Origin of the sequence: Marinomonas profundimaris (assembly GCF_000508165.1) — a bacterium.
GTDB classification, from domain to species: domain Bacteria; phylum Pseudomonadota; class Gammaproteobacteria; order Pseudomonadales; family Marinomonadaceae; genus Marinomonas; species Marinomonas profundimaris.
This window is the reverse complement of record NZ_AYOZ01000011.1, coordinates 1-57671: the sequence shown is the minus strand read 5'-3', so window position 1 is coordinate 57671 and position 57671 is coordinate 1. Positions and strand designations below refer to the sequence as shown.

Genomic DNA, 57671 nt, shown 5'->3' with positions numbered 1-57671 from the left:
ATAGGCGTTCATATTGATCAAAGCCGACAAAATTATAAGACGGCAACATGCGAGAATTGGTGAAAGAGAGGACAGCTGTCCAAATCATATAGCCATAAATGCACACCAAGGTGACGATCACCGTTGGGGCCATGACGATTTTCGGCATCCAGTCGGCCAAGCTTAGGCGTGCAGGACGTCCTGACTGAGTCTGTCCTGACCCAGAATTGGCGGCTTCAGTATTCATAATTGATGCTTCACTACAGGGGAGAAACGAAGAGGCTGGTCACAAGACCAGCCTCGTGTGCTTTGAACTCACTTGTTTTTGGCAAGTGAGTTGGTATTACATGCTTGCTTTAACAGCGCGAGCCAACTTGTCTACCGCTTCTTTAGATGTCATTTTGTCATCGTTGAAGAAGTTTGTGACTACGTCATAAATAGCACCTTGAACCATAGAGTTCACAGCCATGCCGTGAGCCATACTTGGTACTAATTGACCTGTTGTTGAGCTTGCTAGGAACGCGTCCATTGAAGACTGCGCACATGAGTCAAACTTGCCGCGAGGCATATTCAAACGAGTCGGAATAGAGCCTTTGTTCAAGTTGAATGTTTCTTGGAACTTAGGTTCAAGAATCAAACGAGCAAGATCTTTCTGAGCCGCTTGTTTGTCTTTACCGTCTACTTTAAACATGGCTAGAGAGTCAATGTTGAAAGTGAACGCACCGCTTGTGCCTGGTGCTGGGTAACAAACATAGTCAATACCGGCTTTCTTACCAGCGGCGGTGAACTCGCCTTTCGCCCAGTCACCCATGATTTGCATTGCAGCATCACCATTGATAACCATAGAAGTAGCGATGTTCCAATCACGACCAGAGAAACCTGGATCAACAAATTCGCGCATTTGCTTGAACGTATCAAATACGTCAATCATGTCTTTGCTGCGAAGTGTTTTGTCAGACAAGCCAATGAAAGCGCTGTTGTAGAACTTAGACCCTTTAGACAAAGCAATCGCTTCGAATAGAGTCGCGTCTTGCCAAGCTTGGCCACCATGCGCTAGAGGCGTAAAGCCAGCGGCTTTGATTTTTTTCGCTTCGACGATGAACTGATCCCAAGTTGTTGGGATAGACGCGCCAGATTTGCGGAATACTTCAGGGTTTGCCCACATCCAGTTTACACGGTGAACGTTTACTGGAGCGGCTACGTAATGGCCGTCGTATTTCATTACATTGCTAACGACTTGAGGAAGAATAACATCCCAATCGCCTGCTTTTGCAACGTCATCAAGATTAGTTAGGAAGCCAAGATCGCCCCACTCTTGAATGGTTGGGCCTTTGATTTGGGCAGCAGAAGGAGGGTTGCCAGCAATGGCACGAGATTTTAGAACTGTCATGGCAGACTCACCACCACCACCAGCGACTGCGAAGTCTTTCCAAGTGTGGCCAGCGTCAACCATTTCTTGTTTAAGTACATTGATCGCAGCGGCTTCGCCACCTGATGTCCACCAATGTAGAACTTCTACTTCGCCAGCTTGGCTTGTAGTAGCGGCTAGAGATAGTGCAACTGCGGTTAAACCGAAAGCAATTTTTTTCATGATAGCAACCTTTGTTATTGTTATGTCGTCCAATCAAATACATCAGAATGTTTTGATATTGCGTTATTCGTCTCGATGTCGCCGGCTGAAATACAGCATAAGCGTACGTTCGAGTAACAGAATTTAGCAAAGGATCTGACAAGTGGGGGTAAAGTAGAGCAACCTATTGTAACGAAGTCTTGCAAGCTTGCGTTTTGGTGTCGATTTTATTGCGCTTTATTTGCACAAACACCGCGTAATAGATGTCGTGATTGATCAGTGTCTTGGCAGCCACAGCTTGGCTTCTAGGCCTTGTGTGGCGTGGTTGCTCAGCGTTACTTCGCCACCGTGTGCTCTGGCAATATTGCGAGCGATACTGAGCCCTAACCCCATACCACCGGGATGACCAGAGTGGTCGGGCGTGAGGCGAGTGTAAGGTTGAAAGACCTTGTCCATTTTTTCGATCGGAATACCAGGACCTTGGTCACAAATGCGAATGCACACCTCGTCTTCACTGTCTTCAATGTATACCGTGGCGGTTTTTCCGTAGTACAGCGCATTGTCGACGAGATTGCCAAGACAGCGTTTGATGGCCAGAGGCTTACCAATGAAAGGGTGTTCTAACTCGCCAACCACGGTCAATTTAGTGTCGTGCAGATTGGCGGTGGATTGCATGTCTTTGAGCATTCGAGAAATGTTTACTTCGATGCGGTTTTCATGGATGTCGGTTTCTTTTACGCTTTGCAGTGCGCCTTTCACCAGCATGTCCAAATCTTCTAAATCACGAATCATCGCATCGCGAATGTCATCTTCATCTAACAATTCAGCGCGCAAACGTAAGCGTGTTATCGGTGTTTTCAAATCATGGGAAATGGACGCAAACAATCGTTCACGATCATTTAAGTAACGTTGAATGCGTCGTTGCATGTCGTTAAAGGCTTTGGCGGTATTGCGCACTTCAACGCTGCCGACTTCTTTAATTGGCTTCCAGTCGCCTTGGCCAAAGCGTTCTGCGGCGCGAGCCAAGGTTGCCAAAGGGCGAGTGACGCGTCGAAGTATAAAAATGGTCAGCAGTAATACGGTGATAACGGACATCGCCATGGAAAACAAACGATCGCCACTGAGCGCCGAATTGCCTTCGAGAAAGTAAGGGTCGGGCATGAGGCTGGCAAGATACAACCAGTCTTTGTCGTTGATAGGAATCTGAATCACGATGATCGGCGGCGTCAGAGGTTTGACCAAGAGGCTGTGGTGTCCCCAACGCTCTGGCAAATCCACTAGGCGTGTTTGGTTGTTGATAACGTGTAAGTCGCTTGGGCTAGAAAAGGCTATTTTGGCGTCATGAATACCCAGTTGCTTAATAAGCGTGGATTCGACCTCGTTTTTCACTATGTCTTTTAGGGGCGAATCGGGAATGTTATTAATGCGGATTTCTTCTTTGTTCAGCGTCACAAAGAAACGCGTTCCGCCCATGTCTTGCAATTGATCAATCACAATATGGCGATAATTGGTTGGTAAAGAGGTGAAGTAACTGACGGTGGCGGCAATACGAAACGCCATGTGTTTAGAGACTTCACGGACGTTTTCTTCTGTATCGGATTCGAGCTGACGCAACCAAATGGTCGAACTGATAAATTGCGCGCTGGCAACGCCCAGCGCCATGATGATGAGAATTTGCCCCGTTAGAGACTGATACCACCGCTTGAGGCGTGAGCGACTGCTAATTGATGCGCTAGTGGGCATCGCTGATCGCTTCGACGTTCGCGGTCAAAATATAGCCCTGACCACGCACTGTCTTGATTAATTGAGGATGACGAGCGTCTTCACGCAGACGTTGACGTAAGCGACTCACGTGCACATCAATAAAGCGATCGAGCGGTGCGCTGTCGCGTCCACGGGTGTTTTCTGCGATGAGCTCTCGAGTCAGAACCGCGCCAGGGTGTGTTAAGAACAACATTAGTAGGTTGTAGTCTGCGCCTGATAGGGACTCTTTTTCTTCTTCAAATTGCAATTCGCGTGACAGTGTATCCAATGTGAATTGTGCGAAGCGGTAGAAACGATGTGCAACCGGCGCAATCTCTACGACTTCGGTGTGTTCCATACGACGCAAAATGGCTTTGATTCTCGCCAACAGTTCCCGTGGGTTAAATGGCTTTGCAAGGTAATCGTCGGCGCCAATTTCTAAACCAATAATACGGTCCATTTCATCGGAATTGGCGGTTAACATAATAACGGGAACTTGGGATTGTGCGCGTAAAGAACGGCACACGGAAAAACCGTCTTGACCGGGTAACATGATGTCTAGAATCACCAAGTCAATGTCTTGATCCGCTCGAAAATTGGCGAGAAAGGCTTCGCCTGAATCCGCTGTCAACACGGTGAACTGATGCTTTTCTAAGTAAGTTTTGAGCAGGGTGCGAATCTCGTCGTCATCGTCTACAACATAGATACATTTTGCGTGGGTCATTCTCTTACTCAGTAAAAGGTTAATGTCTGATTTTGGGTAAAAAGTGTCGATATAGGTTTCGAGTCTAACAAGAAAGTAGCAGTGAACCAATTGTCCATATAGCCTTGCTGGCCGCTGTGCTTTAAATAAATTAAATTGATTTAATGGAATCATCCCTGCATAATTTTTAATCTAATCTTATTTCTATCTGCGTAGCGTATGTCTGCACACAAAAAGAGACCCTAATAATGACAACAAAAGTAATGGCGTTCGGCGAAGCCTTAATCGATTTTCTTTCTAATGGGGCAACTCAAGCCGGCGAGCTTGAATCCTTTACTAAGTTTCCAGGTGGTGCACCGGCGAATGTTGCGGTTGCGGTTGCACGTTTGGGTGGGAACAGTCACTTTGTTGGTCAAGTGGGCGACGACGCGTTTGGCCATTTTTTGAAAGACGCTCTTAATGGTTATGGTGTGAACACAGACAACATGCTGATGACCAAAGAAGCCAAAACGGCGTTGGCCTTTGTGAGCTTGGATCACACAGGTGAGCGCAGCTTTGAATTTTACCGCAGCCCATCTGCAGACATCTTGTTCAAAGAAGCCGATTTTAATGGCGCATGGTTCGCAGACAGTAAGGGGGTTTTCCATACTTGCTCAAACACATTGACCGATGCGGACATTACCAAAGCAACGTTGGCGGGTGTGAGCATGGCGCGCGCGGCGAACTGGATCGTCAGTATTGATGTGAACTTACGCATGAACCTTTGGCCAAATGAGCAAGTGGATACTCAGCGCGTGATTGATTGGATGCAAAGCGGTGACGTTGTGAAGGCGAGTTTGGAAGAACTGGTTGTGTTGGCAGAAGACCCATTTGCGTTGATCGAACAGACGCTTGCGGCAGGCGTAACCTTGTTTGTCTTAACCGATGGCGGCAACCCGATTCGTTTTTATACGGCGGCGCATGGCGTGAGCGACGTGGTGACACCAAAAGTCGAAGTAAAAGACACGACCGCCGCGGGCGATGCTTTCGTGGGTGGCTTGCTGTATCAACTGGCAGAGCAGGGCGGAGATCGAGCGTCATTGGCGTCATTGTCGCAACAACAGCTCGTGGACATCGTGCGTTTCGCGGCCGCTTGCGGTGCCGATTCGGTGACGAAATTGGGCGCGTACCCCTCTTTGCCTTCTTTAGCGCAAGCGAAGGCGCAACTCGAACGTTTTTAAACGCGCCGAATGCGCCTAACAGAAAAATCGTCGTTTAGTTAAACGGTTAAGTACACGATACAGTGTGTTAAGTAGAATTAAAAAGCGTGCGCAGAGCACGCTTTTTTTATGCCTAAAACTCCCTGTATTAATATGCAAAAAAAGCGCAAAAAAATGATAGATTTAACGTCTATTTCAATACTTAACCTGCTGAAATCATAATAAATTCTCTTTTCTGCTGTTTTTTTGTACAAAACAAAGGATTGAAATGAGGCTCGCACTTTTGCCATAGTCTACTAAATTTAAAAAATAATTAAGTCAATATTAAGGGCGCCAAACGCTTGAAGCTCGGTGTTTGATTGTTAATAATCAAATTCCTTCTTAATCCTTATAGAAGACGTGTTTGACCTTGTTTCGACCTATGATAATAAAAACAGAAGGCGTGCTAGGGGTTTCCCGAGCGAGCCTGTAAGGAGCAATGATGAAAAAATCTCTATTGTCTGCGGCAGTCGCCCTGACACTTTCCGTAAACGCAGCGCACGCCGCTGACCTCCTATTTAAACCAGGTGAAGATTCCCGTTTTAGCTGGGACGCTTATGAAGCGTTGAAAGCCGTTGATTTGTCCGGTGAGACAGTGTCCGTCTTTGGTCCTTGGACTGGCGATGAAAAAAGTAACTTTGAGCGAGTGGCGGCTTATTTTGAAAAAGCCACGGGCGCCAAAGTGAAATACGCGGGCTCCGATTCATTTGAACAGCAAATCGTGATTGATACGCAAGCTGGTAGTGCTCCAAACATTGCGGTTTTCCCGCAACCTGGTTTGGCCGCTGATTTAGCCGCGAAAGGCTTCATAACACCGCTGAGCGATACCGTAAAAGAAGGCGTGAAAAAAGATTACGCCGCGGGTCAATCATGGGTCGATCTTGCGACCTTTAAAAACAGCAAGGGTCAAAAAGAATTCGATGGTGTCTTCTATCGTGCTGATTTGAAATCATTGGTTTGGTATTCGCCAGATAACTTTGCCGATGCGGGTTACGACATTCCGGAAACCATGGAAGACCTAAAAGCCTTAACTCAACAAATCGTCGATGACGGCGGTACACCTTGGTGTATCGGTTTGGGTTCCGGTGCGGCAACGGGTTGGCCTGCAACGGATTGGGTAGAAGATTTGTTGCTTCGTACCCAACCTGCGTCTGTGTATGACAAATGGGTCACCAACGAAATTAAATTTGATGATCCTCGCGTAGTCGGTGCGATAGAAGAGTTCGGTTGGTTTGCGCGAAATGACGAGTTTGTCGACGGCGGAGCCGGTGCGGTGGCGTCAACAGATTTCCGTGACAGCCCAAAAGGCATGTTCCAATCTCCACCTAAATGTTACATGCATCGTCAAGCGTCTTTCATCCCAGCTTTCTTCCCTGAAGGAACCAAGTTGGGTCTAGACGCCGATTTCTTCTACTTCCCGTCCTACGCGTCTAAAGCGTTGGGTAACCCAGTATTGGGTGCCGGAACCTTGGTGAGTATTACCAACGATTCTAAAGGCGCACGTGCGTTTATCGACTTCATTCGTTCTCCAATTTCTCATGAGTTGTGGATGGCGCAAACGGGCTTCATCTCTGCTCATTTGGGCGCAAACCCAGAAGTGTACTCAAGTGAAGCGGCGAAGAAACAAGGCGAGATCATTCGTTATGCAACGACGTTCCGCTTTGACGGATCGGACTTGATGCCAGGCAAAATTGGTGCCGGTTCATTCTGGACAGGCATGGTAGATTACACTGGTGGCGAAGATGCCAAAGACGTTGCTCACGACATCCAGAAGACATGGGATGCTTTGAAGTAAGTTCGCGAGAAGCCCTAGTGTGAATTGCCACACTAGGGCTTTTTTGTATGTGTTTGTTAGTGGCAAGAAGCACCGCGTTTACTTGTCACTGCATTGATATTTTATGGAGATTCTATGGGACAGCTTGCCACAGCGTTAGTGACCATGATCCTAGGTGTTATGGGGTGTGCCGCTTATTTTTATGGCTCAAACTTCCTCTTAGATAAAATTTTCCCAACCAAAAGTGGGGCGGCCAAAGAGGTCGCACGCAATCTACGCGTGGCGAATACAATTCGTCCTTGGTTGTTTTTGGGACCAGCGGTTTTATTGCTGACATTTTATCTTTTCTATCCTGTGCTTGAGTCCATTCGCTTGTCCTTTTATGGGCGTAGCGGCGAGGAGTTTGTCGGACTATCTAACTACAAATGGTTATTTAGCAGCGATGAATTCTATGAATCTTTTCGCAATAACATGCTGTGGCTGATTGTGGTGCCGACAGCGGCCACGTTTTTTGGTCTTATTATCGCGACCATGACGGATCGTATTTGGTGGGGCAATATTGCTAAAAGCCTGATTTTTATGCCAATGGCGATTTCTTTTGTTGGCGCGTCGGTTATTTGGAAGTTCATTTACGATTTCCGCACTGGTGGCGAAGATCAAATTGGCTTATTGAATGCCTTAGTCGTCTTTTTCGGTGGCGAGCCTCAGACTTGGCTCACGATTCCGATTTGGAACAATTTCTTTTTGATGGTGATTTTAGTCTGGATTCAAACTGGTTTTGCCATGGTTATTTTGTCGGCCGCATTGCGCGGTATTCCTGACGAAACCATTGAAGCAGCGGTATTGGATGGGGCGAATGGCTTTCAAATTTTCTACAAAATCATGGTGCCACAAATTTGGGGAACCATCGCGGTTGTTTGGACCACGATTACTATCTTGGTATTGAAAGTATTCGACATTGTTCTAGCGATGACGAATGCGCAGTGGGGAACACAAGTGTTGGCTAATCAGATGTTTAGTTGGATGTTTAATGGCGGTGGTGACTTTGGTCGTGGCGCAGTGATTGCGTTGGTCATTATGGTCTTGGTTATTCCTATTATGGTGTGGAACATTCGACGCGCCAATGAAGAAATGGAGGGTCGTTAATATGATTACGTCCTCTAAACGCACGCCATTAACCTATTTGGTGCATGCGACGGTTTTATTCCTCGTGATTATTTGGACGATTCCGACCGCGGGTTTGTTCATCTCGTCCATTCGAGATAAGAGTCAATTGTCGACGTCTGGCTGGTGGACCGCATTGTCTACATCAGAACAACGTTTGGTTGCTAGAGCGCATGAGCCTAAAGCACAAACTCAAGTAGGGGATCGCTATGTCATTAGCGGAAATCTGTTTGAAGGCGACGCGGGTGAAATTACCAAATTTGGCTCAAGCTCATTAAGACCAGATGAATTTGATGTTGGCGTAGTAGCTGAACTGAAAAAAGGCCAGACGTTGCAAGTGATGGAAAATGGCGATTACCTGTTTTCCTCCCCATCCGAATGGAAAGGTTCTCGTGGACAACGTATTTTTTATACAGCGGAAACCCCGCCTCGTTTTACGTTAGAAAACTACCGTGAAGTATTGAGTGCGGAAGGTTTAGGTCAGTCTTTTATTAATTCCTTAACGGTGACAATACCAGCGACGATCATTCCGATTTTAGTCGCGGCGTTTGCGGCGTATGCGCTTGCCTGGATGCGTTTCCCAGGTCGTGCTTTGCTCGTTGCTGCGGTGGTTGGTTTGTTGGTGGTTCCGCTTCAAATGTCGCTGATTCCATTGTTGAAAAGCTACAACATGATTGGCGAGTTCTTTGGCGTGGGCTCAAAAACCTATGTGGGGATTTGGCTTGCGCATACGGGCTTTGGTTTGCCTTTGGCGATTTATTTATTGCGTAACTACATTGTCGGATTACCGAGAGAAATCATTGAATCGGCGCGTGTTGATGGCGCGTCTGATTTCGATATTTTCCGTAAGATTGTGCTGCCGTTGTCATTTCCTGCATTGGCGTCTTTTGCCATCTTCCAATTCCTTTGGGTATGGAATGATTTGCTGATTGCCATGGTGTTCCTTGGTAACGATGCTGAGCACATGGTGTTAACGGGTCAATTGCGTGAACTGTTAGGCTCGCGTGGTGGTAACTGGGAAATCCTGACGGCGTCTGCGTTTATTACCATCATTATTCCTTTGTGTGTCTTCTTCGGCTTACAGCGTTATTTAGTGCGCGGTTTGTTGGCAGGCTCGGTGAAATAAAACAACCTACGCAGGTGAGTAGAGCGTTTGCTCCTCACCTAAGGTATGACTTTAGATTGAGGCAGTAGAATCATGGCAGATGTTAAGTTAACCCATGTTAAGAAAATTTATTCGAATCACGTTGAAGTACTAAAAGACATCAATTTGGACATCAAAAAAGGCGAGTTTATTGTCTTTGTTGGTCCATCTGGTTGTGGTAAATCCACCTTGTTGCGCATGATTTCCGGCCTAGAAGAAATCTCAGCAGGAACATTGGAAATTGATGGGGAAGTGGTGAACGATGTGCCGCCCGCATTGCGTGGCATTGCGATGGTATTCCAAAGTTATGCCTTGTACCCGCATATGACGGTGTACGACAACATGGCGTTCAGTTTACAGATTGCAAAAGTAAGCAAAGAAGACATCGATCAGCAAGTGCGTAAAGCCGCCGATATGTTGCAACTGACGCCGTATTTGGGCCGTTTACCGAAAGCGCTTTCTGGTGGTCAACGTCAACGTGTGGCGATTGGTCGTGCCATTGTTCGTCGTCCAAAGGTCTTTTTGTTTGATGAGCCGTTATCTAACTTGGACGCGGCATTACGTGTGGCGACTCGTATGGAAATTGCCAACCTAAAAGACAGCATGCCTGAGTCGACGATGATTTATGTGACACACGATCAGGTCGAAGCCATGACATTGGCGGATCGTATTGTGCTGTTGTCTGGCGGCAATATCGAGCAAGTCGGCTCGCCGCTTGAGCTATACGAACACCCTGAAAACGTGTTTGTGGCGAAATTTATTGGTTCGCCCGCGATGAACATCGTACCTTGTCGTATTGAACAAACCGGCGAACAGACCTTGGTGTCTTTGTCTGCATCGGCGTCCATTCAAACACCGATTGTGACGGAAGCGAGTGAGCAAGCCAAAGCCGCGTTTTTCGGTATTCGTCCAGAAGATTTAACCGTTGTATCAGCCGAAGACGAGAGTCTGTTTTCTGGTACGGTGTCGTTCGTTGAATCCTTAGGTGAAGCGACCTTGTTGTATGTGAACATTCCCGGCGCCGAAGAAATGGTGATTGCGAAACAAGCTGGCACGTTATCCATTAAACGTGGTGACACAGTGTTTTTGGCGGCACAGCCTGAAAAAATGCATTTGTTTGATGAGAAAGAGCAGTCTTATTTACGCAAAGGCTAATGAACCAGCGCGTGAATAAAAACGTCGAATTTTGTTAATGAGAATGGGGCAATGCGTTGGTATTGCCCCTAGTTTTATCTTTTTTGGAGAGTCTTGATGACAACCAATCTTAACTGGTGGAAAGGCGGGATAATTTATCAAATTTACCCGCGTAGTTTTATGGATGCGTCTGGCGATGGCGTTGGTGATTTAGCGGGCATTACAAGCAAGCTGGATTATGTCGCGTCATTGGGTGTGGATGCGATCTGGTTATCGCCTATCTTTACTTCACCAATGAAAGACTTTGGCTACGATGTGTCGGACTATTGCGACATTGATCCGATGTTTGGCAGTTTGGCCGATTTTAAAACCTTGGTCGATCGCTCTCATGCGTTGGGCTTAAAAGTAATGATTGACCAAGTGATCAGTCATTCTGCGGACGTTCATCCTTGGTTTGAGGAAAGTCGTCAGGACAAAACCAATCCAAAAGCCGATTGGTATGTGTGGTCGGATCCTAAACCAGATGGCTCACCGCCAAACAATTGGCTGTCGATTTTTGGTGGCAGCGCGTGGAAATGGGACAGCCGTCGTTTGCAGTATTATTTGCATAACTTCTTAGAGTCTCAGCCAGATTTTAACTTCCATAATCCAGAAGTACGTCAGGCGCATTTAGATAACATGCGTTTTTGGCTAGAGCTTGGTGTGGACGGCTTCCGCTTGGATACGGTGAACTTCTATTTCCACAGTGAAGGCTTGGAAGACAATCCGCCAGTACCGGCGGGCGAGCCTAAAACCATGGGGGCACCGCACGATAATCCATACACTTACCAACGACATGTATACGACTTAAGTCGCCCTGAAAACTTAGACTTCTTAAAAGACTTGCGCGTCATGATGGACGAGTACCCAGGCAGCACCATGGTGGGTGAAATTGGCGACGACTTCCCATTGAAACGCATGGCGGAATACACGTCAGGTGGTGATAAATTGCACATGGCGTATACCTTCGATTTCTTGAATACGCCGCATTCTCCAGAATACATCCGAAAAACCTTAGCCAACATGAACGACATTGTGGGCGACGGTTGGCCTTGCTGGGCGTTGTCCAACCACGACGTTGTGCGTTCGCGTACTCGTTGGGGCGCAGAAGAAGACGGCGAAGCGTATCCACTGATTGCGATGGCGCTCATTTTATCGTTGCGCGGCAGTGTGTGTTTGTATCAAGGGGAAGAACTTGGTTTGCCGGAAGCGAACGTGCCGTTTGAACGCATTCAAGACCCTTACGGCATTCCGTTGTGGCCTGTCTTTAAAGGTCGTGATGGCTGTCGTACGCCAATGGTTTGGGAAAACACACCGCAAGGTGGATTCTCAACGATTGAGCCTTGGTTGCCCGTTGATAAAGCGCATTTGCCTTTGAGTGTGGCGACGCAAGAAGCGAATCCAAATTCCTTGTTGCACAAGGTTCGTCAACTGATCCATTGGCGTCAAGCGCAACCTGCGTTGGTCAATGGTGAGTTGTCTCAAGTGGATGTGGGTAACGGTCAGTTGATTGCGTTGGTTCGTGAATACGAAGGTACTCGCTTGTTGGTGGTATTGAACATGACCAACGAAACGCAACAGGGTACCTTAACCACAGACGTCGCTGAGGTCTTGCAAGGTCATGGTTTCTCGTCGACATTGGATGGAAATAATTTGATACTGCCGGCTTATCAGGCTTGTTACGCTAAGTTGTCTTAGCGTTTCCCTCTGACACTGAGGCGCCACTTTTTTAGAGCAGGTTTTGTTGAACTGGGCCGATTTGCATCCTGTAAATCGGCTTGTTTGCAAAAAAACGCTGTGTTGTTGTGAGTGTTTGTATGAAGAAAGACATAAAGAAACTGACGTTAAAAGATGTCGCAGATCGACTTGAAGTCTCTACTGCCACCATTTCGAATGCTTTCAATCGACCGGATCAGTTATCGGCTAATTTGCGCGAAAACATTCTGAGTGAGTGCGAAAAAATGGGCTACTTTGGCCCAAATGCCGCCGCGCGCAGTTTGCGAACGGGTCGAACGGGCATTGTCGGCGTGGTGTTGTCGGATGATTTGAGCTACAGCTTAACCGATCCCGTGGCAAATCAATTTCTGAAGGGCATGGCGGAAGTGTTTGAAGCCAATGAATACAACATGCTGCTCTTGTCTTCCGATCAAGTGGAACAAGACGCCCAAAGTCGCATGCAATCGTCGATGGTGGATGGCTTTATTGTTTATGGCCATAAGCCACAGCAATGCATCAACGCGCCTTGGTTAATGCCTAATAAAAACATCATAACCGTCGACAGTTTCATTCCTGGTACGACGTCGGTAAACATTGAAAATCACAGAGGTGCGTATCGAATTGCTCGCCACGCATTGACGCATAAGCCAGATAACGTGGCGATTTTAGGTTTAAGCCTTTTGGATACCGATCGAGTTTGTCGGGTGCGTGAAGACGAAATGTTTGATCGCGCGGCCTCCATTTCCATTCAGCGTCTTTATGGCTATTTTGAAGCGTTGGAAGAGCAAGGTATATCGGTGTCTTCCGAGCACATTTGGAACATTCCTGAAAACAGTCATAAGTTAGCCTATCAAGCCGCACGAGAAGCGCTCGGCATGGCAAGTCGTCCTCAACTTTTGTTGTGCATGAGTGATTGTATTGCGATTGCCGCCGTGCAAGCGGCATTGCACATGGGGTTGCGAGTGCCGGAAGATTTACAAGTAGTCGGATTCGATGGCATCGCCGAGAGTGAAAACATTCACCCGTCGATAACCACGATTCATCAACAAACGGTGGAGAAAGGCCGTGTCGCCGCTGAAGTGTTTTTAGGACTGCGTGAAGCAAAGGATGTGGTGCTTGAGACGGAGCTGATTGTTCGTGAAAGTTGCCCTTTGGTTATTGAGCCTGCACTGGCGTAATACTGCTCATGGCGCTAGAGCCAGTAGTTTGAAATATCGGCGTTAGGGTCAAGATGATAGGCAATTTGTGCTTGTAAGAGTTCAGCGGAAGACAGGGCATCTGTTAGCGCGTGATGTGCCTTGTACCGAGGCAAGTGATAGCGCTGGCGGCACGCGTCTAACCGTAACGAAGGCGCTCTGCCAAAACGTTTCCACCATGGTTTGAAAGTGGCTTGGCGCTCAATGTCCATGGTATCGAGGACGGGAAAATAGAACGGATAGCCGTATATTTCCATGGCCGCATTGAGTAAGAACTGCCGCTCAATGGCGACACAATGCACAACAACAACCTGCTTTGCCATCGCCAATAATATGTCGTCTAAAATCGCTTCTAGCGTGGGAGCTTCCGCTAATTCTGTGTGAGTGATTTCGTGGATGGTAACGGACTCGGAATTGAGCGCGCGCTCCGGTTTTGCCATCCAATATTTTGCCCCTTGGCAACGAATGGTTTTGTGGTTGAGCGGTATTAATCCCAGACTGATAATTTCATCTTTACTTGGGTCTAACCCCGTGGTTTCCAAATCCAATGCCAGCAATGGAGTGTCTTTCAAGGCGGTATTCGGCGCCACTATGCCTGCTTGATAATAGCGCTTTAGTGGTCCTTCTGGGGCTTCTTCGGCCCATTCTGCGAACATGATTTGCCAGTCTTGGATGTCGTCTTTGGTTTGGTGGCTCACGGATGACCTCTCAAGTTAGTAGCGCGTTTAGGCGTAGCGAAATTTAATAAATTCTTGCTGACGAGCAACAATCTGAAAAGCGTCTCGTAAGTGTCGCTTTTCGAAAGACGACAAGTTTTCAGGGTTGACGTGGTTCGTGGGTTCTTCTCCCGCTTCGATTTGGTCTTTTTGGCTCCGAATCCGAACCAGCCCGATCATTTCTAATGCCAAGGCCAAATCTTTGGCACGACCGGCAGGCAGTAAGCCGGCGGCTTCTATGTCTTTGAGGCGTTCCAAGGTATTGAGTCGATCACTGCCACACGCCAGCGCATGCACTCGAACGATGTCGATAATCGGCGAAATGCCTCTTTCTTTGAGGTTGAACGTACGTGACTGTTTGCCTTCGCCATCCAATACGAATTGTCTGAAAAAGCCCAGTGGCGGCTTGCGTTGACTGGTATTACGCGCCATATGGCTTAAGAAACGAGGATGCTGTTTGGCTTCTTGGCGTATGTGTTGGTTCAGCTGCTTGGCTAAGGCGTTGTCTCCGTAGATGCCTCTTAAGTCAAAGAAGATAGACAGATGCAGTAAGGTTTCTGCTTTTGGCTTTTTAATCCAATCGCTGAAATTTTCTTTCCATACTTTGAGCGGCTGACGCCAGCGCGGATTAGAGGCCATGATGTCGCCAGTACAGAGCGCATAACCGCAAAGGTCTAGGTTGTGGCAAACCCAGTCGCTCAGCTTGTTGAAGTACTCGCCGTGTTGCTGCTCGTCGTACTCATCGCTTAAAATCATCGCATTGTCTTGGTCTGTTTTAATGGTTTGTTCTTCTCTGGCTTGTGAGCCGAGGGTAATAAAACAATAGGGCACAGGTGCAGGGCCAAATTTTTCTTCGGCAAGTTGTAAGAGGCGTTTTACAAAGGTGATGCCAATGTGTGACATGGCATTGCCGATCATTTGTGTATTCGCATCCGCGACGACGAGCTGATTAAACGTGTGTGTCATTTTATGACTGATGGCTTGTAAGCCTTGAATGTCATTTTGTTTGAGAATATCGCTGATCAGATAGACGCTGCCATGACTTTCTTTTTGCACGATGTCGCCGAGATTAATAACGCCGATTGGGCGACCTGCTTTCATGATCGGAATATGATGAATATTGCGCGACATCATTTTCAATACGGCTTCGGATGCAAAGTCGAGGCTGTCCATGACAATCGGATCTCGCGTCATGATGTCGGCAACTGGCGTGTCATAAGCAAGGCCATTCGCCACGGCTCGCGTGCGCAAATCTTGGTCTGTGACAATGCCGATGAGTTCGTTTTTATCGGTAATTAGCAAACTAGAGATGCGGTTTTCCGACATGATTTGTGCGGCTAAACGAATGTTGGAATCCATCGGTGTGCTGATCGGCGGCCTTCTTAATAAGCTGACAACAGGACACGTCATTAAAGACACGTCAGAGCTTTGAGACACCATCGCGGTACGCAAGCGCGCTTCTCGAGTGAGCTCAAAAAAGTCGGAAAAATTATCGTTTTCCTCATACAGTTTGCGAAACCACCGGGCGGGAATGCAATACAGCAAACTGTCTTCTATGGTGCGCATGGATTGCGAGGAGTTCCCGCCTCGTAAAAGAGAAGCGTAACCAAATAGCTCGCCTTCGTTCATGCGTCGAATTAACTTTTCCTCTTTGTTTAGCACCTCAATGGCGCCGCTACGAATAAAGTAGAGTGTATTGTTCAACGTGCTTGGTGCGATTACCCATTCACCCGCTCGAACATATTGGACTTCTATTTCTTTACTCATGTCGTTGAGTTGCGGGTCTTCTGCTATCTCATTGAACGGAGCGTGCTGACACAGTGCTTCGAGTATTTCGGTTAATTCAACATCCATCTCATAATCCTAGTTATGACAACAGCGGCGACGCTATCGTGATGACACCCATGATAAGGAAGAGCAAACAGGCGAGTTGTCTGGTTCGATCGGCATTAATTTTGTCCATTATCCACCGACCTGCAAACACAACCGGCACATTTGCTAACATCATGCCTAAGGTTGAGCCTAGCAAGACCATCCACACACTGCCATAGTGAGCGCCTAATAAAACCGTGGCGATTTGCGTTTTGTCGCCAATTTCAGCAAGGAAGAACAACACAAAGGTTGCGCCAAACGCTCCGTATTTCAGCATGCTATTTTCTTCGCTGTCGTCTTTGTCTGGGATCAATAACCACAATCCAACAGCGATAAAGCTTAAGCCCACAATCCAACTGATGGCACTTTCGGGAATCCAACGAGCGATTTCGACACCAAGCCAAGCGGATAAAAGATGATTGAATAGCGTGGCAAAAAGAATGCCCATCACAATTGACATTTTAGACGCAAAACGAGTGGCAAGAAATAACGCTAAAAGTTGGGTTTTATCGCCCATTTCAGCAAGAGCAACGGTAGAGATAGAAGTGACGAGAGCTTCCATTTTTTGATAGGTCCTAGGTGGGCTATAAAACATAAGACAATAACCTGTGCCCACCTGAGCCAAGTCGTTGTCTTAAGTCTCACCAATCCTGTCGATTTGCATCGTATCAGGACTTCTTTGCCACGAGCGTGAGGCTCAATTATGTTGACAAAGAATCTTTGCAGTACAAAAAATTGTATATGCAAAGAAGATTACTCCCCTAAGAAGGCGCTGATAATAGAGTATTTGCCAAAAAAAAACAACGCGAACTGCCATGGCCATTCGCGTTGTTTTTTAAAAAAGATATTACTTTATAAAGGAATACTTATTTATAAAGGTGAATATCGCTGTGTAACCCTTTCCACAAACTCACACACATGACCAGCATGAGCAAGGTAAACGGTAAGCCAATCGTGATGGCTGCTGCTTGAATCGCACCCAGTGCTTCAGAACCGCCACCAACAAGGAGAGCGATCGCAATGATACCTTCTAGAACGGCCCAGAATACACGCTGAATCATCGGTGCATCGGTTTTACCACCAGCGGTGATGCCGTCGATAACCAAAGAACCCGAATCAGAAGAGGTAACGAAGAAGACCAATACTAGAATAATACCCACGAACGACGTGATAGACGTAAGCGGCAAGCTAGCGAACATTTGGAACATTGCAAGCGACGAATCAGTAATGCCATTGGCCAATGCGCCGACGCCATTTTCAACTTGTTCTAGTGCAGAACCACCGAAAATAGACATCCAAACAAGAGACACAACGGTTGGTACTAATAGCACAGCAACAATGAATTCACGTACGGTACGACCACGAGAAACGCGGGCGATAAACATGCCGACAAATGGTGACCAGGAAATCCACCAAGCCCAGTAGAACACTGTCCACCCGTGGTAGAAGGTTTCGTCTTCACGGCCAATCCAGTTACTGAGCGGAATGATATTTTCAACATAGCTCAAGAAGAAAGAACCCATTGCCGCAAAAATAGCGCCCGTGTTACCCACGATCACAATAAACAACGCCAGAGCCGCTGCAATGATCATGTTGACGTTAGACAGAAGCTTAACGCCGCCTTCTAGGCCACGAGCTACCGAAATAATCGCGACGGCCGTTACGGCAATAATCACCACGATTTGCGTCATTAATGTATTGGGAATACCAAACAAAAAGTGCAGGCCGCTGGTGGCTTGTTGCGCGCCAAAACCAAGGGATGTTGCCAAACCAAAGATCGTCGCGATGACCGAAATAACGTCGATTACGTGACCAATTCCGCCCCATACTTTCTCACCGAATAACGGGTAAAAAGCAGAACGAATCGTCAGAGGCAAGCCTTTGTTGTACGCGAAGAACGCCAAAGAAAGGCCGACAACCGCATAAATTGCCCAAGGATGAAGACCCCAATGGAACATGGTTGCGCCCATGGCCGCGTCTTTTGCTTCTGGTGTGTTTGCAACGACGTCAAATGGCGTACCGTACCAGCCGGTGTAATAGGCAACAGGTTCTGCAACACTCCAGAACATTAAGCCAATACCCATGCCTGCGGCGAACAGCATCGAAAACCACGTGATGGTTGAGTGTTCTGCTTTTGCTTCTGTTCCACCAAGGCGAATCTTCCCGAGAGGAAGGGCAATCAATAGTAGGCAGAAAAGAACAAAAATATTACCAGAGACCATAAAGAACCAATCAAAATTATTGATTGACCAGCTTTTTGCTCCTGATAAAAGTGCACTAGCATCAGCAGGGAATAAGATACTGCCTAAGATGAATGCAAAAATGATGATGGCGCTTGTGCTGAATACAGGGTTAAGTACATCTAGCCCAAGAAATTGTACGTTATCTTGTCCTACTTTGTACGATGTGTTGTATTCTGCCCGACCACTGTCAGGTACTTTATTACTCATAAATACTCTCCTGTATAAGTGAAATTTTCCAATTTATCTAAACGAAAACAAACCTGAACGTTTTTTATACAATTTCGTTAATCCAACACTAAAAGTATTTCCACTGTCAGGTTGTTCTTAATACGACGTATATTGTTCCATTTCAGCAATGGATTGATCATCTAACGTTGTAGAGGTTGCAACGCAGCTTGTTTGACGCTGTATCCAATAAGAGTTTGGCGGCCTGTTGAGAAAGATGACCTTGCTAAAAAAGGAATAAAGCGACAGCTTTGTTTTGGTGTTTGAAAAGACATTCTCTATTGAAAAACACACTAGATTTTACACTTCCAATAGAACAAAAAAAGACCATCAAAGATGGCCTTTTTTTGTTCTTAACCACGCAAGGGTTACATCAATTTAGTTAGATGTCAAATTATAGTAAACAAAACGACAGGCTAAGGAAGGAAGAGTTCCAGCAATTCATTGAGGAATAATTTGCCTTTTTCTGTGGTTTTAATGCGCTGATTTTGCCATTCATTGGTCTCTAACAATCCTTGCTTTAATGCTGTTTCGCAGGCATTTATTAGAAAGTTTGGTACTTTTTGGTAAGTGAAGCGTTCATAATCTTTTAAATCAAACGTTTCAAATAAGCGTAAGCGGTTCATCATAAACTCAAGCGGTAAATCTGCTTGCTCGATGGCGTCTTTGATGGCCAAGGCTTCTGGTAGATTATTTAAGTAATGATTTGGGTGTCGTGTCTTTCGTGTACGAAATATTTGACCATTAAGTAATGTGATCTTTCCGTGTGCTCCCGCACCAATGCCGATGTAATCGCCAAAGCGCCAATAGTTGAGATTGTGTGCTGCGCGGCGATCTTTTTTCGAGTTGGCAGAGACTTCATATTGCGCATAACCATGCTGAGCGAGCAGCGCTTGACCTTCGTCCTGAATGCCCCACAAGGTATTGTCTTCTGGCAGGGTAGGAGGGCGGCGATAAAATTCGGTGTTGGGTTCGATGGTGAGCTGATACCAAGACAAGTGTTCAGGGTTCAGTTCGATGGCAAGAGACAAGTCTTCCATGGCCATCTCTAGGCTTTGATCAGGTAAGCCATGCATCAAATCGAGGTTAATATTGTCGAAGCCAGCGGCTCTCGACTTATCCACAGCGTGTATGGCTTCTTCTCGGTTGTGGATTCTTCCTAGGGTTTTCAACAGGTTTGGCTGGAAACTTTGAATCCCAATAGAAAGTCGATTGATGCCCGCTTGACGAAAATGGCTGAATTTTTCCTGCTCAAACGTACCTGGATTGGCTTCCATGGTGATTTCCGCGCCATCAACCCAGGTTAACTTTTCGCGTAAAGCGTCCATCAAACGATAGTAAAAGTCTTCGCTCATTAAGCTTGGCGTGCCGCCACCGATAAACGCCGTTTGGATTGGGCGACCAGCAACATAAGGTAAGTCGGCGTCTAAGTCTGCGAGCAATTGTGCTAAATAAGCGTCTTCTGGCAGCTTGCCATTGGTTTCAAAACGGTCCGCTTGATGGGAGTTGAAATCACAATAAGGGCATTTCCGTACACACCAAGGCAAATGTATATACAGACTCAGCGGAGGCAAAAGGTTGCTCACAATGGGTTACTCAACGGAACATCACCTTGTTGAAACGCGGTAAAAAGTTGTTTGAGTGCTTTTGCGCGATGGCTGATTTGGTTTTTGATTTCTTTCGGTAAGCTGGCTGCGCTGCAGCCGCACTCTGGCACGTAAAAGACAGGGTCGTAACCAAAGCCTTCTAGGCCTTCGTTTGAGGTCATGATACGGCCTTCCCAAACGCCGTGAAATACGTGGGGTGTTGGATCGTCTTTATGGCGCATATAAGCCAAAACGCAATGGAAGCGGGCGGTGCGATCTTGTTCGGCAACGCCGTCTAGCTTTTCCAAGAGCAATGCGTTGTTTGCGTCGTTGTTGCCATGTTCGCCCGCAAAACGCGCCGAATAAATGCCCGGCGCGCCATCGAGATAATCCACTTCAATGCCGGAATCATCGGCCAACGCAGGCAAGCCAGTTTGAGCACACGCATTGCGCGCTTTCAAAATAGCATTCTCAATAAAGCTTAAGCCGTTTTCTTCGGCTTCTTCGACGTTAAAGTCACTTTGCGGTTTGACGTCGATGCCCATATCACTGAGTAACGCATTGAATTCATTTATTTTACCGGCATTGTTGCTGGCTAGAACGATGGTTTTATTCACCGGAGTTTCCTCTTAGTATTCTGTAACAAAGGCGGCTTATTGGCCGCCTTTGTGTGTGATGTGTAACGCGATGTTTGGCTTAGCGACTGATGTGGAAAATCGCCGTTTCGCTGAACAGGTTTGGCATAGAGCGAATCCACCAGTGGTCTTTCAAATGCCCATCAACCGCGGCCCAACGCAAAATTTTGATGTCTTTCTCACGGCACAAGCGTTCAAAGTCTTCAAAGGTGAAAAAGTGAATGTTGGGCGTGTCATACCAGTTGTACGGCAAGAAATCTGACACTGGCATACGGCCTTTTAGCGCAAGGTGAAGTCGGCTGCGCCAGTGTCCAAAGTTCGGAAAAGTAATGATGCATTCTTTGCCAATGCGCAACATTTCATCGATCAACAAATCAGGACGACGAAATTGCTGCAGTGCATGAGTCATCAGCACAAGATCAAAACTCTGATCGTCAAAGTTTTGCAAACCTTCGTCGATGTTTTGATCCAAAACGGGAATGCCTTTTTCGATACAGGTATTCAAGTCGTCAGGGCCGATTTCAAGGCCGTAACCACTGACTTTTTTGTTCTCAATAAGGTGATGAAGTAACTCGCCTGGGCCACAAGCCAAATCGAGTACACGAATGTTAGGCTGAATCCATTCGTCGATCATTTCTAAGTCAGAACGCATTAGTTGGCCTCCGTCGTTAAGCGATTGGCAACACGGTTTAAAAAGGTTTGTAATAAGGTCATGTAACGCGGAATCGGGAACAGAAACGCATCATGACCTTCTTCAGCTTCAATTTTCGCGTACGAAACGGGCTTGCCTGCTTTAATGAGCGCGTTGACGATTTCTTCGCTGCGCTCCGGCGCAAAACGCCAGTCGGTGGTAAAAGACACCAATAAAAACTCGCATTTTGCTTTGCTCAGTACCGCCGCTAAATCGCCGTCTGCTTGCGCCGCAGGATCAAAGTAGTCGAGCGCTTTGGTCATTAACATATAAGTATTGGCGTCGAAACGTTTGGTAAAAGCTTCGCCTTGATACCGCAGATAGCTTTCGACTTCGAACTCAATGCCGTAGTTGTATTGGTAGCTGTCATGGCGCATTTGACGACCAAATTTGGCGCCCATGGCATCGTCCGATAAATACGTGATGTGGCCCAACATGCGAGCCAAGCCAAGGCCGTTGGTTGGCACGGAATCATGGTTCAAATAGTTGCCGTCAAAAAAGTCAGGATCGCGGCGAATCGACTGACGCGCAACTTCGTTGAACGCGATATTTTGTGTCGATAACTTCGGCGCAGACGCCACAATGATCGCGTTTTTTAAGCGATCGGGAAAACGAATGCTCCATTCCAAGGCTTGCATGCCGCCAAGGCTGCCACCAACAATTGCCGCAAAGGTTTGAATGCCGAGTAAATCAGCGAGGCGCGCTTGGCTTTCAACCCAATCTTCTACCGTCACAATTGGGAAGTTGGCTTCCCAGCGCTGGCCTGTTTCTGGGTTGATGCTAGTTGGCCCTGTTGAACCACAGCAACCGCCTAAGTTGTTCAGTGAAATAACAAAAAAACGATTGGTATCGATGGCTTTGCCTGGCCCGATGGCCGAATCCCACCAACCGGGTTTTGTGTCCGACATCGCGTGGTAACCTGCGGCGTGGTGATCGCCGCTCAGCGCATGGCAAATCAGAATGGCATTGGACGCCTGTTCGTTCAGCGTGCCATAGGTTTCGTAGGTCAGTTGGTACGAGGACAGAACTTGTCCGCATGACAGCGCCAACGGTGTCTCGAATTGCGCAATCTGTGGCGTAACAATACCAACAGAGTCGGCTGGAATGACGTCCGGCATAGGTTTGTTTTTATCCTAAAGTAAAGCCCTAGTGAAAGTGCTCGAATTCCCGTGAAGACGCATGGGAAGGGTTATCGATGAATGATGCCACACAGTCTAGCGTTTGCGCCTAGTGTCATCAAGGGGCGGATCGTGTCATCAAAGGATTGAAAGCGAAAACAAAAGAGGGAAAAAACGCGTCTAGGTCGTTTTCGAAAACGATCTAGACACGGTTTGGTTTGGCTTACACGAGCGTAAAGACTTGAGTCTTACCCGCCAGCTGTTCTGAGAGCTGCTGAATCTGCTTGGTTTTGTCGGCCAAGATATCAATGGAGCTGGTGTCTTGGTTAAGTTGTTGAGCGATTTGTTCCATCTCCGTGCTCATTTGAATGGCGGTGCTGGCAACATCTTGAATGGCGTTGGCCATGGCGTCGGTGGATTGCGATCCTGTCATGGCATTGCTTTCTATGTCTCGCATGGCGTCTTGTGCTTTGTTGCCGTTTTCACTGATGATTTTTAGATTGTCTTGTCCGCTTTCCATGGTGGTGATGGCGGTTTGCGTTGAGTGTTGGATGGTGCTGACAATGTCGGTGATTTTCGACGTGGCGTCGACGGTTTTTTCCGCTAATGCTCGCACTTCATCGGCCACCACGGAAAACCCTCGTCCCGCTTCGCCTGCCCGCGCGGCTTCAATGGCCGCATTCAGGGCGAGTAAGTTGGTTTGGCTCGCAAGGTCGTTGATCATCGCAATGACGCTGTCGATATTTTTTGACAATCGGCCCAGCTCGTCGAGTTGCTGGCTGGTTTGGTTAACGATACTCACGGTGTCCGTGATGCTTCTGAGTACCATTTTGATCGTGTCTGCGCCCGATTTTGCAGACTGATAGGTTTCGTTCGATTGCGACTTCAAATCGCTGGTGGTACTGGACAATTCGTTTAATCGACTGGAGATGTCGTCCGTTGCGCTGGCCAATGAATGCGTGCGTTGGTTCACCAAGTGGTTGCTGTTGGCGATGCTACCAATGGTGTTGTTTAAGTCGGTGGACATGGTGCTGACTTGACCTGTGGTGAAGACCACATCTTTTAGGACATTTCCTAGACCGTGGGTCATTTCATTCAGGGATTGACTCAACTGGTCGAATTCGTCGTTGCGCTTGTTGTTGACCAAAGCTTTAGAAGACATGTCGCCTTGTTTGACTTTGTTGAGATCGGTAATGATGTTCTGCAAGGTGATGTTGACGCTGCGCCCAATGGCCATCATTAATAGCCCGGCAGCAATACTGACGGCAATACTGACGCCGAGCAGCATGGCATTGGCTTGAGCTGAGCTGGTTTCTGATTCTGCTTCGGCTTGTAAAAACAGAGTATTAATAAGCTGGTTTGCCTTGAGTTGACCGGCATCGAATTGATCTTTTTCGGCGCTAAAAGTGGCTTCTGCTTGGTCAAGTACTTGGAATTCTTTGCCATATTGAAGTAAAGCCTCTCGATACGCATTGGCTTTTACACCATGGGTTTCTTGAAAACCAAAGTTCTCAATACGGTTGTCAAAACGCATAAAACTGTCGTTAAAAGCGTCTAAGTCACTTTCGGTCGGATCGGATAGATAGCTGGCTTCCGCTTTGCGGACGTTGGTGAATTCACGTTTTAAGAGGCTGAGTTTTTTAATATCTTCACTGATTTCTGTGCCCATTTTGTCTATGGCACCACGTAACCCTGAAGACGAATCGAAGCCAATAATGTAGCGAACTTTGATCAAGGCAATCAGCGCTTGGCTATAGCGGTTTATTTCAACCAGGCTGTCATCGAGTACCTGTTTAAGGTCTTCATTTTGCGCTCTTTCAATGTTGGCGCCGATGATGGCGTCGTTCTCTTCTATTTGTTTGTTGGCGCTTGCAAGGTATTCGTCGTAGTTTTCCACCGAGATGGATCGAATACTATCGGCTATTTCCAGCAAATGAATACGAAGTAGGTCGTTTGATGCCTGTATCTTCGAAAGGGTTAACAGTTCGTTGTTGGCTTTTTGTTGAGAGGAAAGGCCTCCCATGGCCACAAATGTCACAATGATGAATCCCAGAATTGCGGTGATGAGCAGAATCAAGAGCTTTGCTTTAAAGGATAGGTTTGCCAACATAATGACCTTCCTGTGCGTTGGGGCGGTTAAATGATGTGCACATAAATGGCACGCAGAGACATTGGTCTATGCAAGCATCGTGCTAAAAATACATCTTTTAATATAGCGGAGTTTGGCGGAAAGGATAGGTATTGGTGCGATGTCCGCCGCGCTATTTTGGGGCGATGATTTGCTGAAAAAAGAAAGAAGCCCTGTTTTGGTCAGGGCTTTGGAATGGGTTATTTGGCAATTTCAAATAGACGATAGACAAGTTGTCCGGCGTTTTTTTCTTTCTTTAAAGACCAGTGTATTGGTAGCGCAGGAAGTGAGGCTTCTTTTTCCATTTCTATGTAAACGAGCGCACGATCCGCGAGCCAGCCCTTTTCCAGCAATGGAATGATTTGCGCTAGCCAACCCTTTCGAAACGGAGGATCGAGAAAAATAATGTCCATCGGGCGTGGCGTCGCCGAATCCAAAAATGCCGCGGCGTTCTGCGCGATGACATCGGCGTTGGTTGCGCCCAGCGTAGTCAAGTTAGTGGTCATTTGTTGCGAAACAATACGAGAGTTGTCGACAAAAGTGAGGTGTTTCGCGCCTCGTGACAAGGCCTCTAATCCCAAGGCGCCAGAGCCACAAAAGAAATCGCCGCACACCGCGCCCGGAACATGATGATTGATCCAGTTAAATAAGGTTTCGCGTACTCTGTCTGGTGTGGGGCGCAAGCCTTCAATATCAGGTATTGGCAATTGGCGTGATCGCCATTCACCTGAAATAATTCGCAGCTTGGAAGCCTTTGCTTTGTTTTTGTGTGTGGTGTTGGGAGTGCTTTTTCTCATTGGTAAACCTGAATCTCTTGGTAGGACGATGGTTTTAATAACTGTTTGAGGGACGCTTGGTAGTCTTCTATGGTGTAACTGTCGATGGCGTCTTTGTAGTCGCTGGCAAACTGAGTCAATGTCAGTTGGCCATCTTCATGAGTGACTTGTGTGGCGATGTGGCTCCACCAAATGGGCGATAGCGCTTGCTTTTCCAGCTGAGCTTTGAAGGTGTCAAATAAGGTATCAAAGGCTTTTTTATCGGTCGCTGACGGAATCTGTTCCGAATAAATGAAGTGCTTGGCATCCACTTTAGAAGGTTGCTTTTCTGCGCTGGTGATTGATAGGGCATCCGCATATTGAATGTTCCATCGCGCCCAAGGTTGATTCGCCGATAAAGTGAGAGCGAGCTGAACAAAATCGATGGCAGGCTGCTGATTTAGCGTGCTGACCAAATCTGTTCCCCACAGCTGTAAGCTGATCCATTCTTTGACTGTGACCATCGGTGTGAGTGCTACCGCGCTGCCACTTTGCCACAGTGCGTCTGTCTTATGTTGAGAACCGGTATGGCTTGGGTTGAACCCGTGGGTCTTCAAGGATGCACTCGATAATTTATAATCATGGCTGATTGAATTGATCGCGCGTTGAACTGTTTGTTTGGCTTCTGGCGACATATCCCCAATGATGGCAATACTTACCGCCGTGTTTTTTAAGCCTTGATAATAGGCGGACACTTGTTCCAGAGTGATGCTGTGTTTGTCGCTTTGATCGACCGATGCGTCCTGATTTGAAAATAATGCTTGTTCGAGCTGGTGTTGCAGTGGTGGCGTTGCTTTGTGTTGGCGTTGCCACTGCTCGAAGGTTCGGCGCTTGAAATCGGGCGCGTTGAGCCAATGATTCACCAATGACAGGGTGGGAACCAAGTAGCGAGGCTCATTACTGAGAGTTAAGCCAATGGTTTGGTTTTCATGGTCGTAATAGCTGCTTGCTTTGGCAGCAAGCGGGGTCAGCCTTTGGTTAATCGAGGCGGTGCTCAATGGCAGCGAATCACTCATCAACATGGCTAATGTTGTTTGCGCCAGTGTTGTGTTGGGGGTTCCGGACCGGAATGAAAGACGAATTTCGAGTTTCGTGCTGTCTTTCCATTGTTCTTGTTTTAACCAAATGACAGGAACCCCCGACGTGGTTGTCCAGGTTTCTAGTATGGGAATCGGCAGTTTACTGCTGGGTGCGGTTAGGGTTAATAGCCAGATGGCAAGTGTGCAAAATAGCATTACAGCCGATAAAACTGGTCGGCTAAAGAGAGGTTTGTCGCTGTCGAACATAATGAACCTTGAGGCGATGGTTGTTAAGCGTATGTTTGCGTGAAACTAAGCCTGCTTGCGAGCCAGAATGGTGTTAAAATAATCGTTTTTAAGCGTCCATGTATGTGGCGCAGTGTCTAATCATAGCATTTCACTGGTGCTTACTGCATCAGTCAAAATAAAGAGACCGATTGAATGGAAGTTGTTAATCAGATCATTGCTTTTTTCACACCGTATCTTGGTGAATATGCTCGTTATATACCAATCCTCATTGGTGCCTTGTTAGCGATTGTGGCGTTTGTTATTCGTCGTCGCTTTGTGAATAAATTGAATGCAGATATCGCCGCCGCGAAGAAAAAGGGTAGAGATGCATCGGACACGTTAGCAGAATCGTCTGTGTTGGCCGAAACTTCTGATGATAAGCTGGATTCTACAGCGCAAGCGACAAGCGAGTCTTCTCAAACCGTAGAAGAAACACCAGACGTTGACCCACAACCGACATTGTCGTGGGCGCAGCGTATTAAGTCTGGTTTGTCTCGAACGCGCGGTGGATTAGGCAATGGTTTGGCGGCGGTCATTGGCGTAAGTAAAAAAGTCGACGATGACTTGTTAGAAGAACTGGAAACCCAGTTGTTGATGGCGGACGTTGGGATCGATGCAACGCAGGCATTAATAGACGGTTTGACAGAAAAATTGAACCGCAAGGAATTGAAAGATTCAGACACTTTATTGACGCACTTGAAAGCCGATATGGAAGGTATTCTGGACCAGTCTCAAAAAGAGCTTGATCCAACGAGTCAGGACGGACCTTTTGTTATCTTGATGGTGGGCGTGAATGGTGTCGGTAAGACCACAACCATTGGCAAGCTGGCGAAGAAATATCAGGCCGAAGGCAAAAGCGTTATGTTGGCGGCAGGCGATACTTTCCGTGCGGCGGCGGTTGAGCAGCTTGAAGTATGGGGCGAGCGCAACAAGGTTCCGGTGGTGGCTCAGCATACGGGTGCTGATTCTGCGTCGGTTATTTATGATGCGATAGAATCCGCTAAAGCCAAAGGCATCGACGTTGTGATCGCAGACACCGCGGGTCGTTTGCAGAACAAAGCCAACTTGATGAACGAGTTATCAAAAGTCGTTCGCGTGATGAAAAAGCTGGATGTGCATGCACCTCATGAAGTCATGCTCGTTCTTGATGCAGGCACTGGTCAAAATGCCATCAGTCAGGCTAAGCTGTTTTCCGAGGCCGTTGGTGTGAGTGGTATCACGTTGACAAAATTGGATGGAACGGCAAAAGGCGGTATCATTTTCGCGATTGCAAAGCAGTTTGGTTTGCCGATACGTTACATTGGCGTTGGCGAGCAGGCCGACGATTTGCGTCCTTTTGTTGCCCAAGAGTTTGTAGACGCTTTGTTTGATAATGAATAGCTTGATAATGAATAGCTTGATAGTGAATAGTTTGATCAAGAATAAGGCGTGTTAGGGTCTGTTTCTTTCTAATCTAAGGATGCTGAATTAGCGTGGAAATCGAATTTCAACGAGTGGGTAAAAAGTACGAGAGCGGACAAGAAGCGTTGTCGCAAGTGAGTTTTCATTTGCGTCAGGGTGAAATGGCGTTTCTTACTGGGCATTCTGGTGCGGGTAAAAGCACCTTAATGAAACTCATGATGATGATTGAGCGTCAAACTTCTGGGCAAATTTTGGTGGATGGGGTCGATTTACGCACCTTGAGCCGCCGAGCGATTCCGCACCACAGGCGTCGAGTTGGCGTTGTTTTCCAGAATCATCAGTTGTTATTAGATCGAAGTGTTTTCCATAACGTGGCGTTGCCGCTTCAAGTAAGCGGCGCGGATCCTCAACAAATTGCCAAACGTGTTCGTGCCGCGTTGGACAAAGTGGGGTTGTTAGACAAAGAGAAATACAATCCAATGGCCTTGTCTGGCGGCGAACAGCAGCGCGTCGGTATTGCCCGCGCAGTGGTGAATAAGCCACAGTTATTGTTGGCTGATGAGCCAACGGGTAATTTGGACCCTAAATTATCCGCTGAAATCATGAACCTTTTTCAAGAATTTAACCGCGTTGGCGTGACGGTATTGGTCGCTAGCCATGATTTGGCGTTGGTGGCGCGTATGCGTCATCGCGTGTTGACCTTGAATCAAGGTCGAATGGTGAACGATGGAGGGTTTGGCTAAATGGCACAGAAGCCGAACCAACGAGGCGCGACACGCGAATCCATAAAAGCCACCAAGCATAATTGGCCGACACGGACGGTTTTTCAACCGGCTAAATACTTTCGTCAGCATCAAGCCACATTAACCGAAAGTTTTATGCGCTTGCTGGGCTACCCTTTAGCGAGTGTGATGACAGTCATGGTGATTGCCATTGCGTTGTCTTTGCCCGGTGGCTTGTATGTTTTATTGAAGAATGTGCAATCCGTTACGGATCAATGGGAGCAGCAATCGGTTATTACACTCTACCTTTTCCCCGGTTTGGAAGACACACAAGCGTTGGCGTTGTCGCATCGTATTTCCGCTCAAGAGGACGTGGCGTCGGTAGAGTATATTTCTAAGGAAGAAGGCTTGAGGTATTTCGAGCGTTCAAGTGGTTATGAGCAAATTATGTCTTCGTTACCGGAAAACCCATTGCCGATCGTATTGCGCGTTATTCCGAAAGAAACCGTTGATGTGACAACCTTGTCTAGTCTGCAAGCATTACGTGACCAACTGGATGCTCAAAAAGAAGTGGAATATGCAGAACTCGATGCACAATGGTTACAGCGTCTTGCGAATATACTGAGTTTTGGGCAACGATTTGTGTATGCCTTGTCTGTTTTGTTGGTGGTCGCCGTGTTTTTGATCGTGGGTAATACCATCAGAATGGCGGTAGAAAGTCGCCGTAATGAAGTCTTGGTTATGAAATTAGTTGGAGCAACAGACGCCTATATTCGTCGACCATTTTTGTATATGGGTTTTTGGTTTGGCGTGCTCGGCGGATTTTTCGCTAGCCTTTGTATTCTCTTGCTTAGCTGGTGGGTAAGTGCACCAGCAGAGCGATTGATTGACTTGTATCAAAGTGGTTTTCAGCTGCAGACTTTTAATGCAGATGAGATTGTTTTATGTTTAACTATTAGTGCGTTTGTTGGTGTTGTTGGCGCGTGGATCGCGGTTAATCGACATATAGCAAATATTGAACTGCAGTGACCATAATGGGCGAATATCAGTATTAAGATAATAGCCATGATTTATTCACATTTATGTCACACACACGCAGATTTTACTTGGTAGTATTTTGTCATACACAGTATGAACAATGATAAAGGTGGTAACAGAGATGGGTAAAACTCTCCAGCCTACAGATATGATGATTCCAGGTCAGAACCTAGAGTCCTATATTCAAGCCGTTAGTCGTATTCCAATTTTAACCGCTGACGAAGAAAAAGCGTTGGCTGAGCGTCTTTATTATCAAGAAGACCTTGAAGCCGCACGCACATTGGTCATGTCACATTTAAGATTTGTTGTGCACATTGCGAAAAGCTATTCAGGCTATGGTTTGGCTCAAGGTGACTTGATTCAAGAAGGCAATGTTGGCTTGATGAAAGCCGTGAAACGTTTTAACCCTGAGGTAGGCGTTCGACTTGTGTCTTTTGCCGTGCATTGGATTAAAGCCGAGATTCATGAATTCATTCTGAAAAACTGGCGTATCGTGAAAGTCGCGACAACGAAAGCGCAACGTAAGATGTTTTTTAACTTACGCAGCGCGAAGAAGACGCTGTCTTGGTTCAGTAATTCAGAAGTCGAGTCTGTTGCTAGCGATTTAGGCGTGACGCCTGAAGTGGTTCGCCAAATGGAAGGGCGTTTGAGTTCTTCAGATATGGCATTCGATGCATCGGCAGATGACGATGATGAAACTGCATTTAAAGCGCCGTCACAGTATTTAGAAGATCATCGCGCAGACCCTGCGACCTTGCTTGAGAATGGCGATTGGGAAGAAGATTCTAACCAGCGTCTTGAAGTGGCGATGTCTGACCTTGATGAGCGTAGCCGAAATATTCTTGTTCAGCGTTGGTTGTCTGATGCGAAATCGACGTTACATGAGTTGGCGGATGAATACGGCGTATCAGCAGAACGTATTCGACAACTTGAAAAAAATGCGATGAAAAAAATACGTCTTGCGATGGGCGACGGTCAATTTGATTGATGGTTAGCTTGTTTTAAGGACGATTAAGAGCCCTCTTTAAGAGGGCTTTTTTGTGGCTGCTGTTTTCTGTCGGAATGTGTGGGCTAGTGTTTTTAGACTATTGCTTTGAGTTGAGGTTGTTGCTTTGAGGTTATTGGCTCTGCAGTTGGTTTCCTGCCACAAATCGCCATGTACGAATAATTTCTAACTTATCGACTTCTTTTTTCAGCTCGCTCGGGAAGGTTTGAAAAGGCTCAGCCAAGCGAACGATTCGCATGGCGGCATCATCTAGTACTCGAATTCCAGATGAGTGTAACACTTCAATGTCATCCACAGAGCCATTGGGCAGCAAGATCACCGCGAGGCGTAGCTCGCCATATAAATGGTTACGTTTTGCTTCTTCTGGGTAATGTATGTTGCCGATACGCTCGATTCTACGTCGCCAATCGTCTAGGTATTGTGCATCAATGGCCGCTTTGGCGGACACGGATGTTAGTCGTCGAATCCTTGGGCGCTTGGCGTAAGATTGGCGTTGTTGGTCGAGCAGTGCTTCCAGTGTGGCAATGTCATTGGATAAGTGGCTTGGGATTTGCGTTTCGCCACGGAATTGTTCTTCCAGTGTTTTTGGCTCATGTTCTGATTCATTGATTATTTCAAAGACCGCTTCTTGGTTTTTTGTCGCCAATAAACTGGGTTCATCAATGGGTTCAGCTGAAGCCAATTGCGGCTGCACTGGGGGGGAAATCTCTTGAATCTTATCCGATAAAAAACGCGCATTTTCCGTCGTGGTGAGTTTTTTCTTACGCAGTTCTGTACCGCTTGCTTGCTGATTGGCTTGGGCGATGAAGTCCGCGTCCTTCGGAGCGTTCGTCGTGTGTTGAACTAACGTTACCTCAAGGGTTTTTGGTTTGGGCGCTGGTAACTCAAAGTCGAACCCAATCACCATCACCATCAGCACGTGAGCGCAGATGGCGATGAAGAGAGCGATAGAGAATTTATCGATTACTCGCATGCTGTGATTACGGAAGACGCTTTTCTATGGCTTCTATCAACATCATGGCGATATTTAGGTTGTATTGAGTGTCCAGTTCCCGCACGCAGGTTGGGCTGGTGACGTTGATTTCGGTAAGGTAATCACCAATCACGTCTAAACCGACAAACATAAGGCCTTTTTCTTTTAATGACGGAATCACTTGGTCGCAAATCCAACGGTCGCGATCGGTTAGCGCTCGGCCTTCACCTCGACCTCCGGCCGCTAAGTTGCCGCGGGTTTCGCCGGATGCAGGAATACGCGCCAGCGCATAAGGCACAGGTTCACCGTTGACAACCAGAATACGCTTATCGCCTTGCTTGATTTCCGGAATGAATTTTTGTGCCATGATTTGCTCTGTGCCCAAGTTTGTCAGGGTCTCAATAATCACGCTTACATTGGAATCATCGGGTTTAAGGCGGAAAATCGCCGTGCCACCCATGCCATCTAACGGTTTGAAAATCACGTCGCCGTGCTCTTTATGGAAGCTTTTTAGCAAATCGGCACGACGCGTTACCAAGACGGGTGGGCAACATTGAGGAAATTGAGTGGCAAACAGTTTTTCATTGCAGTCGCGTAAACTTTTTGGATCGTTGACGACCATCGCGCCGTCTCGTTCTGCTTGTTCCAGAATCATGGTGCTGTAAACAAACTCACTGTCGAACGGTGGGTCTTTACGCATTAAGATCACGTCTAATTCACCTAACGGCGTTTTGCTTTCGTCGCCTAGATCATAAAAGTGCGCAGGGTCTTTGTGGACAGCCAATGGACGAGTCATGGCATAGGCTTTACCGTTGTCCAAAAACAAGTCTTTTTGCTCCATGTAAATCAGTTGCCAACCCTTTTCGGCAGCAGCCCATAACATGGCGAGTGACGTGTCTTTTTTGTAGTTAATGGATGAGATTGGATCCATAACAATGCCGAGTTTGATAGTCATAGGGTGGTTCCTAAAGCGAAAGCAACGTTTTAGTGCTTTGATAATACGGTTAATAGGTCTTGATGCTATAGAAATATGGGGGCGCTGAGAAGAAAAAACACCCATGATTTGAAGATAGTTACTTTGTTGAACAAGAATTGCTGGTGATATGAGAGAAATGAAAAAACGCACTTACATGACCATAGGTTAAATGATGATGTTCGTGCGTTTCGAAGTCATAGAATGAATGACGGTTAGATTGTCGTACTGACCAATAAGCGTGTTGTTTCTTGCTATTGGGCATTACAGTTTACCAGCTGCCTGCGTTGTCACCCGCATCAAGGAAAAGCTCACTTTCTAATGAAGTCTTAGCTTTCTCTGTTGGTGTTTCTTGCGGCGCGGTTTGTTGAACAGAACTTTCGACCGCTTGTAATTCGTCGACTGCGCTAGGGCGATCAATAGGTACTTCAGATTTTGCTTCAAACTTGTCGTTAAAGCCCAATAGCTGAGGGCGGTAAATACGAAAGGCGCGCATTAGATCGCCTTTGGCGTTAAACAAACGGAATTCAGAAAAAAGCTCATCGTAGTCAGCGTTCACGTAATCTTGACGAGCTTGGAACAGCTCGTTTTCACTGTCCAAAACGTCTAATAGGGTACGGCGACCAAGACGGAATTGTTTTTCATAGGCTATTTGAGATTCTTTAGTGGCAATAACATATTGTCTGATGTGTTCTTTTTGGCCGTTAGTAGCAATGAACGCTGCCCAAGACAGACGAACAGTCAGTTCGGTGTCTCTGATGGTTTGGCGACGAATTTCTGAAGCCTGAATGTTTTGTTGGACGGCGGTTTCCTTTTTACGTTTATGGGTTCCGCCATTGTATAAATTGTAGTTCAGGCGGATCATCGCTAGTAAGTCTTCGCTCGGGCCTTCGTCACCGTCTAAATTGTTATCCCAAGTACGCTCTACGACAAAGTTGATACTTGGGTAATAATCCGCCTTGGTAATGTCCAGTTGGCTTTCTGTCGCTGCCACATCCCAATAGGCGCCTTCGACCGCTGGGTTGTTCTTTAATGATTCATTGATGGCGGAATCGAGATCCTTAGGCAGCAAGTCTTTATCGGGGACAGGATAAATAAGGGTCTTCGGAGGCATTTCGCCGACAATGTTCTTGTAGTTACTTTCCGCGTCAGTAAGGTTATTAATGGCAGCAAAGTGGTTGGCGTGCGCTTTAGCAAGACGAGCGGTGATTTGGCTTAAGTCCGATTGACGACCGATGCCCGAGTCACTTTTTAACTTAATCTGACTGTAGATGCGTTCGTGAGTTTTTAAATTTAGCTCGGCCAATGTGACCAGCTCACGGTAACGTAAAATATTGGCGTAAACCTGAGCCACTTCCAACGCCGTGTTTTCGACAGAGATCAATGCGCTCCAGCGGTCCGCTTCGGATTCGCTAGACAATCTTTTGACATCGTTTTCAGTTGAGTAGCCGTTAAAAAGCGGTTGGTTAAGCGACAGCGTTAATTCTCGACGCGTTAGATCGATATCTTCCGATCTTGAATTGTCCGCGTAGGTCGTTTCGTGGCCGATGCCTGCAGACAAATCGATGCTAGGATAATAGCCACTACGACGAGCGGTGTCCGCGCTTTCTTTTGTTTCGCGATATTTTGCAATGGATTGCCTAACCGTCGGGCTGTTTTCTATCGCAGTGTAAGTGGCTTCTTCAAGCGTGATGGCGTGTGCCGCAGGTAGGAAAAATGCGCCTATATAAACCGTGCCAGTTAACACTATTCGGTACAACATGTGATCATCTGTCCTTTAATATGTCTGCGGAAAGCTTAAAGCTATTTATACTGTGAATATGTAGTGATTCTGTTATTACGGTCTAATTTGACATGTTTGAGCGATTCTACTAAATATCGCCCCACAACGTATTGATAACGCTCAGTGCAACAACCGGTGCGGTTTCAGTTCGAAGCACCCTTGGACCTAGTGTAATGGCACTAAATCCAGACTTTTCAGCGAGTTGCACTTCGTTTTCACTTAACCCACCTTCAGGGCCGATGAGCAAACAAATTTGGTTGTTACTAGGTTGTTCAAAATGGCGAATGGGCTTTGCGCTATGATGATGTAATGTAAGTTTTAACATATCTTTACATTTAGTAACCCATTCGCTTAATTCTATTGGGGAATGGACAATAGGAACAACGCCGCGTCCGCATTGCTCGGCAGCACTAATGGCGACTTGCTGCCAATGCTGTAGACGTTTTTCCGCTCGGCTGTCTTGCAGTTTGACTTCGCATCGCTCGCTGAATAACGGCTGAATAGCATAAACGCCCGCCTCAACCGCTTTTTGAACAGCGTAATCCATGCGCTCGCCTCTAGACAGTGTTTGTCCTATGGTGACTTGGATGGGGGATTCATTCTCCAGTGCTTCAAAATCCGTAATACGAATACTGGCACTGCGTTTTTCGACATCACATAAGGAGGCATTGTACTGTCCGCCTTTGCCATTAAAGACGCGAAGAGGGTGGTCGGATTTCAAACGCAGCACTTTGCATAAATGCTGAAATGACGTATCGGGCAGGGCTAAAGTCGTATTCTCACTAAGGTCCGTGTCGATGAAAATTCTTGGAATACGCATACCTTGTCCTATAAAAGTGAAATCGCTGGAAATAAAAAAGCCTTCTTCTGCGCGGTACTTTAAAAAAGTAACTCAGAAGAAGGCTTTATAACGGAAAATTAGAAAATTATAAACCGGCAGCTTTACGTAATGCGGCGGCTTTGTCTGTTTTTTCCCACGTGAAGTTTTCACCTTCGCGACCAAAATGCCCATATGCGGCTGTTGGTAGGTAAATTGGACGTTTCAGATCGAGCATTTTAATCAAGCCTGCTGGGCGTAATTCAAAGTGTTCGCGAACCAATTGAGAAATCACCGCGTCGCTGACTTTACCTGTACCGAACGTATTGATACTGATAGACGTTGGTTCAGCCACACCAATGGCGTAAGAAATTTGGATTTCACATTTGTCCGCAAGACCCGCCGCGACGATATTTTTCGCCACATAACGACCAGCGTACGCCGCAGAACGGTCAACCTTGGATGGGTCTTTACCAGAGAAAGCACCACCACCGTGACGCGCCATGCCGCCGTAAGTGTCTACGATGATTTTACGACCCGTTAGACCACAGTCACCGACTGGTCCACCAATGATGAATTGGCCTGTTGGGTTGATGAAGTACTTGGTTTCTTTAGATAACCATTCCGCAGGAAGAACCGGCTTGATGATTTCTTCCATGACTGCTTCACGAAGATCGGCTTGTTTTATCGCTTTACTATGCTGCGTTGACAAAACAACCGCATCAATTGCGCAAGGCTTGCCGTTTTCATCGTAGCGGAACGTGACTTGGCTTTTCGCGTCTGGGCGAAGAAAATCTAGAGTGCCATTTTTGCGGACTTCGGCTTGGCGTTTAACCAAACGATGCGCATAAGTAATGGGTGCAGGCATTAACACGTCGGTTTCATTGGTTGCAAAACCGAACATTAAGCCTTGGTCGCCCGCGCCTTGTTCGTGTTCATCCGCTTCATCAACGCCCATCGCGATTTCGGCCGATTGTTTACCAATGGCGTTCATGACTGCACAAGATTCCCAATCGAATCCCATGTCTGAGCTGTTGTAGCCAATTTCACGAATGACGCCACGAGCGATTTCTTCGATGTCGACCCAAGCGTTTGTGCGGACTTCACCTGCCACCAATACCATGCCCGTTTTGACAAGGGTTTCACAGGCAACGCGGGCTTCTGGGTCTTCGGCCAAAATGGCATCAAGAATGGCGTCCGATACTTGGTCGGCGATTTTGTCAGGGTGGCCTTCTGAAACGGATTCAGAAGTAAATAAAGAATATTCAGACATAATAAGTGTTCCTCTTTAGCTGAGTTTGATCGCTAAACAGGCATAAAAAAACCTGTTTTGCATAAAAATGCTAAACAGGTCTAACTGAATCTGTTTAGCTGAATTTATATAGCGTCCGCAAGCCGAGACAAATCGACGCTGTTAAGCCGTGAATGATGGACTAGCGCTGGTTAAATATCAACCCACAAGGGCTATTTTAATGAGGCAAAAGAGCGTTTTTTTGTTAGGATAGTGCGGATTCTTGTGTGATTTCATTTTCTTTGTCCAATCTTTGGGCGTAATGATAGTGCCAGCATTGCATGGTGGCTCTATCCCGTAGAGAATGTTCCTTCATTGTTCGTTAAGCTATCAGGAGTGGAAAAACCATGCCGTCTCGGAAACAACTCGCTAACGCCATACGTGCATTAAGTATGGACGCTGTTCAAAAAGCTAACTCAGGTCACCCAGGTGCGCCAATGGGTATGGCCGACATCGCTGAAGTATTATGGAATGATTTTTTAAAGCATAACCCGAACAATTCTAAATGGGTTGATCGTGACCGCTTTGTATTGTCTAACGGTCATGGCTCCATGTTGATCTACTCTCTTTTGCATCTTTCTGGCTACAAACTGCCAATCGAAGAACTGAAGCAATTTCGTCAGCTTCACTCTAAAACACCAGGTCACCCAGAATACGGTTACACCGATGGCGTAGAAACCACAACGGGCCCATTGGGTGCCGGTGTGAGTAACGCAGTCGGCATGGCAATCGCTGAGAAAACCTTGGCAGCGCAGTTTAACCGCGACGGTCACACAGTGGTTGACCACAATACTTATTGCTTCCTTGGCGATGGCTGCTTGATGGAAGGCATTTCCCATGAAGCGTGTTCATTAGCGGGCACATTGGGCTTAGGTAAATTGGTCGCTTTTTGGGATGACAACGGCATTTCTATCGATGGTCATGTGGAAGGCTGGTTTACAGACAACACGCCGCAGCGTTTTGAAGCCTATGGCTGGCATGTGATTGCAGACGTTGATGGTCACGATCCTGTTGCGATTAAAGCGGCGATCGAAGCGGCGAAAGCAGAAACAAGTAAGCCAACATTGATTTGTTGCAAAACCATCATTGGTTTCGGTTCGCCAAACAAATCTGGCAGCCACGATTGTCACGGCGCACCATTAGGTGATGCAGAAATCGCGGCAGCACGTGAATTCCTTGAATGGCCATACGCACCGTTTGAAATTCCTGCAGACGTTTATGCGGGCTGGGATGCGAAAAAAGACGGTGCAGTACGTGAAGTCGAATGGGACGCAAAATTTGCCGCGTACCAAGCGGCTTTCCCTGAGTTGGCGGCTGAATTTGAACGTCGTGTTATCAAAGGCGAATTGCCTGCGGATTTCGAAGCGAAAGCGCAAGCCTTCATTCAAGAAAGCCAAGACAAGGGTGAGAATATCGCCAGTCGTAAAGCATCACAAAATGCGATCGGTTTCTTTGGCGCTATGTTGCCTGAATTGCTAGGTGGTTCTGCGGATCTTGCTGGTTCCAACCTGACGCTATGGTCTGGTTCAAAAGGCATTCAAGAAGACCCAGCGGGTAACTACATTTATTACGGTGTACGTGAATTCGGCATGAGCGGCATTATGAACGGTGCGTCTTTGCACGGTGGTTTTATCAACTACGGCGCGACGTTCATGATGTTCATGGAATACGCACGTAATGCGGTTCGTATGTCGGCGTTAATGGGTATCCAAAACGTATTCGTTTACACGCATGACTCTATTGGTCAAGGTGAAGACGGTCCAACGCACCAACCTGTTGAGCAACTGGCTAACTTGCGCATGACACCAAACATGATGGTTTGGCGTCCATGTGATGCGGCAGAAACTGCCGTAGCTTGGAAAGCCGCAGTTGAACGTCGTGACGGTCCAACGTCATTGATCTTCTCTCGCCAAGGTTTGCCTGCACAAGCGCGTAACGCGGAACAGTTAGCAAACGTTGCGAAAGGCGGTTACGTTCTTCAGGATTGCGCTGGCACGCCAGATCTTATTTTGATCGCGACCGGCTCTGAAGTTGGTTTGGCGATGGCGTCTGCGGAAGCACTCACGGCGAAAGGTAAGAAAGTTCGTGTTGTGTCTATGCCATCAACCAATGCGTTTGATGCTCAAGATGCGGCGTATAAAGCGTCTGTATTGCCAAGCAATGTGACTAAGCGTGTTGCGATTGAGGCAGCTCATGCTGACTACTGGTACAAGTACGTTGGTTTTGAAGGTGCAACGGTTGGCATGACGACGTTTGGTGAGTCTGCGCCTGGTGGCGACCTTCTGAAACACTTCGGTTTCACCGTCGACAACGTCGTTGAAACGGCTGAGAAAATTCTCGCTGTGTAAGTACGTTGCTTGATAAGAAAAGAGACGCGTTTTGCGCGTCTCTTTTTCCTTTTATTAAGGCAGAAAGTGGTGACTAGTTTGACACTTTCTTTGCGATGAAGTAGTGGGAATATGTTGCGAGTCGCTATCAATGGTTACGGTCGTATAGGTCGTTCGGTATTACGAGCGCTTTATGAAAACGGCTACCGCGATCACATTCAAGTGGTTGCTATTAATGAATTGTCCGACATCGAGACAATCAGTTATCTAACGCGCTATGACACCACCCATGGCCGCTTCCCTAAAGCTGTATCCACAAAAGACAATGCGCTGATCATCGGTGACGATGCTATCCTGTGCTTTTCCTGTGCAACGCCAGAAGAACTAGACTGGTCGTCCCTTGAGCTGGATTTGGTGTTGGAATGTTCAGGGAGCTTTTCTGATCGACACAGTGCGCAAGCGTATTTGAACGCGGGCGTGCCTAGAATGTTGCTTTCCCAGCCAGCGGCGGCGGATGTGGACGCGACGATTGTCTACGGTTTTAATCATCAGGATATCCAGTCACATCATGATATTGTCTCGGCAGCATCCTGTACCACGAATTGTCTGATTCCTGTGTTGGACATTATCAAACAGTTTTCCGGTGTGGTGCATGGCATGAGTCAGACGATTCATTCTGCGATGAATGATCAGCCAGTGATTGATGGATATCACACAAAAGATTTACGCCTGACGCGTGCGGCGTTGAGTTCGATCATTCCGGTGGATACCGGCTTGGCGAAAGGTATTACACGTATGATGCCGGAGTTAGAGGGCAAAATGGGTTGTAACGCGGTACGAGTGCCAACCTTGAACGTTTCGGTGATTGACTTGGTTTTACGCACCGAGCAAGACGTAACAGCAGAGCAAATAAACGAACAATTAGAGAAAGCGGCAAACACGAAATACGCGGGATTAATGGGCTTCACGAAAGAAGCGCATGCGTCCGTGGATTTCAATCATGATCCGCGCTCGGTGATTATCGACAGCACGCAAACGCAAGTGATCGACAAGCGCATGGTGAAGTTGCTGTGTTGGTTTGATAATGAATGGGGCTACGCAAACCGAATGTTAGACGTGGCCACACATTGGGCTGATGTGATAGAACAAAAAAATTAGATGAGTACATTGGAACGTTAAACGACGAGGGTATCGGACATGACGGTAATAAAAATGAAAGATGTGGATCTGACGAATAAGCGCGTGTTAATTCGTGAAGATTTAAACGTACCGGTGAAGAACGGCCAAGTAACCAGTGACGCTCGTATTCGCGCCGCATTACCGACCATTAAATTGGCATTGGCAGCAGGCGCGAAAGTGATGGTGATGTCTCATCTTGGTCGCCCAACAGAAGGTCAGTATGAAGAAGAATTCTCCCTTCAGCCTGTGGCGACACATCTTGCTGGCTTGCTAGGGCAAGACGTTCCTTTAGTAAAAGATTGGTTGGATGGTATTGAGGTTGAAGCGGGGCAACTTGTTTTGGTTGAAAACGTTCGCTTCAATGTCGGCGAGAAAAAAGACGACGAAACCTTGTCTAAGAAAATGGCGGCGTTGTGCGATGTTTTCGTTATGGATGCATTTGGTACCGCTCACCGTGCTCACGCGTCAACTCACGGCGTTGCGAAATTCGCCCCTATTGCTTGCGCTGGTCCTTTGCTGGCCGCGGAACTCGAGGCGCTTGGTAAAGCATTAGACAACCCGGCGCGTCCTTTGGTGGCGATTGTGGGTGGTTCAAAAGTATCGACCAAACTGACGGTGCTAGAATCGTTGTCTAAGATTTGCGATCAACTCATTGTTGGTGGTGGTATTTCCAACACCTTCGTTGCGGCGCGTGGCTTTAATGTGGGTCAGTCGTTGTATGAAAAAGACTTGATTCCTCAAGCGCAGAAACTCATGGCAGATTTGGACATTCCTGAAGTCACCGATGTACGTGTTGGCACCGAGTTCTCGGACACGGCCATTGCGACCGTTAAGCCGGTGGATCAAGTGGCAGATAACGAAGAAATCATGGACTTAGGGCCAGATTCTGCTCAAGCGCTTGCGGACATATTAAAAGGGGCAAAAACCATCTTATGGAACGGTCCGTGTGGTGTGTTTGAGTTTGATAATTTTTCCAAAGGCACTGAAGTGGTCGCACAAGCGATTGCAGACAGCGATGCGTTCTCTGTTGCGGGAGGCGGTGATACGTTGGCGGCAATTGATAAATACGGTTTGGCCGACAAAATTTCGTATATTTCGACGGGCGGTGGTGCATTTTTAGAATTTGTTGAAGGAAAAGTGCTTCCAGCGGTTGCGATGTTGGAATCACGCGCGCAAAATTAGTATCAAAGAATGACAAAGATCGTTCTAAATAATAAGGCGTAAGCCAAGATCGCCGGCTTCATCTTTCGTTGAGTGATTACTCTGCAAAAATGAGGCTGGCGATAATAAAACTAGAGAGTGACCCGTTCGGCGTAAGTCGGATATGACAATAACGATAAGGCGTAAGCCACATGCTCTGTGATAAGCAGCATCATGATAAAAAATAATGAGTTACTTAACACCCTAACTCAGTCCGTTATAAATACAATATAAGACAAATTGTCAGAGGAAACTTTTATGCCTTTAATTAGTATGCGTCAATTGCTCGACCATGCCGCAGAGCACAGCTATGGCTTGCCTGCCTTCAATGTGAATAACATGGAGCAGGTAAAAGCCATCATGGAAGCCGCTCACGAAGTGAACTCTCCCGTGATTATGCAAGCCTCCGCTGGTGCTCGACAATATGCAGGCTCACACTTTTTGCGTCATCTGATTGCCGCGGCCATTGAAGACTATCCTCACATTCCTGTGGTTATGCACCAAGACCATGGTACTTCTCCAGCGATATGCCAGCGTTCAATTCAATTGGGCTTTTCATCCGTGATGATGGATGGTTCTTTGATGGCGGACGGTAAAACCCCTGCGAGCTATGATTACAATGTCGATGTAACACGTCGTACTGTTGAATTTGCACACGCTTGTGGTGTGTCTGTGGAGGGCGAGCTAGGTGTTTTAGGTTCGCTCGAAACCGGTGAAGCGGGCGAAGAAGACGGCGTTGGTGCGGAAGGTATTTTGACAATGGATCAAATGCTAACAGACCCGAAAGAAGCGGTAGATTTTGTTAATGCGACAGGCATCGATGCCTTGGCTGTTGCGATTGGTACCAGCCATGGTGCGTACAAGTTTACACGTCCACCGACGGGCGACATTTTGGACATTGAACGCATCGCGAAGATTGTTGAATTGTTGCCGAATACGCACATTGTATTGCACGGGTCTTCATCTGTGCCACAAGACTGGTTAGAAATCATCAATGAGTTTGGTGGTGAAATTCCAGAAACCTACGGTGTGCCTGTTGATGAAATTGTCAAAGCGATTCGTTACGGAGTGCGTAAGGTGAATATTGATACTGACCTTCGTTTGGCCGCAACAGGCGCGATCCGTCGTAGTTTGGCGGAGCACAAAGGCAACTTTGATCCACGCAAATATTTAACAGAAAGCATCAAGGCGATGAAGGCTGTGTGTATTGATCGCTATGAAGCGTTTGGTTCAGCGGGTCAGGCTTCGCGTATCCATACTATGGATCTTGAAGAAATGGCGGTGCGTTACGAGCGTGGCGAATATTCAAACGGTCGTGTTTTTTAAGTGTTTTTTGAAATAAATGACGCTTAAAGGCGGGTGAGCAGGCGGGTATCGGAAAATATTTTATGTTTTTTACTAAAAAAGCAAAAAAATGGTTGACCGGAAAACTCAATTACCTATAATGCTCGCCATTCCTTGCGGGAGTGGTGGAATTGGTAGACACGCTGGATTTAGGTTCCAGTGCTTCACGGCGTGAGAGTTCGAGTCTCTCCTTCCGCACCAAATTTAAAAAAAGCTGACTTTATGTCGGCTTTTTTTATGTCTGAAATTTACGATTTTCTTTGTTTTCTTCCTATTTTATTTGTCACGATCGCTTTTTTCGAGTTTGGGCGCATTTTATTGTTCCTGTTATCTCGAAAGTCCGCTAATTTGGTTAGAATGATTCTTTCTATGGTGCTTCATCGGACTCAGTAATGCGCAGACTTCGTTCTTTTATCGTGTGGATTGTCTTTGGATGTTCTGCTTTGATTGTTCAGGCGGCAAGCATGACGCTTGATCTGATGGACAGTCACGATTTTTATCAGCTGAGCCCAAGGCAAGGTCCGCTGGCTGAGCAATTCACTACTGTGGTCAATTCCCCTCCTAGTCCCATGCGAGTGTCGCAAAAAAGAGCGGTGCGTATCGCATTGTTGTTATTCGGGAATACGAATTCAATCGAAAATAGATCACTTCTGATGTCCTTTAAAAAGCGCATGCGTGAGTTGGGTATCGATTATCGCTTGGATACTTACACAGACCGTTCGCAAGACGGCAGCGATATCACGCCGTATTTCAAAGCCGCAGAAGCGCAACCTGATTATATTGTCATGACCAGATTTGGTTTTATTCAGCGCCGGTTTGTGGAGCGTTTTTTACGTTCTGGAACATCACCGAAAGTCATCCTCTATGACTTTGCGTCACCGTTGACCCATTGGGTGAATCATCCTCCGCTGATGTATATTGGCTTTGATCAGAAAAAAGCGACCACGATGTTGGCAAGTTATCTAGATCGTCAATTGCCGCTAGACACTCGTATTTCGGCGCTGGTGTTACCCGCGGGCTATCTTGGTTATGTGCGTTGTGACTTATTTCTCGATGAAATGATGAAATACAATCGTCGTGTGAGCCGTATTCGAGTGGTGTCGGATAACAAGGAAAGTGCGTTTGACGCCGCTCACGCCATGTTAAACGACAATGCGACGGACTTTATTTTCAGCTGTTCTCAGAATATATCGGATGGCGTTGTCGCGGCATTGAAAGAAAGGAACCTCGCACCAAGGGTTCAAACGAACGCGTGGGGGCTGCCTCTGCATGGCATCGCTGATCTAGAAAGCAGACGAGTGAAGGTGAGTGTGCTTTTCATGAAAGATGACTTGTCCATTGCGGTAGCAGAAGCAATAAAAATGGACCTTGAAGGGAAAAATATGCCCAGTCTTTATGTCGCGCACGCAACGTTAATGCCGGCAGAATTAGATCCAGACAGCGTTCGTTTGATGGTTCAGCAGGCGTATCACTATTCGGTGGAATTATGGCAGAAGTGAATATTAGCTTAAGGCATCGTTTGCGAAAAAGAGTATTGGCCTTGGTTTGCGTGGCTTTTACCATTGTTGCATTAATGATTCTGTATTTTATCGAAGTCTTGAATCAGTCTGCTGAAGAGCAGGGGTTGGTGTTGAAGCACCGAGTGGTAGAGCAAGCGTTCAACAGTTATTTGGCTCGTGCCGAAGACGAAATGAAATTCATCGGGCAGGATCTTTCACTTGGGGATTATGCGCCTGGTCACGAATTGGATTTGTTGTTCAGTCATCATGAAGTATTGCTTTTCGGCGGTTTGGATTTTTTCTACATTGAATGGACGAATGGTCAGCATTCTATGGACCCTCGAGCGCGCCTTTTTACGAGTGTGTCATTTCAGTCTGTGTTACGGGAAGGGCTCATTAATAGATGGGCGTCTATTGTCACAAGCGATCATTCTATTTTGCTCATGTATAAGAAAAAACTGCTGTCCACCGAGCAGGAAAATATAGGTTTTTTGTATGGTTTTATCTCACTAAACGACAATTTAACCTTGGCCACAGAGTTGCTTGAAAGTGCTCAGGTGAGCGCGGTGCGTGTTTATGATAAGGCTGATGATCGCGTGTTGTTGGAAGAGCATCGTAACGGTGTCGATTTATCGGGTTCTGTTTTGCGCTCGAGTTTGCCATTGGTATCACCCGTTCAAGCGGACTTACAATTGGATATCAGCCAAAAACACACAGTGTCCTCTACGCTATTAAGCACCGCGTTGCCTTTGATTGTGGGGGTTGGCGCAGTTTCCCTGTGCTTTTATTTGCTTCTATCTCATTTGGTCAAAACACTGATCTTCCGCCCACTGGGTGCAATAGCGTATCGGCCTGAAGAGGAATTATTGCCTTTTAGCGAGTTGCAACCCATTCAGCTGCAAAGCAACCAATATAAGGCCTTCATTAAAGCAAAAGAACTGAGGTTTACACTGCTTGCCGAGTCGATTCACAGTGCCATTATTTTTTGTAATGAAGTGGCAGAAGTGGAGTTGATTAACGAGGAAGCTAAGTGCCTTTTCCCAGATGCAGGCAAGGCCCGAACCTTGTTCGACTTTATGCCAATCTCGTGTCATCAATCGATTCAGGAAGCATTAAAGGGCGGTCTCGGAGTCTCATTCGATCTTACGATTAGTCATCTCGGACGTATTTACCAATGGCAGGCGCATTCGTTTCAAAACGAGAGCGCTTATCGAGGCTTGTTATTGGTCGGCCGAAATGTGACTCAAGAAACCAGTTTGACTTGGCAGCTTGAACAATTGCAGCCTTTGTCATCCGCGGCGCAAAAAAAGGTCGATACAGACGCCATTTTGAATGAACTGACGTATCTTTCTACGTTGCCAAACCATATTGACGCCAGCCATTTGAAAGGTTGGCTTACATTATTGATGTCCGTATTAGACGATATCAGATCGGATGAAAGTGAAGTGGCTTATTTGCCCATTGGCGAGGTTTTCTGTCAGGAAAGCGCTCGAGTCATGATGGCGATGGGTGTGGAGGCAAATCGAGCGCTCTTGGATTGTTCGGTTGAATCAGGGGCGAAGATCGTCGCGGTAGATGCGAATTTCAGAGGCTTGATCCGTGTTTTGTTTATGATGGTGATGTCGAATGACATGGCTGAACGTCGTTTGACGGTTCGCTTTGAAGGCGCTGAACTTGAAATGGTGGCGATGAATGACATGACATTTAGGCCGTTGTTCTCTTGGATGTTGAAAACCTTATTGGCGCATCTTGGTGGACAGCAAAAAACCCTGCAAAACAACGCATTGCAACTGAATGTCATGATGGACGAATGCGAGGCAAAACATGAGCTGACGCCATTAGCGCCAAATCAAGTGGTGGCTTGGGTATCGAATGATTATCCGAATGCGGTGGCGGTGAAAGAGGCCTTGTTGCGGTTGGGTGTTCAAGTTGAAGAATATGTGTCAACGGACAGCTTTTTCACTCAGTCTAGCGCCGTGGTTAAATTTGATGCGGTGTTGATTGGGTGTGATAAAGACGTTGAGGCGCAATCAGAAATGACTCGGGTATTGAAACTCAAATACAGTCGAGATCAACTTCCTATTGTGTGGCTGAACAGCACATTGCCCGTCGACGTGGCGCCTCAGGTGTTCACCTTAGTAGGCTGTTCTTTTGATTACAACTTACATCAGGTGTTGGTCAAAGCGAACGCATTGGAAGGAATTGCACCGACCTATTCGAATGGGCAGGATGAATCGTGGGTCATCGTCGGCGGAAGCCGAGTAAGCAAAGCAATTTGGTATAGCGAGTTAGAAAAGCACGATGTCGCAACCCAATGGCTGACTGACTTATCCAACTATTTTGTGGTGCTGTCATACCACACGGACGCCACTATTGTTTTATTGGAGCCACAGCCAAACGCACAGCTGTGGTCAATTCAAGCGGCTTTTCCTAATGTCAGATTTTTTTCAGTACAAAGGTGGCCGGAAATGCCGGATAATGTGGCGTTTTTCGAAATGAGGTTGCCGTATTCTGGCGATCAAATCGGGCTATTTACACAAAAATTGATGCAACAACATACCAACACTAGGAGCAATGAATGAGCGTAATTGGATTAATTGGCGCCATGGACGAAGAAGTGGCTGTCATCAAAGCATGGATGACCGATGTCCGTGAACAGTCTATTGCAGGGTGCGATTTTTTTGTTGGGTCATTTGAAGGCAAAGAAGTTGTGTTGCTTAAGTCCGGTATTGGCAAAGTAAATGCAGCCGTGTCGACTACCTTGCTGCTTTCTCAGTTCCAACCAGAATATGTGATTAATATTGGTTCTGCTGGTGGTTTCGACCCAGATTTACAGGTCGGAGACGTTGTGATTTCGGATCAGGTAGTTCATCACGATGTGGATGTGACGGCATTTGGTTATGTCATGGGGCAGGTTCCCAATATGCCTGCGACGTACGCAGCGAACAATGACCTAGTGAATCAGGCCAAAAAAGCATTACAAGCAGTGACGAAAGTGCAGGCGAAAGTAGGCTTGATTGGAACCGGTGATAGCTTTATGAACGACCCCGTTCGTGTGGAAGCAGTACGTGCTCTTTTTCCTGAGCTTGTGGCGGTCGAAATGGAAGCGGCTGCGGTGGCTCAAGTGTGTTTCAAATTTGGCACCCCTTTTGTCGTGGTGCGATCTCTGTCTGACATCGCGGGTAAAGAATCACCTCAAAGCTTTGAAGAATACTTGAAAGTGGCGGCCGAAAATTCGTCCCTGATGATTCAGCAAATGCTGAAAGGCAACTAAGCGATGCTGATCCGCAAGGAGCAAATGGTGATGGTGTGCGTGGCGTCGCTTTGTTCCTTGCCGGCTTTTGCAGACGATGCAATCAGTGAGGCTGACTTTCCCGTTGTAGTGGAAAGCAGCGAATCAACAGAAGGCAGTGAGCCGATAGGAAAAAATGAATCGGCTTGGTGGCTGAGTTCTCATGAAAAAGTGTCGAAAACCATTGGTAGTTGGTCTAGCAATATCGATTCTTTCTTATCGGGAAAGCAGCGTGTTTATAACTCAGAAAGTAACCTACAAATACGTTTTGGTTCCGTGTTTGGAGGAAGTGAGCGTTCGAGTTTTTTCGACTTCCGAACGCAATTAAAGCTTCCTAACACGCAAGATAGATTGAGTTTAGTCGTTGAATCTGAACCGGATACGCTGGCCCCTGAAAGCTTGAGAGGTGAGTCCTCACAGGAAACCACCGTGGTCAATTCAGCGTTGAAAACCACCATTTCTGCTGCAGTACGATACATCAAACAAGACATTGGAATGGATGTGGATGCTGGTGTGCGAGTTGATTTCCCACTGGACCCTTTTTTGCGCTTGCGCTTTAAACAAGGCGATGTCATCGGGCAATGGAATTGGTGGCAGAAACAAGAGATGTTTGCTTATTATTCAAAAGGGGTGGGGGCACGTTATGGTTTGGGCACGGGTTATGCCGTCACGCCTCAATTTAATTATGGTGCCGATGTCGGTGTGACCTGGCTTGATAAAGAAGGCCTGTTTTATGCGCGTGAAAATTTTTTCATGCAGCATTTATTGAATGAAAAAAATCGTATGGCTTATCAATTGAGCTTTCTTCAATCGGGTGAGCACTCTGTTCAGCCAGACAGTTTCTTATACAATATTCAATATGAACGTTTAATTTATAAAGATTGGCTGATTGGCCAGATAAAACCCCAGTTCACACATGAAGCTGAAGACGACTATGATGGTACGTTTTCACTGACATTATCGCTCGCGATTCTACTTGGCCCTAAATACCTTCATTAAATAGCGCTCTCTCATTGTTTTTCGTCATTAGATTTGTGACGAGGGAACTCGTATAATGCCGCGCGCTAAGAATATTAGTTATCACCGCTTCCAAGAGAATGAGTCATGAGACCGGATCAAATCCAACCAGAAATGTATGAACAGCAGCTGCAAGATAAGCAGACTGAACTGGCCAATTTAATGGCGACCTTATCATTGCCTGAGATGGAAGTTTTCGCGAGCCAGCCGTCTCATTATCGAATGCGTGCTGAATTTCGTATTTGGCATGATGGCGATGACCTGTATTACGCGATGTTCGATTCCGCAGACCCAAGAACGCCGATTCGTACGGATCAGTTTCTTGCCGCATCCAGCCTTATTAATGAACTCATGCCGAAGCTTCTGGATGCCGTGCGTGATACGCCGATATTGCGTTATAAGCTTTTTCAAGTGGATTTTTTAACCACCAAGACGGGCGAAGCCCTGATCAGCCTGCTTTACCATAAACCGATTGATGCTGAGTGGAACGCCGCGGCACAACAACTGAATGATGCGTTTCCCGCGTGTCACTTTATTGGTCGTAGTCGTAAGAAGAAACAAATTCTCACCCGTGACTTTGTCATGGAAACCTTGACGGTTAATGGACAGAAATTTCATTACCAACAGGTAGAAAACAGCTTTACTCAACCGAATGCCGATATAAGCGAAAAGATGCTGGAATGGGCGTTGGATGTGACCAAAGACGCGTCTGGTGATTTGTTGGAAATGTATTGTGGTAACGGAAATTTTTCGATTCCGCTTGCTCGACGTTTTGATCGTGTCGTGGCGACAGAAATCTCAAAAGTCTCAGTGAACTCGGCGCAGTTGAATATCGCCATTAATGGTATGGCCAATGTCCAAGTGGTTAAAATGGCCAGTGAGGATGTGTCTGCTGCGTTAAATGGCGATGTAGAACTACCCAAGAGCTTGATGCAAGCGGGCGTGAGTGAGTTGACGCCTTCGGTTGTGTTGGTGGATCCGCCACGTGCTGGATTGGATGACGCGACGGTTGAGCTGATTCGGAAAATAGATTCGATTCTGTATATTTCCTGCAATCCCGAAACGCTTAAGTCAAACCTAGAGTCGTTGTCGAGCACTCACGAAGTGGTTCGCTATGCGATGTTTGACCAATTCCCTTATACGCACCATGTCGAAACTGGCGTCTATTTACAAAGAAAACCGACTGTCTGAATAGCGAGCATGTGGGAGGGTGTTGTTTGCACTCTCTCTATGAATGCCACTCTTGTCATAATGAAAGACATTCCCATATCGGCGTTAAGATACGCGTTATTTTGTGTTAAGATACGCCAACTTTTTCCCCCCACCACCATAGAGAAGTCGAACGAGCCATGAGTAGCAACTCACTAGACAAAGACAAAATCAAGATCTTGTTATTAGAAGGCGTTCATCAATCTGCACTGGATGCATTGCATGACGCAGGCTATACCAACATTGAGTATCATAAAACCGCATTAGCGGAAGATGAGCTGATCGAGAAGATCTCGGAAGCGCATTTTATTGGCATTCGATCGCGTACCCAGTTGACCGAAAAAGTACTAGAGCACGCCAATAAATTGGTGGCTATCGGTTGTTTCTGTATTGGTACAAACCAAGTTGATCTAGACGCAGCCAGTTCAAAAGGGATCGTTGTTTTCAACGCGCCATTCTCGAACACGCGAAGCGTTGCCGAGTTAGTGCTCGGTCAATTGATTCTATTGCTTCGAGGCATTCCTGCGAAAAACGCAGCGTGTCATCGTGGTGGTTGGATCAAATCAGCGGTTGGCTCTTTCGAAACTCGTGGTAAGCGTTTAGGTATCATTGGCTACGGTAGCATTGGTACACAGCTGAGCGTATTAGCCGAATCCCTAGGCATGGAAGTGTGCTTCTACGACATTGTTACCAAACTGCCGTTAGGTAATGCGCGTCAAATCAAGAGTTTGAAAGAGCTATTGTCGACGAGCGATATTATCAGTTTGCATGTTCCGGAAACCAATTCCACTAAGATGATGATTGGCGCGAAAGAAGTGTCTCAAATGAAGAAAGGTTCTATCTTCATTAATGCTTCTCGTGGCACGGTTGCCGATCTTGGCGCTGTGGCGGATGCCATTAAAGCCGGTGATTTGAGTGGTGCAGCAGTCGATGTATTCCCTGTTGAACCTAAAGGCAATGATGAAGAGTTTGTGTCGCCATTACGCGGTTTAGACAATGTGATTCTAACGCCTCATATTGGTGGCAGCACTATGGAAGCGCAAGAGAACATCGGCGTCGAAGTGGCCGATAAGTTGATCAAATACTCTGACGTGGGTACAACCACGGCGGCGGTTAACTTCCCTGAAGTGGCCTTGCCATCGCAAGCGGACAATCATCGTATCTTGCACATTCATGAAAACCGTCCTGGCGTATTGTCTAAAATCAACGCTATCTTTTCTGAGCACAACATTAACATCACGGGCCAATACCTGCGTACTACGGAGAAATTGGGCTACATGGTAATGGACGTGGATGCAGAAGAAGGTGAATTGGCGCTTGAGAAATTAAGAGAAGTCGAAGGCACTGTGAAAGCACGCGTTTTGTTTTAAACGTTTGTGGCAAATGGTTGATCTAAAAAAATCCAGCATCGGCTGGATTTTTTGTGTCTGTCATTTGGCCTCATTCTTCACTTGAGTCGTTACTTGATGCCCAGCGTTGTGGTGATGTCTTGGATCTTTTGTTTGATGCTGTCGGTCACCTTTGACATGAACGCTTCAGATTCATTGGCTTGTCCTCTCACTTTAACAACCGCGCTGTTGAGTCCACTCATTCCAAGTTTTTGCTCTGCTGCATAGCCCGTTGCCTTTTTCGCTAGCTGTGTTGATTGCTCCGATTTTTCAAGCACTTCTTGTGCGGATTGCCCCAAGGCTTGGGTCAGGCTAATTTGTTCTGTTGACGCGCTCTCGATCAGTTCTAGATTTTTTTTCAGCTTGCTTGTCGCAGACGACAAGGTTGAAAAGATCCCTGTGATTTCTTCTAATGACTGCTGAGTTCGGCTGGAAAGCGTTCGAACTTCCGATGCCACGACGGCAAAGCCTCGCCCGTGTTCACCGGCGCGTGCCGCTTCAATCGCCGCGTTCAATGCAAGCAAGTTTGTTTGTTCTGAAATGTCCTTGATGCCGGTCACTATTGAGGTGGCATTGGACACAGAGGATTCCAGGTTCAATAGCGATTTCTTACTACTGTTTAATCTCTCAATCGTGGTTTGGTTTGCCACCGCCAAGGACGCGGCTTGATTAACACTGTGCGACATCGCGGTGTTGGTTTCTATCGCATAGGTTTCTACTTCACGCGCTCGGACTTCGGCTTTGTTTGCGAGCACTTCAATTTGATTAGACATCTCAAGGGTACTGTCTAATTCTTGGTTCGAGGCGGTACTCAGTTCGTGTACTTGCCCAAAGGCGTTTAGCATGTCGTTGAGCGACAGCGAAATGTTGTTGAGCTCAGTATCTCTTTGCTGCCGTTGAACGGCGATTTGTTCTAAGTAGCGATTTAAGTAATGGGCAACGTCTGACAGCTCGTTCTTGTTTTTGCCAACGGTCAGTCTGTTGATGTTCTGGTGTTCGACTAGGTCTTTGACGGCGATGTATAAATCTCCGGCACTTTTTACAACGACTCTGTTTTGGAAAATATGGACAGAGATGGTCGTGAGTACCATCAATATGACGAAAACAGAGAAAGCCATTAAGGTTTGTTGCTGTGTCGCCTCGGCGCTTTTTTGAATGTCTTCCGTGCCTGCTTTTAAAATGGTTTCAAGCTGATTGATTTGAGTGCGGATTTTGGTTTGCGCTGCGACGGCTTGCTCTATGTTGGTCAGGCTGGAATCCACATCTTTTAAATAGCGGTTTGACCAAGTGTGCAATTCGCTTTTCGTTTCTTCGAGAGGGTCGACAATATCTCCGCTGCTTTCGGTATCGTCAGCCCAACCCATTAATGACGAAAGGTCATCGCCTGCACTGTCATCAAGTTCTTCGTTTAGTGCCAAGATTGGTAAATCACTGAATGCTTTAATGTGGGCTTGATAGTCTTGAATATTTTCTTTCAAACGTTGGTGATTGTCTGAGGTGCGATTGGCAAGGTAGTCATTTTTTGCGCTGCTGACGTGGGCAAGACCAGAATACAATGCCGCTTGGCTAGCGAGGTAGGGCGCGGCGGACGATAAGTCATGTTGTGTTTGGAAAGATTGAACTTTGTCCGCTAAAGAATTTAAGGACAAGATGGTTTGTCGTTCGTTGTTTTCAATCAAGGCAAACGGATTCCCTGACAGTTTACCGGCGGCTCTTACATCGGATTGTAAGCTGCTTTCGATCTCCGTTAATTGCGTGTTGATGGGGTTTTTGATGGTGTCGGGTAGTGTGCTGAGAGCAGGGCGTATTTTATCGTTGATGAATTCGCCTGCGGCCTGTAAAGCCGACGCTTCACCGGAAGACAAATAGCCTTCAATTTGCTGTTTTAAATCGATGGATGAATATTCCCAAACTTGTGTGTACGTGTCGCTTTGCTCAAAGGCACTACGGAACTTCATTAAGCTCCACAGCAGCAAGCCAATAAGCATGATGGCAATCACTAAATAACTGGCGGTTGTCGTTCGTGTCACATGGGAAATTTTCAATCAAGCACCTACTTAGTTTACATAATGTTACGGGTTGGACTACTTTAATAGGTGTGTGTGACAAAAATGTGACAGTGACGAAGGGGAATGTTTTTATGTGAGGGTGAGAGATATCACTCAAAAACGTCATAAATTTGATCAATCACGACGTCATTGAGGTGAATCTTGTCCAATTGGAAAAAAAACCTTTCATGGTCACTTTTTCGTCATTATTTTGTATTAAATTAAAAATGATATTAAACGAGCGTTTAATAACAGTGTGTTTTCGACGTTAAGATGCTTTTCTAATGAAATAACAAAACAATGATATAAAATCAAAGGAGCTCAAGAATGACCCTTTCCCGTCGCCAATTCGTGAAAGGCGCCTCTGTTGCAGGTGCTGTTGCCGCTACCCCGTTTTCGATCAACCAAGCCATCGCGGCGAACAAAGAGCTGCGTATTTATGCGTGGGCTGGTTACATTACCGATGAAATGCTATCCGATTTTAAAGCCAAAACTGGCATTACTGCCACGTTCACACCATACGGTACCAATGATGAGTTAATGAACTCGCTGCGTGCAACCGATGGAACGGGCTTCGACATCATTATGCCAACCGTAGATCGTGTGCCAGGTTATGTGGATTACGAGTTAATTCAACCTCTTGATGTGAAGCGTGTTAAATGGAGTGGTTGCCTAGAAAGCGCGCTTGCGGGTTCCGATGTAGGTGGGATTGTAAAAGGTAAGCGTTATTTCGCGCCTTCTGACTGGGGGACTGAAGCCATTGCGTATAACACACAAGACGCAAACGTGGACCCTAAAAACTTAAGTTATGGTGATCTTTGGAAACCAGAAAATGCGGGTGGTGTAACCGTGCGTGGCCATTCCGCTTTGGTTGGCATCGGCTTGTGGTTAGAAAAAGCCGGTAAGCTTCCTTATCCATTGCTTGAGTCGTATAAAAACGAAAAAGCGATGCGTGCAAATTTTGATGTGATTCTAAAAGTCGCGGTTGAGCACAAAGGCTCGATTGCGCAATTCTGGTCGACAGAAAACGAAGCGCAAGGTGCGTTCCGTACTAATGGCGCTGTCATTGGTCAAACGTGGGACAGCACGGCATTCAAATTGAAAACAGAAGGCGAACCAATCGCGTACGGCGCGCCAAAAGAAGGCGCACTGGCGTGGATGGAAGGTTTTGTTATTCCTAAGAACGCCAATAACGTGGATGCCGTGTATGAATTTATAAACTGGTATTACACGCCAGAAGCGGGTGCGATGTTCGTGAAAGCGACAGGCTATAACTCAACCGCGAAAGGCGCGGACGCGTTGTTGCCTGCTGCAACCAAACAATTTTTCCAAGATTCTTATTCGAAAGAAGACCTTGCGAAGCTTTGGTGGTGGCCAATTCAAGAGCCATGGTATGTCGCATTGCGTAATGAATACCAAGACCGTTACTTGTCTGCATAACCTCGAAGGCCCCTTGCGTTTTGTGCACAAGGGGCTTTTTTGTATCGAGAAAAAATAACCAGCGAGAGAAATATGGATAGTAGTGTTCATCTAGATAATACCGTCATGCAGTTTGGGGATTTTACCGCCATACAGAAAACCGATTTAAAAATTGAGTCTGGTGAATTTTTTAGCTTCTTAGGGCCATCAGGCTGTGGCAAAACGACCATCCTCAATATGATTAGTGGTTTTTTAGATCCAACACAAGGTGATGTAAAAATTGGCGGTCAGAGTATGCGAGGTGTCCCCGCCAATAAGCGCCCAACCTCAATGATTTTTCAGAATCTTGCGCTTTTCCCTTTGATGACAGTGTCCGAGAATATTGAATTTGGTTTAGAGGTGCGTGGTGTTTCAAGAAGTGAGCGTAAAAAAGCCTCAAATCGACTGCTTGAGCTGGTGGCATTAGAAGACAGTGGCACCAAAAAAATTGCGGAATTGTCTGGCGGGCAAAAACAGCGCATCGCGATTGCACGTGCACTGGCAGTAGAGCCACAAGTCTTGCTGCTAGACGAACCTTTGTCGGCACTCGATTTAAAGTTGCGTCAGCATATGCGTACGGAACTGAAAGCCATTCAACGTAAAACAGGCATTACCTTCATCTACATTACGCACGATCAAGGCGAAGCATTAACCATGTCGGATCGTGTTGCGGTGATGTCTGCTGGGCAGATTCAGCAAGTCGCCGACCCTATTACCTTATATCGAGATCCACACACTGCGTTTGTGGCGTCGTTCGTGGGTGAAAACAATGGCGTGAGCGGCAAGATTATCGAGGTGAACTCTGCATTTGTTACCTTAGATTGTGGGCCGCTTGGCAAGCTTGTTGGTCGCGCTCAAGGAAATCTATCCGTGGGTCAAACGGCGACGTTATTTATTCGCCCTGAGCATTTCAGATTACAAGCAGAAGACGGCATGCATAGCTTGCAAGCCGAGATTCAAGAAGTGAATTTCGAAGGTGCGTATCTCACGCTGAATGCGAATACGCCTGCCAATCAAGCCTTGTCGATTCAGCTTGGTACACATCAGTTTTCGGACGCGTTGAAAAAAGGCGCGCCGGTTAGCCTGTCTTATCGAGAGCAAGATGCGATTGTCATTGTAGGAGCGGACCATGTTTAGTCAGCTCAAGGCGCGTTTTGGCAGTGGGTTGGCCGTGGGTATTATTGGCATGATTGCCATTTGGCTGATTGGATTGGTTATTTTACCACAGCTTTTGATGGTGGATTATTCGTTCCGACCGAACTTATTGCCAGCTGACATTGGCGGTCCAAAAGATGTCTATTCACTGACAAACTACGAAACGCTGTTTAATAATCTGATACATCTTAAAATTTTCTTTAAAACGATCTGGTCAAGTGTGCTGGTGACGAGCCTAACCTTAATCGTGAGTTATCCGATTGCATTCTATTTGGCGAAAGTGGCCACGCCGCAAAAAGCCGCGCTGTGTTTGCTGTTGCTGATTATTCCTTTTTGGATTAATGAAATCCTCCGTACGTTTTCTTGGTACATTATTTTGGCCTATAAAGGCCCGCTTAATGCGCTGTTGTTAGGCTTGGGTTTGATTGATCGGCCGATTCGATTTTTGTCAGGTGATGGCGGCGTGCTGATCGGTATGGTGTATGCCTATATTTTGTTTATGATTTTCCCAATCTATAACGCGATTGAAAGTTTGGATACCAATCAAATTAAAGCCGCACGGAATTTGGGCGCGGGATGGATTCGTACACATTGGCGTGTGGTGATTCCTCATGCTAAACCCGGTATTGCGACGGGCTGTATTATGACCTTTATGTTGGCGGCGGGCAGCTATGCGGTTCCTGCTTTGCTCGGGTCGCCTGGCAGTCGTTGGTTTACTCAAATTATCTACAATTGGTTTTTTGAGGGGGGCGATTGGAATCAAGGCGCCGCTTACGCTTTCTTGTTGCTCATTATCTGTATCGGCTTTATTGCCTTGGTGATGCGGATCTTTAAAGTGGGATTGGGGGACATTGCAAAATGAAATCTGAAATCATTATGCGTTGGGGTGTTCGCTTCTACATTGGTGTGTTCTTTTTATATCTTTTTACACCGCTCATTATCATGGGGTTGGCGACGTTTAATGACAGTCGCTTCCCCACTGTCTCGCCTTGGAAAGGGGCAACGCTTAAATGGTTTGAAGCGCTGGCTCAAGATGGGGCGATGTGGAAGGCGTTGTGGACGAGTATTATTGTCGCAGCCGGTGTATTGATTATCGCTGTGCCGATCGGGATTTGCTGTGCGTTATTTCTTTCCACCGTACAGGGAAGGGGAAAAACCTTTTTATATTCGTTGATGATGTCACCATTGTTAACGCCAGGGGTCATTGTTGGTATCTCGACGCTCATTTTTTGGAAAGGCTTGTCTGTCAGTGGTGGTGTGTTTTTGACGGTGATGGCGCAGACGACGTTTATTGCCGCTTATGTGATGCTGATGGTATTGGCGCGATTGCAGCGATTTGATCGTACGCTAGAAAATGCGGCGTTAAGTCTTGGCGCAACTCAGTGGCAAACGTTCCGGCGTATTCTTTTGCCTTACTTAAAACCGGCCATTATCTCTGCCGCCGCGATCGCCTTTCTTCAATCGTTCGAGAACTACAACACGACTTTATTTGTGAAAGGGTACGATACAACGCTGACGGTCTATATTGCATCCAAAGTGAGAACGGGTTTAACGCCCGCTGTAAATGCACTTGGGTTAGTGATGATTTCAATTACCGTTTTATTGGCGATTGTCTATGAAGTGAAACGTCGCCGCGAGGCAGAAACTGGATCTCTATAAACAAAACCGTCATCAAAAAAAGCCCATTATTTGTACAAGTAATGGGCTTTTTTATGCTTATTGATCAAGGGTTAATCAGTTTTCGGCGTTGATGTATATTAATATGACAAATTGATAAAAAAACCTAGAAAAGGGTTGCACAAAATCTGTAGATCC

The 57671-nt window shown here is 46.7% G+C and carries 46 protein-coding genes, 1 tRNA gene and 2 riboswitches (1 of these 49 running past the window's edge); of the genes, 26 read left to right on the top strand and 21 right to left on the bottom strand.

From position 1 onward, the window contains the following. From D104_RS26160 to D104_RS26145, 4 genes are all read right to left on the bottom strand, one after another. On the bottom strand, positions 1-226 hold the beginning of the coding sequence (locus D104_RS26160; RefSeq protein WP_024023602.1) for a carbohydrate ABC transporter permease. The gene continues 704 nt to the left of window position 1, outside the view; 226 of the gene's 930 nt are visible here — the first part of the coding sequence; the start codon lies at positions 224-226; the stop codon falls past the left edge of the window. A 96-nt stretch (positions 227-322) separates the two neighbouring features. Then, positions 323-1570, bottom strand: coding sequence for an ABC transporter substrate-binding protein (locus D104_RS26155; RefSeq protein ID WP_024023601.1), 1248 nt, complete (start codon positions 1568-1570; stop codon positions 323-325). Positions 1571-1825: 255 nt separating this feature from the next. Beyond that, complete coding sequence (locus D104_RS26150; protein WP_024023600.1) at positions 1826-3292, bottom strand: ATP-binding protein; 1467 nt, start codon at positions 3290-3292, stop codon at positions 1826-1828. Continuing rightward, on the bottom strand, positions 3282-4016 hold the full coding sequence (locus D104_RS26145; protein ID WP_024023599.1) for a response regulator: 735 nt from the start codon (positions 4014-4016) through the stop codon (positions 3282-3284). The genes D104_RS26150 and D104_RS26145 overlap by 11 nt, the downstream gene beginning before the upstream one ends. Before the next feature lie 227 nt (positions 4017-4243). Between D104_RS26145 and D104_RS26140 the strand changes: the two genes are divergently transcribed. From D104_RS26140 to D104_RS26110, 7 genes are all read left to right on the top strand, one after another. Continuing rightward, positions 4244-5215, top strand: a complete 972-nt coding sequence (locus D104_RS26140) for a carbohydrate kinase family protein (protein WP_024023598.1) — start codon at positions 4244-4246, stop codon at positions 5213-5215. Between the two features lie 460 nt (positions 5216-5675). Then, on the top strand, positions 5676-7028 hold the full coding sequence (locus D104_RS26135; protein ID WP_024023597.1) for an ABC transporter substrate-binding protein: 1353 nt from the start codon (positions 5676-5678) through the stop codon (positions 7026-7028). 114 nt (positions 7029-7142) lie between these two features. Next, positions 7143-8153, top strand: coding sequence for a carbohydrate ABC transporter permease (locus D104_RS26130; protein WP_024023596.1), 1011 nt, complete (start codon positions 7143-7145; stop codon positions 8151-8153). Between the two features lies 1 nt (position 8154). Next, positions 8155-9297, top strand: coding sequence for a carbohydrate ABC transporter permease (locus D104_RS26125; RefSeq protein ID WP_024023595.1), 1143 nt, complete (start codon positions 8155-8157; stop codon positions 9295-9297). A 72-nt stretch (positions 9298-9369) separates the two neighbouring features. After that, complete coding sequence (locus D104_RS26120) at positions 9370-10470, top strand: ABC transporter ATP-binding protein (RefSeq protein WP_024023594.1); 1101 nt, start codon at positions 9370-9372, stop codon at positions 10468-10470. A 96-nt stretch (positions 10471-10566) separates the two neighbouring features. After that, entirely contained in the window at positions 10567-12186 is a 1620-nt protein-coding gene (locus tag D104_RS26115) for an alpha-glucosidase (RefSeq protein ID WP_024023593.1), read from the top strand. Positions 12187-12305: 119 nt separating this feature from the next. After that, complete coding sequence (locus tag D104_RS26110) at positions 12306-13382, top strand: LacI family DNA-binding transcriptional regulator (protein WP_024023592.1); 1077 nt, start codon at positions 12306-12308, stop codon at positions 13380-13382. Between the two features lie 14 nt (positions 13383-13396). Here the strand turns inward: D104_RS26110 and D104_RS26105 are convergent, their stop codons facing one another. From D104_RS26105 to D104_RS26055, 11 genes are all read right to left on the bottom strand, one after another. After that, positions 13397-14098 (bottom strand): 3'-5' exonuclease, encoded by a 702-nt coding sequence (locus tag D104_RS26105; protein WP_024023591.1) that lies wholly within the window; start codon positions 14096-14098, stop codon positions 13397-13399. 27 nt (positions 14099-14125) lie between these two features. After that, positions 14126-15970 (bottom strand): putative nucleotidyltransferase substrate binding domain-containing protein, encoded by a 1845-nt coding sequence (locus D104_RS26100; protein ID WP_024023590.1) that lies wholly within the window; start codon positions 15968-15970, stop codon positions 14126-14128. A 13-nt stretch (positions 15971-15983) separates the two neighbouring features. Next, positions 15984-16550: a TMEM165/GDT1 family protein gene (locus D104_RS26095; protein ID WP_024023589.1), complete on the bottom strand. Its 567-nt coding sequence runs from the start codon at positions 16548-16550 to the stop codon at positions 15984-15986. An 84-nt stretch (positions 16551-16634) separates the two neighbouring features. Next, positions 16635-16764: riboswitch (yybP-ykoY riboswitch) on the bottom strand. A gap of 90 nt (positions 16765-16854) precedes the next feature. Next, complete coding sequence (locus D104_RS26090; protein WP_024023588.1) at positions 16855-18438, bottom strand: BCCT family transporter; 1584 nt, start codon at positions 18436-18438, stop codon at positions 16855-16857. Positions 18439-18872: 434 nt separating this feature from the next. Continuing rightward, complete coding sequence (hemW, locus tag D104_RS26085; protein ID WP_024023587.1) at positions 18873-20042, bottom strand: radical SAM family heme chaperone HemW; 1170 nt, start codon at positions 20040-20042, stop codon at positions 18873-18875. Further along, positions 20039-20659: an RdgB/HAM1 family non-canonical purine NTP pyrophosphatase gene (rdgB, locus tag D104_RS26080; protein ID WP_024023586.1), complete on the bottom strand. Its 621-nt coding sequence runs from the start codon at positions 20657-20659 to the stop codon at positions 20039-20041. The genes hemW and rdgB overlap by 4 nt, the downstream gene beginning before the upstream one ends. Before the next feature lie 79 nt (positions 20660-20738). After that, complete coding sequence (metW, locus tag D104_RS26075; RefSeq protein ID WP_024023585.1) at positions 20739-21329, bottom strand: methionine biosynthesis protein MetW; 591 nt, start codon at positions 21327-21329, stop codon at positions 20739-20741. Then, positions 21329-22486: a homoserine O-succinyltransferase MetX gene (gene metX / locus D104_RS26070; RefSeq protein WP_024023584.1), complete on the bottom strand. Its 1158-nt coding sequence runs from the start codon at positions 22484-22486 to the stop codon at positions 21329-21331. The genes metW and metX overlap by 1 nt, the downstream gene beginning before the upstream one ends. A 223-nt stretch (positions 22487-22709) precedes the next feature. Continuing rightward, positions 22710-24596: a methyl-accepting chemotaxis protein gene (locus D104_RS26065; protein WP_024023583.1), complete on the bottom strand. Its 1887-nt coding sequence runs from the start codon at positions 24594-24596 to the stop codon at positions 22710-22712. Between the two features lie 218 nt (positions 24597-24814). Continuing rightward, a complete protein-coding gene (gene rsmD, locus D104_RS26060) occupies positions 24815-25411 on the bottom strand; it encodes a 16S rRNA (guanine(966)-N(2))-methyltransferase RsmD (RefSeq protein WP_024023582.1) in 597 nt (198 codons plus the stop codon). Beyond that, on the bottom strand, positions 25408-26715 hold the full coding sequence (locus D104_RS26055) for a hypothetical protein (RefSeq protein WP_024023581.1): 1308 nt from the start codon (positions 26713-26715) through the stop codon (positions 25408-25410). Before D104_RS26055 ends, rsmD begins: the two co-directional genes overlap by 4 nt. 174 nt (positions 26716-26889) lie before the next feature. Between D104_RS26055 and ftsY the strand changes: the two genes are divergently transcribed. The 4 genes from ftsY (at position 26890) to rpoH (ending at position 30885) form a co-directional block, all read left to right on the top strand. Beyond that, positions 26890-28116, top strand: coding sequence for a signal recognition particle-docking protein FtsY (ftsY, locus tag D104_RS26050; RefSeq protein ID WP_024023580.1), 1227 nt, complete (start codon positions 26890-26892; stop codon positions 28114-28116). 92 nt (positions 28117-28208) lie between these two features. Beyond that, on the top strand, positions 28209-28880 hold the full coding sequence (gene ftsE, locus D104_RS26045; protein WP_024023579.1) for a cell division ATP-binding protein FtsE: 672 nt from the start codon (positions 28209-28211) through the stop codon (positions 28878-28880). Further along, entirely contained in the window at positions 28881-29888 is a 1008-nt protein-coding gene (ftsX, locus tag D104_RS26040; protein WP_024023578.1) for a permease-like cell division protein FtsX, read from the top strand. Positions 29889-30018: 130 nt separating this feature from the next. Continuing rightward, positions 30019-30885, top strand: coding sequence for an RNA polymerase sigma factor RpoH (rpoH, locus tag D104_RS26035; protein ID WP_024023577.1), 867 nt, complete (start codon positions 30019-30021; stop codon positions 30883-30885). A gap of 130 nt (positions 30886-31015) precedes the next feature. On the opposite strand, the gene D104_RS26030 is transcribed toward rpoH, so the two are convergent. From D104_RS26030 to metK, 5 genes are all read right to left on the bottom strand, one after another. Then, on the bottom strand, positions 31016-31876 hold the full coding sequence (locus D104_RS26030) for an energy transducer TonB (protein ID WP_024023576.1): 861 nt from the start codon (positions 31874-31876) through the stop codon (positions 31016-31018). 7 nt (positions 31877-31883) lie between these two features. Then, on the bottom strand, positions 31884-32831 hold the full coding sequence (gshB, locus tag D104_RS26025; RefSeq protein ID WP_024023575.1) for a glutathione synthase: 948 nt from the start codon (positions 32829-32831) through the stop codon (positions 31884-31886). 289 nt (positions 32832-33120) lie between these two features. Beyond that, complete coding sequence (locus D104_RS26020; RefSeq protein ID WP_024023574.1) at positions 33121-34611, bottom strand: TolC family outer membrane protein; 1491 nt, start codon at positions 34609-34611, stop codon at positions 33121-33123. A 109-nt stretch (positions 34612-34720) separates the two neighbouring features. After that, positions 34721-35452 (bottom strand): 16S rRNA (uracil(1498)-N(3))-methyltransferase, encoded by a 732-nt coding sequence (locus tag D104_RS26015; RefSeq protein ID WP_024023573.1) that lies wholly within the window; start codon positions 35450-35452, stop codon positions 34721-34723. Between the two features lie 106 nt (positions 35453-35558). Then, positions 35559-36722 (bottom strand): methionine adenosyltransferase, encoded by a 1164-nt coding sequence (gene metK / locus D104_RS26010; protein WP_024023572.1) that lies wholly within the window; start codon positions 36720-36722, stop codon positions 35559-35561. Positions 36723-36795: 73 nt separating this feature from the next. Then, positions 36796-36871, bottom strand: a riboswitch (SAM riboswitch). Positions 36872-37087: 216 nt separating this feature from the next. Here metK and tkt point away from each other — a divergent pair. The 11 genes from tkt to serA all read left to right on the top strand — a co-directional run bounded on the left by tkt (position 37088) and on the right by serA (position 51177). Next, entirely contained in the window at positions 37088-39088 is a 2001-nt protein-coding gene (gene tkt / locus D104_RS26005; protein ID WP_024023571.1) for a transketolase, read from the top strand. Between the two features lie 111 nt (positions 39089-39199). Continuing rightward, positions 39200-40225: a type I glyceraldehyde-3-phosphate dehydrogenase gene (locus D104_RS26000; protein WP_024023570.1), complete on the top strand. Its 1026-nt coding sequence runs from the start codon at positions 39200-39202 to the stop codon at positions 40223-40225. A 39-nt stretch (positions 40226-40264) separates the two neighbouring features. Beyond that, entirely contained in the window at positions 40265-41428 is a 1164-nt protein-coding gene (locus tag D104_RS25995) for a phosphoglycerate kinase (RefSeq protein WP_024023569.1), read from the top strand. A 276-nt stretch (positions 41429-41704) separates the two neighbouring features. Further along, positions 41705-42772 (top strand): class II fructose-bisphosphate aldolase, encoded by a 1068-nt coding sequence (fba, locus tag D104_RS25990; RefSeq protein WP_024023568.1) that lies wholly within the window; start codon positions 41705-41707, stop codon positions 42770-42772. Between the two features lie 134 nt (positions 42773-42906). Beyond that, a tRNA-Leu gene (locus D104_RS25985) sits at positions 42907-42991 on the top strand. Positions 42992-43182: 191 nt separating this feature from the next. Continuing rightward, on the top strand, positions 43183-44289 hold the full coding sequence (locus tag D104_RS25975; protein WP_024023567.1) for a substrate-binding domain-containing protein: 1107 nt from the start codon (positions 43183-43185) through the stop codon (positions 44287-44289). Beyond that, complete coding sequence (locus D104_RS25970) at positions 44277-46871, top strand: nitrogen regulation protein NR(II) (protein WP_024023566.1); 2595 nt, start codon at positions 44277-44279, stop codon at positions 46869-46871. Before D104_RS25975 ends, D104_RS25970 begins: the two co-directional genes overlap by 13 nt. Then, the gene (gene mtnN, locus D104_RS25965; RefSeq protein ID WP_024023565.1) at positions 46868-47563 is read left to right on the top strand and encodes a 5'-methylthioadenosine/S-adenosylhomocysteine nucleosidase; all 696 of its coding nucleotides are present in this window, start codon (positions 46868-46870) and stop codon (positions 47561-47563) included. Before D104_RS25970 ends, mtnN begins: the two co-directional genes overlap by 4 nt. Before the next feature lie 3 nt (positions 47564-47566). Further along, on the top strand, positions 47567-48580 hold the full coding sequence (locus D104_RS25960) for a hypothetical protein (RefSeq protein ID WP_200866749.1): 1014 nt from the start codon (positions 47567-47569) through the stop codon (positions 48578-48580). 105 nt (positions 48581-48685) lie between these two features. Then, positions 48686-49789, top strand: a complete 1104-nt coding sequence (gene trmA / locus D104_RS25955; RefSeq protein ID WP_024023563.1) for a tRNA (uridine(54)-C5)-methyltransferase TrmA — start codon at positions 48686-48688, stop codon at positions 49787-49789. A 158-nt stretch (positions 49790-49947) separates the two neighbouring features. Next, positions 49948-51177, top strand: a complete 1230-nt coding sequence (gene serA, locus D104_RS25950) for a phosphoglycerate dehydrogenase (RefSeq protein WP_024023562.1) — start codon at positions 49948-49950, stop codon at positions 51175-51177. Between the two features lie 89 nt (positions 51178-51266). Here the strand turns inward: serA and D104_RS25945 are convergent, their stop codons facing one another. Further along, positions 51267-53240 (bottom strand): methyl-accepting chemotaxis protein, encoded by a 1974-nt coding sequence (locus D104_RS25945; protein WP_024023561.1) that lies wholly within the window; start codon positions 53238-53240, stop codon positions 51267-51269. Positions 53241-53570: 330 nt separating this feature from the next. On the opposite strand from D104_RS25945, the gene D104_RS25940 reads away from it, so the two are divergent. The 4 genes from D104_RS25940 (at position 53571) to D104_RS25925 (ending at position 57515) form a co-directional block, all read left to right on the top strand. Continuing rightward, on the top strand, positions 53571-54683 hold the full coding sequence (locus D104_RS25940; RefSeq protein ID WP_024023560.1) for an extracellular solute-binding protein: 1113 nt from the start codon (positions 53571-53573) through the stop codon (positions 54681-54683). A gap of 72 nt (positions 54684-54755) precedes the next feature. Further along, a complete protein-coding gene (locus D104_RS25935; RefSeq protein WP_024023559.1) occupies positions 54756-55838 on the top strand; it encodes an ABC transporter ATP-binding protein in 1083 nt (360 codons plus the stop codon). Next, complete coding sequence (locus D104_RS25930) at positions 55831-56718, top strand: ABC transporter permease (protein WP_024023558.1); 888 nt, start codon at positions 55831-55833, stop codon at positions 56716-56718. The genes D104_RS25935 and D104_RS25930 overlap by 8 nt, the downstream gene beginning before the upstream one ends. After that, positions 56715-57515 carry an ABC transporter permease gene (locus tag D104_RS25925; protein ID WP_024023557.1) on the top strand — a complete coding sequence of 267 codons (801 nt, stop codon included), beginning with the start codon at positions 56715-56717 and terminating at the stop codon, positions 57513-57515. The genes D104_RS25930 and D104_RS25925 overlap by 4 nt, the downstream gene beginning before the upstream one ends. The last annotated feature ends 156 nt before the right edge of the window (positions 57516-57671 follow it).

Bases quoted from the DNA above. Each gene is read 5' to 3' on its own strand.
- ftsX (WP_024023578.1), top strand. From the start codon at position 28,881: ATGGCACAGAAGCCGAACCAACGAGGCGCGACACGCGAATCCATAAAA.
- D104_RS26155 (WP_024023601.1), bottom strand. From the start codon at position 1,570: ATGAAAAAAATTGCTTTCGGTTTAACCGCAGTTGCACTATCTCTAGCC.
- D104_RS26115 (WP_024023593.1), top strand. From the start codon at position 10,567: ATGACAACCAATCTTAACTGGTGGAAAGGCGGGATAATTTATCAAATT.
- D104_RS25960 (WP_200866749.1), top strand. From the start codon at position 47,567: ATGCTGATCCGCAAGGAGCAAATGGTGATGGTGTGCGTGGCGTCGCTT.
- D104_RS26095 (WP_024023589.1), bottom strand. From the start codon at position 16,550: ATGGAAGCTCTCGTCACTTCTATCTCTACCGTTGCTCTTGCTGAAATG.
- D104_RS26125 (WP_024023595.1), top strand. From the start codon at position 8,155: ATGATTACGTCCTCTAAACGCACGCCATTAACCTATTTGGTGCATGCG.
- metK (WP_024023572.1), bottom strand. From the start codon at position 36,722: ATGTCTGAATATTCTTTATTTACTTCTGAATCCGTTTCAGAAGGCCAC.
- D104_RS26135 (WP_024023597.1), top strand. From the start codon at position 5,676: ATGAAAAAATCTCTATTGTCTGCGGCAGTCGCCCTGACACTTTCCGTA.
- ftsY (WP_024023580.1), top strand. From the start codon at position 26,890: ATGGAAGTTGTTAATCAGATCATTGCTTTTTTCACACCGTATCTTGGT.
- D104_RS26120 (WP_024023594.1), top strand. From the start codon at position 9,370: ATGGCAGATGTTAAGTTAACCCATGTTAAGAAAATTTATTCGAATCAC.
- D104_RS26100 (WP_024023590.1), bottom strand. From the start codon at position 15,970: ATGGATGTTGAATTAACCGAAATACTCGAAGCACTGTGTCAGCACGCT.
- trmA (WP_024023563.1), top strand. From the start codon at position 48,686: ATGAGACCGGATCAAATCCAACCAGAAATGTATGAACAGCAGCTGCAA.
- serA (WP_024023562.1), top strand. From the start codon at position 49,948: ATGAGTAGCAACTCACTAGACAAAGACAAAATCAAGATCTTGTTATTA.
- D104_RS26015 (WP_024023573.1), bottom strand. From the start codon at position 35,452: ATGCGTATTCCAAGAATTTTCATCGACACGGACCTTAGTGAGAATACG.
- D104_RS26020 (WP_024023574.1), bottom strand. From the start codon at position 34,611: ATGTTGTACCGAATAGTGTTAACTGGCACGGTTTATATAGGCGCATTT.
- D104_RS26065 (WP_024023583.1), bottom strand. From the start codon at position 24,596: ATGTTGGCAAACCTATCCTTTAAAGCAAAGCTCTTGATTCTGCTCATC.
- D104_RS25940 (WP_024023560.1), top strand. From the start codon at position 53,571: ATGACCCTTTCCCGTCGCCAATTCGTGAAAGGCGCCTCTGTTGCAGGT.
- D104_RS25925 (WP_024023557.1), top strand. From the start codon at position 56,715: ATGAAATCTGAAATCATTATGCGTTGGGGTGTTCGCTTCTACATTGGT.
- mtnN (WP_024023565.1), top strand. From the start codon at position 46,868: ATGAGCGTAATTGGATTAATTGGCGCCATGGACGAAGAAGTGGCTGTC.
- metW (WP_024023585.1), bottom strand. From the start codon at position 21,329: ATGCGTTCTGACTTAGAAATGATCGACGAATGGATTCAGCCTAACATT.
- D104_RS26000 (WP_024023570.1), top strand. From the start codon at position 39,200: ATGTTGCGAGTCGCTATCAATGGTTACGGTCGTATAGGTCGTTCGGTA.
- D104_RS26110 (WP_024023592.1), top strand. From the start codon at position 12,306: ATGAAGAAAGACATAAAGAAACTGACGTTAAAAGATGTCGCAGATCGA.
- D104_RS26145 (WP_024023599.1), bottom strand. From the start codon at position 4,016: ATGACCCACGCAAAATGTATCTATGTTGTAGACGATGACGACGAGATT.
- fba (WP_024023568.1), top strand. From the start codon at position 41,705: ATGCCTTTAATTAGTATGCGTCAATTGCTCGACCATGCCGCAGAGCAC.
- D104_RS26150 (WP_024023600.1), bottom strand. From the start codon at position 3,292: ATGCCCACTAGCGCATCAATTAGCAGTCGCTCACGCCTCAAGCGGTGG.
- D104_RS26055 (WP_024023581.1), bottom strand. From the start codon at position 26,715: ATGTTCGACAGCGACAAACCTCTCTTTAGCCGACCAGTTTTATCGGCT.
- rsmD (WP_024023582.1), bottom strand. From the start codon at position 25,411: ATGAGAAAAAGCACTCCCAACACCACACACAAAAACAAAGCAAAGGCT.
- metX (WP_024023584.1), bottom strand. From the start codon at position 22,486: ATGCCGGACGTCATTCCAGCCGACTCTGTTGGTATTGTTACGCCACAG.
- D104_RS25975 (WP_024023567.1), top strand. From the start codon at position 43,183: ATGCGCAGACTTCGTTCTTTTATCGTGTGGATTGTCTTTGGATGTTCT.
- tkt (WP_024023571.1), top strand. From the start codon at position 37,088: ATGCCGTCTCGGAAACAACTCGCTAACGCCATACGTGCATTAAGTATG.
- D104_RS25935 (WP_024023559.1), top strand. From the start codon at position 54,756: ATGGATAGTAGTGTTCATCTAGATAATACCGTCATGCAGTTTGGGGAT.
- D104_RS25995 (WP_024023569.1), top strand. From the start codon at position 40,265: ATGACGGTAATAAAAATGAAAGATGTGGATCTGACGAATAAGCGCGTG.
- D104_RS26140 (WP_024023598.1), top strand. From the start codon at position 4,244: ATGACAACAAAAGTAATGGCGTTCGGCGAAGCCTTAATCGATTTTCTT.
- gshB (WP_024023575.1), bottom strand. From the start codon at position 32,831: ATGACTATCAAACTCGGCATTGTTATGGATCCAATCTCATCCATTAAC.
- D104_RS26130 (WP_024023596.1), top strand. From the start codon at position 7,143: ATGGGACAGCTTGCCACAGCGTTAGTGACCATGATCCTAGGTGTTATG.
- D104_RS26030 (WP_024023576.1), bottom strand. From the start codon at position 31,876: ATGCGAGTAATCGATAAATTCTCTATCGCTCTCTTCATCGCCATCTGC.
- D104_RS25970 (WP_024023566.1), top strand. From the start codon at position 44,277: ATGGCAGAAGTGAATATTAGCTTAAGGCATCGTTTGCGAAAAAGAGTA.
- rpoH (WP_024023577.1), top strand. From the start codon at position 30,019: ATGGGTAAAACTCTCCAGCCTACAGATATGATGATTCCAGGTCAGAAC.
- D104_RS25930 (WP_024023558.1), top strand. From the start codon at position 55,831: ATGTTTAGTCAGCTCAAGGCGCGTTTTGGCAGTGGGTTGGCCGTGGGT.
- D104_RS26090 (WP_024023588.1), bottom strand. From the start codon at position 18,438: ATGAGTAATAAAGTACCTGACAGTGGTCGGGCAGAATACAACACATCG.